Origin of the sequence: Solibacillus cecembensis, from assembly GCF_050272495.1 — a bacterium.
Classification (GTDB): domain Bacteria; phylum Bacillota; class Bacilli; order Bacillales_A; family Planococcaceae; genus Solibacillus; species Solibacillus cecembensis.
Map to the genome: position 1 here is coordinate 57,672 of NZ_JBNNMF010000003.1, position 57,671 is coordinate 115,342.

The window sequence follows — 57,671 nt, forward strand, 5'->3', positions numbered from 1 at the left end:
ACAGGTTTCTCTTCTTGCATTAGAATGGAAAGCGCAACACTTAACTCATTCTCACTAAATTGAGGATATGGATAGGCTACACTACACTAAGTTGGACAGATAAAATAAGGGCTAGTAAACTTAGATTATAATGGATAGTGCTATTATGACACTTCAACGTCGAACTGGAGAAGAAAAAAGGAGATAGAAGATGAAGCAAAAAAAATCTATAAAGTATAAAATTATCACGGGAATCGCTATTTTTCTAATAATAGTAGCTGCGGGATTTTTTATTTATGTGAGTTCATACTATAAGGCAGATTCGTTAGCCTTGGATAGTTTGAAAACTGACTCTTTCGTTAAAGTTGAAAAAAATGGAGATATATTATTTGAACCAGTATCTAATGCTAAAAATATAGGCTTTATTTTCTATCCAGGAGCAAAGGTAGAAACTTCAGCATATGCAAGTATAGCAAATGAAATAGCATCAAAAGGGTATACCGTTATTATTGCTAAAATGAAATTCAACTTAGCCATTTTATCGCCTAATAGAGCAGATCGTATAATAAGTAATTATGAAGATATTGATACTTGGGTTATAGGCGGACATTCTTTAGGAGGAGTGATGGCGTCAAATTATGCACTTGAAAATGGTGAAATCAAAGGTTTAGTATTGTTAGCATCCTATCCACAAAATAAAATAAACTTTACTGATAAACCGTTGAAAGTCTTATCATTATGGGGTAGTAATGATCAAGTTGCAGATTTAAACAAAGTAAAAGAGGCTAAAAATGTGATGCCAAGTGACGCAGAATTCATAGAAATAAAAGGTGGAAATCATGGAGGTTTTGGAGATTATGGAAATCAAAAAGGTGATGGTGAATCATCCATAACAAATAAACAGCAGATGATGGACTCAGCAACTTACATTATTGAACTTTTGGATAGTTTAAACTTAGAATAACATTTTAAACGGGTAAGTCACCTCGAAATAAGGAGCAATAATGAATGAGATTATGGCATGTTGATTTATTGGAGCATCTACCGAAAGGACAATTACTTTCACAGTGGAGAGAATTAAATAGTATCTTTGCTAAAGAAGATCAACACATATTGATTAATTATATATACGAATATCCTAAAGATGATTTGTACATTTATACAAACAAGGTAATGGATGAAATGACGATGCGTGGTTATAAAATTAGAACTTACGAAAAAATGAATAAATACTTTGAGGGTTTAGAGTTAGGTCCGAATTTTAAACCTTTTAAGGATCATCACGATAATGAATATCTTCAAATTTGCTATTACAATCTAAAAGAAAAATATATGCGTGGTCAGAAAGATTATGAAGAGGACATGTACAATAATTTATGCAGGTATGTAAAGGGAATATTATTATCCCAGTAGTAACATTCTAATAAAAGCCGCAGCGTTTGCAGATACTGCATCATATAAATAACGGAACAATTTGTGGATATGATTTCATAACTAAATTAGTAAGTACTCGCAAGCCTTACAGCCATAACGGTTGTAAGGTTTTTGTTTTTTCATTTAGTTGCATAAAAGTTATAGGTGCCTAAATGACTTCCTGAGAATAAACCTTACTCAATAATAGTGAATTTAGTACTTAAAAATAATATTAAAACAAATCAAACGGATAAGTTGTTTTATGTTAAAATATTCTATAAAACACTTAAATTTTCTCATTTTTTCTATATTTATTGTAAATTCGAGGAGGTTGTCAATTTTGGGGATGAATAATTATATACAGCAAGTGATCGATCAATATAAAAACGTTATTCAAAATTTTTACGTATTATGTATTTTCGATGAGCTTGAAACACAGTATGATTACCTGTCTTTATACGAACAGCATATGGCAGACGGAACTATTATTGCTTTAGATCATCATGATAGTGCATCTTATTCAAAAAGATATGTATTAAGTGAAGACGCATATTTACAAAATGAGGAGTTGTTTTATAAACTTCGCATAGAAGCAAGAAATCGTACAATCGAGAAGATGGCAAAGTCTGTTATTTTTTATGTTGTGGCACAAAATGACGATACGAATCAGTCCATCTTAAGTAATCAATCACTTCTTGATGAAGCGCTTCAGAAAACGAAAAGAATCATTCGAAAATCAACATTCATTAGTGACCCGATTACATGGGATTATTTTTATAGTTGGTGTAGAGCACAGCTAACGACATTTGTTTTTGAAGAAATGGTCATTACAAATGGTGTGAATGGTTTGAAAAATTTAACACCAACCGAATTAAATGAGTTATTTGTCGAACGGTTAACGAGCAATTTGACGAGTAATGGGGAGTTTATTAATAAATTTTCACGCGCGATCGATTTATATATTCAAGAATGGCAACGGAAACTTATTCATGAATTGAACAATAATATTCAAACGTATTTACGAATTGAGCATGCCGTTGAAAAGCAAGAGGTTATACGAATAGAACGAGAAAATATACAAATAACAACTGTTCCAAATTATATTTTTGTATTAAATAGTGTCGTTTATCATGCGGTGAGAGAAGCAATGTATCGACGAGATTTTACACAGGGGGCTCTGGATTCTTGGCCACAGTACAACTTTATTAAAGGTAAGACAAAAGGGCATATACGAATTATTCCAAAGCTTGAAAATGATAAAAATACGATGACTTTAAACGAAGATTCATTGATAATGGCGCATAATATTGTACAACAGTTATCGACAATCGATGTTGATGTCCTTGATATTTTATGTAGCATATTTTTGCACAGATCCAAACATCCTGAAGAAATTATCGAAATTGAGTTAGCCGATATTTTAGTAATGCGCGGCTTAAAAGCAAAGTTAGGTGGAGAGGGGAGACGCGGAGGTTTTGAAGCAAAGCAGAAAGAGCAAGTCATCACGGCATTAAGTAATATTCAAAGTTTATGGTTAACGATTGAAAAAACGGTCATGTATAAAAACAATCAACCTGTACAAGTTGGCGTGCAAGGAAGAACCATACTATTTAAACAAAAAGACGGTAAAGAATATATTGTGAACAAAGATAATTGTAGTAAAAAGATTTCATTTACACTCGATAAAGTGTTGGCAAAATATTTAACATCATCGCAAAGGCAAGTTGCGCTCTTACCGCTAAAGGCACTTAGGTATCATGCTTACCGTTTTAGTTGTGAAAAGCAGCTTTGCCGATACTTGAGCTGGCGTTGGCGTACCCAAGCTTATAAAGGAGACTTTTTGCAGTTAAATAAAATTAGCACATTACTAGAGGCGAGTGGTGAAACTTTAAATAAACGTTCTCCAATGCGTACGCGTGAACGATTTGAAAAGGCGCTTGATCAATTAACTGCCGACAATATTATTGCAGATTGGCATTATGTGAATTGGGACGAAGATTTAGCTTTAAATAGAGGGTGGACAAAATATTGGCTCAATACATCTGTTGTCATTGAGCCATCGCATGTTGTGAAGGATCATTATCGCTCTATAAAAAAAGTGGATAAAAACGCGACTCCACAAGATGAAACAGCAATGAAAAAAAATGCTGTGCTTAGAAAGATAAGTGAACGCCTTCTGGAAATTCGTAAAGAGCATAAACTCACACTGTTAACAGTAGCAGAGGAACTTGAAGTGTCAGCATCCTACATCAGTAATATTGAACGTAGTCAAGCAAAGCCATCCGCAAAGTTAAGAGGAAAAATAGTAAAGTGGATGGAAAAATTCGGTTGATAAAACATTAGATCTCCTTTAGAGAAAATAATAAAAAAATGTAAGGCTTTACTGAAGTTACTAACTTTCGGTAAAGCCTTTTTATGTGAATGCGCTTACAGGGTGTTAGTGTCGAGGTTAACTTGCGTAGATGTCGGGGTTATAAAGTGCATATAATTTTTTATTGAAATTTTAAACCCAGTCATATCAACGGCTGAGGTGTTTTATTTTGAAATAATATGGTCTTTATAAGTATATAAATTTACATTCTAAAGTTTTCTGATTATTTAAATAGTTGTTGTTAAAGTATTGTTACAGATATTGAATCTGGTGAAAACAATACTAGGGGTGATAGTGAATGACTCAACAAGTAACAGGTTATGAATCGTTAAAACCGTTGTTAAACCCAAAGTCAGTTGCTGTATTAGGTGCATCAGAAAATAAATATAAAATCGGACATTTACAAATTCAAGCTTTAATTGATGGACAATTTCAAGGCGAGATTTATCCTATCCATCCGACCGCAAGTGAGATTGCAGGATTAAAAAGTTATTCTTCATTAGCAGAAGTACAAAGTGATATTGATCTCGTCATTTTTTGCGTAAGTTACAATCAAATAAAATCAGGGCTCGTTGATTGCGCCAAAAAGAAAGTAAAATCAGCCATTATTTTTGCGGCAGGTTTCTCTGAAGCAGGTGAAGAAGGTCAAAAATTACAAGAAGAATTAGCATTGTATGCACAAGAGCATGGCATCCGTTTAGTTGGTCCTAACTGTGTAGGTCTTGTAAACACCTCAAACGGCTTAATCGCGACATTTTCTCCATCTTTTTTAACGGTACCGATGGATGGAAAAAAAGGGGTAGGATATGTTTCGCAAAGTGGCGCATTTGGTGTTTTAACGTATATGGCAGCTGCGCAATATGGGGTTAACTTTAACTATTTCGTTAGTACAGGCAACGAGATGGATACGAGTTTTGAAGATTTTGTTGAATACATGTTGCACGATGATGAGACGAGCATTATTAGCGGTTATTTAGAAGGCACAAAAAAACCAGAGAAATTCAAGCAATTAGCTAAACAAGCGTTAAATAAGAAAAAACCTATTGTGTTAATGAAAACGGGTCGCAGTAATGCAGGAAGTCGTGCCGCAGCTTCACATACGGGTTCATTAGCAGGTTCGGATATGGTTTATGATGCCTTTTTCAAACAAAATGGCATTGTCCGTGCTGAGGATTTTGATGACATTATCGCATTTTCTAAATTATTTAATACGGAAAGGCTACCGACCGGGAATAATACAGTCATTATTACGAGCTCAGGTGGACGCGGCATTAATGAAGCCGATCGCTGTGAAAGTTATGGCTTAAATATCGTGGAGTTATCCGAGGTGACAAAATCGGAAATTCGCAAAACTTTACCAGATTATGCAAGTGTCAGCAATCCAATTGATTTAACAGCAGCAGCTTCCGTAACGAATCCAGAATTTTATTTAGAAGCAATGAAGGTGTTAGTGAATGATCCGGATGTGGATAATATTATTTTCACGGATTTCCCATTCCATTGGGATGAAAATACACCTCAACTACAAGAGTTTGTATCGGTTGCAAAAGCAAGCAATAAAGTGATTGCTGTTTTCCCATTCCCACTAGAAGGACTGACGTATCCGAAAGCGACGAATACGCTTGTAGCAAACGATATCGCGGTGATCTCAGGTGCTTTAAATCCGGTACGTGCGCTATCAAAGCTTGTGCAATATAGCAAGTATGTACAGGAAAATGATCAGCTGTCAGATGTTGCTGCTGATTTTGGCTCAGCAAATAATATAGATGCATTATTACAGCCTGGATCTACTTTAAGTGAATCAGAAGCAAGTGAAGTGCTGGACAGGTATGGCATTCCTACGACAAAACGCGCTATTGCAAAAGAAGCGGAAGAAGCAGTTGAAATGGCAAAAACAATTGGTTTCCCAGTTGTGTTGAAAATAGATTCACCACATATTCCACATAAGACAGAAGCAGATGCCATTCGTTTAAATGTATCTTCTGAAGAGGACGTACGTAAGGCATTTGAAGAAGTGATGTCGAATGCAAAAAATTATAATCCTACTGCGAAGTTAAATGGTGTATCCGTGCAAGAAATGTTGCCAAATGGTGTGGAAATTATTGTTGGCGCACACAATGATGAAACATTCGGTCCGGTTATTATGGCGGGTCTAGGTGGAGTATTTGTAGAAGTGTTTAAAGATATCGCATTTAAAGTGGCACCGTTAACTCGTAAGGATGCAATCGATTTATTAGAAGAGCTCCAAGGAAAAGCAATTTTAGATGGAGCCCGTGGAAAAGCGCCTGTTGATAAAGAGGCAATCATAGATGTTCTTTTAAAAGTATCAAATTTAATGAACGACAACAAAGAAACGATTAAAGAGCTCGATATTAACCCATTGATCGTGTATGAAAATGGGATAAAAGCGGCAGATGCCATGATTGTCGTACAGGAAAAAGTGGCAGAAATACAAGTAGTAGGAGGGTAAGTTTCATGGAATTAACACATTTAGTTGGAAAAACGAGCAATCTCTTTATTTTTCAAGTAGACCAGCGTCATATTCGTCAATTTGCCCAGGCAATTGGTGATACCAACCCTTTATATACAGATGAACAATATGCCAAAACGACTGTACATGGTGGGATTATTGCACCACCAACATTTCCGGTTGCGATTAGTCCGGATGATAATGAGGAACAGTTTGATTTAGGCTTGGATTACCGCCGTATGCTTCACGGAGAGCAACAATTTATATATACGCGTGCTATTCGACCAGGGGATGTATTGCACTGTCAACTAAAGGTGACGGATGTATACGAACGTGAAGGAAAAAATGGCCCGATGGAATTTTTAGTGCTCGACACAGAAATAGCGGACGCGGCAGGAAATCATGTCGTAACGAGCCGTACTAATATTATTTATCGACCGCTAGTAGCGAAATGATTTTTTGTGGGCTGAGTTTCTAAACTTAGCCCGAAAAAGAAAGGGGAATGCTGAATGGTTCAACTTGATCAGTTAGTAGAGGGGCAACAGCTACCAGCACATACAAAAGAGCAGGTAACAAAAGTACAGCTTGTAAAATATGCAGGAGCATCAGGTGATTTTAATCCGTTACATACAGACGATGCATTCGCACAAAAAATTGGTTTACCTGGTGTTATTGCACACGGCATGCTCGTAATGGGATTCCTTGGGGAGTACGTAAACAAACTAGCTGGTGATGTGGCGATTGTAAAGGATTTTAAAATGCGTTTTGGTGCCATGACAGTGCCAAACGATATCATTACTTGCCAAGGTGTTGTGAAAAAGATTTATGAAGAAGATGGCAAACAAATCGCTGTTTTAGAATTATTCGCTGAAAAAGGCCCACAACAAATCGTCGGCTCAGGCGAAGCAATTTTACAATTTTAACTGAATTAACTGAAATAGAAGGAGTGGATGGATGATGAATAATATTCGAAATAAATATGCCATAGTCGGCGTAGGTGAAAGTAAACGTTCTAAAAATTCTGGGGTGACGCCATTACATTTAGCATTAGATGCAGCGCGTGCAGCGATTGCCGATGCGGGTCTAGAAGCAAAAGACATCGACGGCTTTATGAGTTATTCAGAGAATGATTCGTGCACACCACATCAAGTAGCTACGTATTTAGGGGTACGCCCTGGTGTAGTGAAAGAAATCCTTGGTGGAGGCAGTAGTACAGAATTATTAATTGCAGATGCAATTGGTTTAATCGAAACAGGACAAGCAAAAACGGTGTTAATTTACCGCGCGATGAACGGACGCTCAGGCATGCGTATGGGCGGTGGCGGTTGGAGTACTGATTTATTACAAAATGCTTTTGATGGCGGCAGCTTCCTCATTCCATACGGCGCAGGAAGTCCAGGACAATGGTTCGGATTATTTGCGACACGTCATATGCACTTAAACGGTTTAACACAGGAGCATTTAGGCCATGTTTGTACGAGCTTTTATGAACATGCACAGCGCAACCCAAATGCGTTTTTCTATGGCAAGCCTTTAACATTGGAAGATTACATGCAAACAGCTCATTTAAGCTCACCGTTTACGAAACATGACTTTTGTTTAGAGTCAGATGAAGCGAATGCAATTATTGTTACATCTACGGAACGTGCAAAAGATTGTAAGTCTACACCCGTTAAGATTATGGGAATGGCAGCTCGCCAATCCGTATCTCATGCACACTACTGGAAGAACTTAGACGAGGTTGCATCAGATTATGTTGCACCAGAGCTTTATAAGGCTGCTGGTATTTCACCAGAAGATATTGATGTCGCGTCGATTTATGATTGCTTTAGTTGGGTAGTGTTACGTCAACTAGAGGCATATGGCTTAGCACCAAAAGGCGAAGTAGGCGATTTTGTAGCAGCAGGGAACTTGAGGCTAAATGGAAAACTACCTACAAACACAGCGGGAGGCATGTTATCGGAAGGCTATACACATGGCATGAACAATGTGCTCGAAATTGTGCGTCAAGTACGTCATGAATATGCAGGCACGAACCGACAAGTAGAAAATTGTGAAATTGGCATTTGTACAGGCTGGGCTGGTCCAGATATTGCAGGTGCGATGATTTTAAGCAAATAGGAGGATATGAAGATGAGTGAAGAGACAAAAGTAAAATATGACAAGCCAATTCCATTAAAGACAATCGATAATACGCCATACTGGGATGCTGCGGATCGCCATGAATTGGCCTTACAAAAGTGCGAAACATGCAATTCATATAATCATCCTCCTGGCCCAAGCTGCTCGAATTGTGGAAGCGTCGATGTTATTTGGAAAAATCATGGAAGTGACATTCAAGGGACGGTATATTCTTACGTTGTGTCCTATCGACCATTTTTACCTGGATTTCAAAATGATATTCCGTTAGTCATTGCGGTAATTGAGTTGACTGACCTTCCAGAAGTAAAAATTATGGGGAATATCCTACATGGCAATGCAGAAAATGTCACAATCGGCACAGCTGTAAAGATGGTATGGGAAGATGTCACGGAGGATCGTGCAGTACCACAATGGAAGCTTGCATAATTCATATTGAAGGGGGTAGTAGCAATGGATTTTTCATATACAGCACAAGAAGAACAGTTTCGAATGGAGTTGCGTTCTTGGTTAGAAGCCAATTTACCTGAAGGTTGGGTAGAGGGTACTTTTGAAATGCCAGAGGAGCAAGCCGTTTACGGTCAATTTTTACGTGATTGGCAGAAGCAACTTTCTGACGGACGATGGGCAGCGATTGCTTGGCCAGAAAAGTATGGTGGCCGTAATGCGACATTAATGGAAGAAATTATTTACCATCAAGAAATGGTACGCGTAAAGGCACCACCATTAGTAAACTATGTTGGCTTACACATGGTAGGGCCAACATTAATACAATCAGGTACACCAGAGCAACAGGAAAAGTATATTCCGAAAATTTTATCTGGTGAAGAAGTTTGGTGCCAAGGTTATTCTGAACCAAATGCGGGTTCTGACTTAGCAGCTGTTCAAACAACGGCTGTCAAAGACGGAGATAAATGGATTATTAACGGTCAAAAAATTTGGACGAGTTTTGCGCACTTTGGAGATCGTTGTTTTTTAGTAGCACGTACGAGTAAAGGTGAGAAGAAGCATCATGGTCTTACATGTTTCCTACTCGATATGAATCAACCTGGAGTAGAAGTCCGTCCGATTATTCAAATGGACGGAGAGCATGATTTTAATGAAGTGTATTTAACGGATGCGGTTGCTTATGATAGCGAAGTGATTGGTCATGTAGATGATGGCTGGCGCGTAACGATTTCGCTACTTATGCACGAACGTACAGGAATCGGTGCGCAAGTATTTTCATTAGAACAGCAATTTAGCGAATTAGTCGGTTTAGCACAAACGGTGAAAGAAGATGACATTCCACTTATTCAAAAAGCCGAAGTACGTAAACGGATGCTCGATTTATATATTAAATCGCGCGGCTCACTATTAAACTATTACCGAAATTTAACGAAGCAACTGAAAGTCGGACACCCAGGCGTTGAAGGTTCGATGGATAAGTTATTCGTAAGTGAAGTGACGAAAGAGTTGTTTTCAGAGGCGATTTCATTGCAAGGGCAGCAAGGTTTATTGTGGAAAGATGACGCGGTTTATGGCAATTCTTATTGGCAAAGAAATTACTTGTATTCATTTGGCCAAACAATTGGCGGTGGTACGAGTGAAATTCAAAAGAACACCATTGGAGAACGTATTTTAGGCTTACCTAAAGATGTAGGACGATAATAGAAGAAGAAGGTGAATACGAATGGATTTTTCATTAAGCCAAGAACAAGAAATGTTTCGTGAGTACGTAAGGAAATATTTAACAGACATGGAACAAACGAAGGTAGCACGCGATTATATTGACAATAAAATCGAGCAGGTAAAAACAGTGCTTTCAGAGTTACATGAGTTAGGTTGTACACAATTGAATATTCCAGAGCAATACGACGGTATGGGTTTAGGGAAGCTCGATTTAGTGCCGATTATGGAGGAGATGGGTCGCGCATTAGTGCCAGGTCTCCATTTAGAAACAAGTGCATTTGCTGTGCCAATCATTGAACAATTCGGTACGAGTGAGCAAAAGGCAATGTATTTACCGCAAATCGCAAGTGGTGAAGCAAGTTTTACCATTGCTTGGCTAGAGCCGGGTCGTAGCTACAAGCAACAAGGAATTCAAGTGAAAGCCACACTAAAAAATGAAACAGTTGTCATAAATGGTGTGAAAACACAGGTACCGGATGTCGGGTTAGCACAATATTTAATTGTACCGGTGCTAATAAATGATGAAGTGACAGTTGTGATTGTAGATAAAAGCACATCAGGTATTACTTTACGCGATCAGAAAGGCTTTGATGAAACACGTAAGTTAACAGAGGTGACATTTGATAAAGTGGAAGTACCTGTTAACGAAATCATCGGTCCGATTGGTGATGGCTGGTCGATTATACAGGAAGGTTTATTGTCTTACAATGCAGCATTATCTTCCGTTGCGGTAGGTGCAATGGAACATATTGTTGAAATGGCAAGTGAATATGCAAAAATTCGTGAACAATTTGGCAACCCAATTGGACGATTCCAAGCCATTAAGCATCGATTGGCTGATATGAAGCTGGATTTAGAAACAGCCAGGTCTCTTTCTTATTATGCGAACTGGGCACTTGAAACTGCTGCAGAAGACCGAATCGAAGCGATTTGTAGTGCACGTATTTTTGCCACACAAGCCTTTATTCGTTTATCTGCTCACAATATTCAAATTCATGGTGGTATTGGTTTTACGGAAGAAATTGATTGCCATTTATTCGTCAAGCGTGCTCGTTTCTATGAAAATTATTTAGGTAGTATTGAACAATATTACGAGCAAGCAATTGAATCATTAAACTGGGAAATACCAGAAAAATTGATAGAGAAAGAAATCATTTTAAGCACACAGTAAATACGTTTTGTTTGTATCAGCAGCCATTATTAGATAAATTTCATAAATTAAGTTGTCGCTATGTTTTGGAGAGATTTCTCACTTGTAAAATACGTATTTCGTTTCTTACAGGGGAAATCTCTTTTGTGTACTTGTTTTCATAAGTAGATAAGACAAAATTTAATTTAGAGGGTGATAGAAATGTTTTTTAAAACAAATCGAACGGTTGAATCTTTATCGTACAAGCAAAAAGTACTATTAATGGTTGGTATATTTTTATGTATGGAACTTGGCCTTATGGTTTCTTCTGAGTTTTCAGTAGCACTACCAAAAATTATTGAAGATATTGGTGGAGTAGAATTTTATTCGCTTGTGTTTACGGCTAACTTAGCAGCTTCTGCAATTGTTACACCCATTGTCGGAAAGCTGAGTAATATTTATGGGCGTCGTCAGCTTTTAATTATCGGTATTTTAGTTATTTTAGTTTCAGAATTGCTGACACCAATGCTTGTATCGAACATTTATCACTTAATGATCTTCCGCGGTATACAAGGTTTAGGAGGCGCAGCAACAGCTGTCGTAGGCCTCATTGTTATTAGTGATATTTTTGATATTGAAAACAGGGCGAAGTTTTTAGGGTTTTATGGTGCGTTAAGTGCTATAACTGCCATTATTGCTCCAACTGTTGGCGGTATTTTCGTGCAATACATGTCATGGCATTGGGTATTCTATTCAATTCTACCAGTTGGATTACTTGGATTATTTTTCGTCATTAAATTCATGCCAGAAATTCCAAAAGCCAACAATTCAAGTTTAGACTTTAGAGGCATAACGATTTTAAGTACAGCCATTTTAATTTTCATCGGTATTACAACATTCGGTGGAACAAAAGTACCGTGGCAATCCGTAACAATGCTTGCGTTAGTTGTCGCTTTAGTAGCAATAATCTTTATCTTTATCAAGAGTCAAAAGAAAAGTATCGATCCAATTATCCCGTTACACTTATTCAAATATCGCGTCTTTATTATTTGTTTATTATCGGTAATGTCGATGATGTTTGCTGTAACGGGTTTACTTTACTTTTTACCGATGTTCTTACAAAACATGTATGGGTTCACACCGACTGAAACAGGCTTATTTTTAACTTATCGTGGGATTACATCATTTATTTTTGCTGCTGTGAGTGGCTTTGTAGTAGCTAAATTAAGAGACTTCCGGTTAGTTGCCATTATTGCAATGATCATCTTTGCAGGATCAATCTTTGCGTTAACATTCTTTACGACAACGATTACAACATTGGCGATAACGACAATTTGTTTAGTTTGGGGTACATCAAGTGGCGTTTTAGTATCGATTTTCCATACAGGCATTCAAATGAACTTGCCGAATAAAGATATTAGTATTGCAATGGGTGTTATTCAGTTATTTGTTGCAATTGGTTCACTGTTTGCAACATCACTGTTAGGTCTATTTTTACGCAATGCCGATTTAAGTGCAGGGTTTAGCTATATATTATTTACATGTTTCGGTGTCGTGTTATTTGCATTAGTAGTCTTTATTGCTGTATTACAACGTCGTGATCTACGCGCTGAATCAGAAGCAGAGGCGTTAAAACAACAGAATTTAGGAGGAGAGCTAGCTTAGTTCGATATACTTGTTCCAGCATTATTCAGTCGGGGTTCAACACCCGGCTGAATTAAAGGGGGCAGGTTGACCTCTCTAATTGGCGAGCTCGAAAAAATCTGGGCAAGAGTTAGCCGAGGTGTAATTGATCTTTACTTGGAGGAGGAAATGATATGGTTCCAGTAATGGCCGAAAAGTTACATGAAATTTTTGAGAAGCAATCGAAGTATCAATGGATAGCACGTAAGTCTACCGCGAAACAGCGCGCGGATAAATTAACACGTTTAAAGGAAGCTGTTTTAAATCGTATGGAGTGCTTTGCAAATGCTGCAAATCAAGATTTTATGATACCTGCTTCTACCGTTCAAAATCAAATTTACTCCGTTATTCATGCAATCGATTATGCAATTGAAAATGTAGCACAATGGATGAAACCAGAGCCTGTTGAAAACCCACAAGATGGCGAAGCATATATTTTATATGAAGCGCGTGGTCGTGTTTGTATTTTTGGTACTTGGAATTCACCGATGTCTGTCACAATTCATCCACTTGCAGAAGCACTAGCTGCTGGCAATTGTGTTGTCATCAAACCAAGTGAATTTAATCCGAACTATAATAAAGTATTACAAGAAGTGATTGAATCCGTCTTTGATGAGCAGGAGGTTGCGCTTGTACAAGGGGAAGCCGATGTATCAGAACAGTTATTAAAGTTACCTTTTGATCACTTTTTCTTTACGGGTAGTCCACGTGTTGGAAAAATTGTCATGCGTGAAGCTGCCAACCATTTAGCGGCAGTAACGCTTGAATTAGGAGGGAAATCTCCAGCCATTATAGAAAAAGGGTATGATTTAGTTAAGGCAGCACAAAATTTAGTTTTCGGTAAAGTGTTAATGGGTGGTCAGTTTTGTATTTCCCCAGATTATATTTTTGTGCATGAGGATGATGTTGCTACACTTGCCGAAACTTATTGTCAAATGACAGTAAACATGCTTTATAATGAAGGGGAAATCCGCTTGGAAGAGCGTACACAAATCGTAAATGAGCAACATTATAAACGCATTAAAAACTTATATGAAGATGCGCTAGCAAAGGGGGCAGTCATTTTAAGTGGTGGCACATTTGATGATGAATACCGCTTAATTGAGCCCACTTTACTTGGCGGTGTGACGAGAGAAATGCTTATCGCAGAGGAAGAGATTTTTGGTCCTTTAACATTTGTGCACACATATACGGATATCAATGACGTATTACATTATATCCAATCGAATCCGAAGCCACTCGCGTTATATATGTTTAGTGATCAAGAGGATTTCCAACAACAAATTTTGGCATCGACTTCCTCCGGTGGTGTCACAATTAATGGTATTTTCATGCATAATGTTCACTTACCATTGCCGTTTGGTGGTGTAAATAATTCTGGAATTGGTAGCTTCCATGGTATTCATGGGTTTAAAACATTTTCTCATAACCGTGCGATTTATAAAGTGAATTAATTAAAACGGTACCTGCTCTTTATAAAAGAGCAAGTACCGTTTTATTTTATCCATATACTGTAATGAAATAAAACTTAATAAAATAATGTAATTGAGCAAAAGGACTTATTAAATACCAATCAACCTCATAAAAAAATACAATTATATAGTGCATCATTATTCGAATCTATTACATAACAATGAACAAGCATAGTGTGTAATTGTCCTCTGTGATGATAAACTTGAGCTAAAATCTCTAATAACCATTCATATCGTGAGTATGTAACTCCCCAATAAGAAATAATTCTCTCTCGAAGGTCGACTTCAGTATAATTCAAATATTTATCTTCTAGAGATAGGTAATTTTTTAGCAATGTATCTTTCATCTCATTCGGTTTTTTATGTGAAAGAGACGAATAAAATTTGTTCATTTCAACTTGTGTTGCTCTGTCCGAGATGAGTAAATCAGCTTCACAAATTATAGCAATATGTTCTAATAGCTCACCGAGGGAGTGTTTACCTACTGATGGTCTTTTTTGAAAGTCATGTTCTGCTAATTTTTCTATCATTTCAACAATTGTCATTACAGCGAAACTAATTTGATGTAATGCACTCTTACAATATATATTCATCTTATCCCGCTTTATATTATTTAAAATACTTTTCGTAACAAACACACTGATGATTACGGGTAGTATCATGAAATTGTTCAATATCATTGCCAACATAGTGAGAGAATGATGAAACTGGGAATAAATTTGAAACATTCGTTAGTATTCGATTCTTCATTTCCTTCAAGATAAAGATGATAATATGATTCGACTTGGTGAAAGGTTTTGAATATTTTTTTTTTAGTACCGAATGGAATTTAAACTATAAAATTTTTAAAAATTACATATAAAAAAGGGATTAATCCCTTTTTGTCGAACTTAAACAATTAAATTAGGTTTAATGGAAGGGGTGAATAAAAAGAATTTGAAAGGACTTATGTACTGATAAGTGGATATAGATAATTTATTAACATATGAAAGAGTATAGACAAGCATATAATAAATTATATTTCGGATATGACTTTAGCACCTTTGTATGTTGATTAGAAGTGTTTGAAAGCATACTTTTAGATGATTTGTAGTGAAAGAAAACCTTTTAGAAACGAATTGAATTTATTGAATAGCAACCATCACCCTACATTACCAGACTATTATATTTACTAAATTTTCTTGCAATATTTACGCCTTCTACAAATAATCTGTGGAGGGCTTTTATTATAAAAGAAAGGTGGACGTTGGTATGGATGTAAACATATTGTGGATGTCGTTTATTGATGGTATTTCAACGTGGCTTGCTTATTTCATTGGTGGCGTGGATGATTTGATAAGAGCACTCGGTATTATCATGGCGATAGATTTTATATTGGGCTATATGGTTACTTGGTTCATTCAAGATGCAGATTCACGTAAAGCTTTTAAAGGATTTTTGAAAAAGGCAGCAATGCTATTAATGGTCGCTGCAGCGGTACAATTGGACAACGCCACAGACACGGGTGATTTCATGCGGAATGCTATGATTTTATTTTTAATCGGTATGGAAGGGATTAGCATGATAGAGAAGCTAGGACAATTAGGGATTAAGGTCCCTCGTATTTTGCAAAATACATTCTCACAATTACAAAATGAAAACGAGGACAAACCAAAGGGGAGTGGAAATAATTCGAAAAATGAGGGGGAACATTGATAGGTATTACGATTACGAGCTAACCAGCGAGATGATCGATTCCTATTATAGTATATGCTATAAAGCCGGTATTTGTATGACAACATCAAGAAATACTATAGCTACCTGAATCGGCACATGTTTGAACTTGACTGGGACAAAACGTTATGAGGACACTAAGAAGCATTTGAACGTACCATCACTTTTGCTATGCAGCGTGGGTTCCGATCATATATAAGGGGAATATTCGCTAATGAATTTGGTATATTTAATAAAACGGTATACCGCGAAATTAAAATTTTCAGAAAAAACAGCGAATAGGGAACGTCCTGTAACGTTTTTTTACTCATTCTATATTCCTAAATTTACCTCACTAATAAAACTGATTAAATCATATGAATAATGGGTGTATCATATTGTTGGAATAGTTTGAAATGTTTTGCGATAAAAGGTATTACAGTTTTAATGGATGTAAGGACGTTATTCAGGTAATGGAACTCTTTGATCAATCTCACAACAATGAACAAGCATAGCGTGTAATTGCCCCCTGTGATGATAAACGTGAGCTAAAATCTCTAATAATCATTCATATCGGGAGTATGTAACACCTCGATATGAAGTAATGTTCACTTGAAATTCGATTTCTGTATAATTCAAATTACAGCGAAATTAATTTGATGTAATGCACTCTTACAAAATATATTCATCTTATCCCACTTTATATTATTTAAAATACTTTTCATAACAGATACACTGATAATTGCGGGAGTATCATTGAATTGTTCAATATCATTGCCAACATAATGAGAGAATGATGAAACCGGGAATAAATTTGGAACATTTGTTGCTATTCTATTCTTCATTTCATTTCCTTCAAGATAAAGGTGATAATATGATTCGACTTGGTTGAACTCCATTTTTTCATCCCAATTTTGCACCCAATCATCATCACGAGTCCATGCTTCAAAGCGATTTAAATTTAGTTCAATCGCTCGTTTTTCAGCAACTTTTAATAGACCTTCGCCAATACCTTGCCGCGCGTAATAAGGATGAATCGCTATATGCCAAATCATACCCCCTAAGCCGCTACCTCTTGAACAAACCGAACCTTCTTCTACTTCATATTCAACGTCAATTAAACCTACAATGATTCCATCTATTTCAGCTACTAACTCAATAGAAGGATGTTCATAGACTCCTTTATGATTTAGTACATTGTCATAATAGGATGTATTTAGAAAAGCAAGCACTCGGCAGCGTAACCACCCTTGCTCATCCGTTTGCCAAATCTATTAATGTGTTCAGAAGTACAAAGATGGTATTCAAACTTCCAACATGAATAATCGTTTTTAGTATAATCACTTTTTTAATGTTACCAATTTTCAACATTATTTTATAACAGAGCCATTGATTAAATGGGTATTTCTTTTGATGAAAATCATAACATAGAATGAATTGGTTAATAAATGGAAAGAATTCAGAGTTAGCATTTGTTGATGAGAAATGAAATGATTTATTTAACACAAAAACTAAGAATGGTAAAGTTATGCACTTAATGCTAATGAGCAAATACTTCAATAACGAAGGTCGCTTATTCTTTTTCAACTTAATGACAGGTTAGCAAGTCGTGAGTTTAGAAAAGGGAACTGGAAAATAATAATAAATTCACATATTATTTGTAATGAATTTCTATATAATAAATGTAGGAAGGAGAACTACAGTTTCTCTAATGTTCCATTTTTATTGAAAAAGGGAGGAAACATTGAATGTCCATTGATAATGAAGATTTATTAGATAAAGGAAAAAGAAATGAAGTGAAAATGAAAGAAGCGAGGAGAGAAGGAGAACCGACTTCAGCTTTCAAAGGGGCTTCTTGGGTAGCGTTATTAATTGGTGTTACGGCTTATTTTATTGGCTTGTTTAATGCAAATATGCAATTAAACGAAAAAGGATATTACTTTGCAATATTAGTACTTGGACTTTATGCGTCGATCTCTTTACAAAAGGCTGTAAGGGATAAAGAGGAGGGAATACCGGTAACTCCTATTTATTATGGAATTAGCTGGGGCGCAGTTATTGTATCGATTGCACTAATGGCGATTGGTTTATACAATGCGGGAAGTATTGTTTTAAGCGAAAAAGGATTTTATGGTATGGCTTTTGTGCTTAGTTTATTTGCTGCAATAACGGTTCAAAAGAATATAAGGGATACACAGAGGGCTAAAGAAAGAGATTGAATTTGTGCAATTTTAACGGAGTATTTTTCATCAAGACGCCTTGATTGACAGAGGCGTCTATTTTCAATTTCTTTCGAGGAACCGGATCTTATAAAATAAAAGTGACGGTTAGAAGAAATAAGTATTCACGTTATTCTTTAATTACATAAACTAAATGATCAAATAATTTTCCATCTGTATACAGTGAAATTGCCCATTCGCCTGCTTCTGGAATGTTTACAGCTGAAGCACCGTGTGCATCTGCTCCATTATTCGCTCCTGAGAGACCTATCGTCCACCCCGCAGTTAAAATTGGATGGACAGTTCCAGTTTCTCTGTGAAGACCTATGACTGTTAGTTTCGTTTTCTCGGGCTTCTCAATTCCCCAAAGGTGCCACATCCACTTTTGATTGATATTTATACTTGGCATATCAGCACCAATAACACCTGATTTATTCTCATTACCCAAAATATCATTATTAAAAGTCACAGCTTTTTTATCCCAATCAATTTTCTCCAAATCACTTACTTCAACAAAGTTTGGTAGATTTTCAGGTAAAATTAACTTACTTTCAACTGTTTCATTTGTAGAGCAACCTACAGTCAAAAAAAGTGTACTCAAGAAAATAAACATCATTGTTTTTAGTTTCAAAAATTTCCCCCTTATATAATTGAACTTTCGAACATTTCATAAGTTGAAACACATGTACAAATATAGGTATGTGGAATTGTGGAAATACAAAAAGACTTGTGTAATTTTACTCACATGCCCTTAGATTGTTGAAAACGCCTTATAATATTATTTTTTCCCCAAGATTATCTAAATCCCTTGTTATTTTAAAAATAATAAGTATTCTATGAGACCTTTCTGTAACTCGCCCGAAATCTACAACTTGTTGTATTTCAACGATATCATTTGTATAAATTTTTTGGGATTCTCTCACTTCTATTATCGTTTCACCTAGGTTAGTAGCATCCCAATGAATTATGTTAAGTTCAACTACTCCTTGATAAGAAATTTCGATATTCAAATCATATTCCCCCTGTGCTTATATTGACTGAAAATTCAATCTTTTTTAATTGTAACACAGTAAAGAGTGAGTTGGGAAAAATGGGAAATGTAATAAGAGAAATTGAACATTTTATAGGAACACATAAATACTGCTATTTGTTAAAGTGTCTAATTTGTCTAGCAAAAAAACATCAAAAACCTTGGAAATATACGAAAATATGAAACCATAACGTGCTGCTTTTCGTATTAATCATATACGTTAAAATATTAAAGGATGAGAAGTACTTGTTACATTATAAAATATATAGTCAACAACACAAAGAGTGGGTCGTTTTAGTGCATGGGGCTGGTGGGAGCTCAACAATTTGGTACAAGCAAATTCGAGCATATCGTAAGCATTTTAATGTGTTGGTAGTCGATCTCCGCGGTCATGGTGATTGTGTGATTACAAACAGTCCGACCAAATATACACTTGATTTAGTTAGTCAAGATATTCTAGAAGTGCTCGATTCATTAAAGATTGAAAAGGCTCACTTTGTAGGGATTTCACTAGGGACGATGTTAATTCGTCAATTAGCTGAAACGAACCCAGAACGATTCCACACAATGTTGCTCGCAGGTGCTGTAATACGAATTACACCTCGACTGCATTTTTTACTTGGTATAGCCAATATATTTAAAAAAATGATTCCATTTCTGTGGTTATATAAAATATTTGCGTGGATATTAATGCCGAAAAAAGCGCATGAGTCTTCTCGCCATTTATTTATACAAGAAGCAAAGAAAATTAAGAATAGAGAATTTTTACGTTGGTTAACATTAACAGCTGGTATCGCAAAATATTTAGTGAAAATTAATGAAAAGGATACAAACATTCCGGCGCTTTATATAATGGGAGACGAAGATTATGTATTTTTAGAGCCAGTGAAGCGATTAGTGAAAGAGCAACCATCAAGTAAACTAGTCATTTTAAAAGACAGTGGTCATGTATGTAATGTAGATCAAACGGTGAAATTTAATGAAGTGTCGTTACAATTTTTATGTAATGTATTGAAATAACAAGTAAATTCATTTCATAGGTTTCAAAGGAAATATCCTTTCTGTGGTAAATAACGAATAACAAACAGTAAGAGTTGCTAATTCAAAAGCAGTTCTTACTGTTTTTATTGTTTCAAAAAGTTTATTTGGATATAGCGCGTATGCTGAATTTGGGATTTCAGCATATGCAAATGATTTATGTGCTGATAGGATGGATTCTACTTACGTAAAATCACGTAATTTATAGTACCTTAGAATGCTCTTCTTGCTTACTTTGAATGAGCCAATTGATACTTATAAAGTACCCAATAATCGGGGAAATGCCGTAGCCCATTAAAATAACGGGAAAGTGTCCAAAAAATGTTGTAATTAATAGTGTAAGAAAGTATATACCTAGACTAATGGATGTGATTTTTTGCTTTTTAGGCGGGAAAAACAAGAACGGTATGATAAGGATGAATAGTGAAGTTAAAGCAATGATAAACCATAGGAATCCTAAATCTTTTGCCATAAACAAGATATCTTCTACATATGGAACAGGTGCTAAACTATCTATAAAAATCCAAGAAATAATAACAAAGGTTAATGGAATAAGCAATAGAGTAAAGCGAATGCTATATCGATTTATGTTACATACGAATAAAACTAAAGTTGAAATTACAAATGCTGTAACAGTTGATGCATCAGGTTGTAAAACTAATAAAAAGGATGTAGTGAGAACAATTAGATAGGATTTCCACCATTGATTTTTCGATAATAATGTACTAAGTAGTATAAGAAGTAAAGGCAAAAAAACATTCGATATATTAATACTAATGGGTCCTAATGTAAGCCATCTATGAACGCCCTCTACCCCAGAGTCAAGGAAGGTCAATAACAATAAAATCATAATTGTAACAACCGGCAAATAGAGTTTTCCTTTTGTGTTCGGATTGATTTTTTTCTTCTTAAACATGAGGAAGGATAGTAAGATGAAAAGTATTGTAACAATAATATTTTGTAACCAAATACTTTTTGGTATATCGTTTATGTACATAATGATTGCACCTAGTAAAATAGCTGGAAAAGTGATGAATGATAAATAGTGAATTTTTTGCATTACATTCTCCTTAAGAAGTATTGATCAATTACAAATAAATATTTTAGCATAGGAAATGTTCTGTATCTATGTTTGTTATGAGGCGAAAAGGAAGTTATTATTAATAGTATATTCATTGCTTCATAAGTTACCAACATATATAACCACCTATATACTTACATGAAATGGATGTTCTTATTCTAGCATAATCGCCTAATGTTGGGGATGAGTTATAGAGCAATGCTAGAATGGTAATACATAGTACTGCTATGTTTAATAATTATGCGTTTACTTTCTTGGTAAAAAAGCAAAGCAAAGCCAAGGGTTCTTCCTGCACATAACGGAAAGAGGGAAAATAATGACATTACAACAGTTAAAATATGTAATCGAGGTTGCGAGAAGTCGTTCAATTAGTAAAGCGGCTCAAAATTTATTTATTAGCCAGCCAAGCCTTTCGAATGCGCTAAAGGAGTTAGAAAATGAAGTGGGTATTGTGATTTTCTTGAGAACGAACAAAGGAATTATCATGACACCTGAAGGAGCGGAGTTTTTAGGTTATGCTCGTCAAGTAGTTGAACAAGCCGCTCTTTTAGAAAATCGGTATTCAACTACGCAATCATCGCAACAACATTTCTCCGTATCCGCCCAGCATTATGCGTTTGCGGTAAGTGCATTTGTACGCCTGCTAAAAGATTACGATCGAGATGAATACGAATTTACGTTAAGAGAAACAAAAACTTATGAAATTATTGAAGATGTGAAAAATCTACATAGTGAAATTGGTATTTTATATGTGAATGATTTCAATAAAAAAGTAATTCATAAATTTCTTAGAGAAGATAATCTCATTTTTCATGAGCTGTTTGAAGCAAAGCCACACGTATTTATTAGCTCACAAAATCCACTCGCAAAGCAAGATTTCGTGACATTAACAGATTTGATCCCTTTTCCGTATCTTTCCTTCGAACAAGGGGACTATAATTCTTTTTATTTTTCTGAGGAAATTTTAAGTACGATTTCTAGGCCTAAAAATATTCGCGTGAGTGACCGGGCTACGCTTTTTAATTTATTAATTGGATTGAATGGTTATACAATTTCTACGGGTGTGATTAGTCATAAACTAAATAGTAAAGATATCGTTTCGGTTCCTTTGCATGTGGATGAACGGATTACAGTAGGGTATATTACACATAAAAATGTGAAAAATAGCCCTTTGGCGAATATTTATATTGAATATTTAAAAGAAACAATTGCTGAAGAATTGGTTTAGCCATAGTTTTAAACTATAGCTAGTGATACATTTTATGTGTTATCTACTAGCAATTTAATCATGCTACAATCTCCTTACATTACAAATTAAAGGGGATACACACTATGACAGTAAAAAACATCACTTCACCATTTCGACATGATCATGTAGGGAGCTTATTACGTCCTATAAATTTATTACAAGCACGTGAACAATATAAATCGGGTGCAATCACATATGACGAATTAACGAATGTAGAAAATGATGAGATTATCCGCATTATTGAAAAGCAAAAAGAAAATGGGATATTAGGCGTTACAGATGGCGAATTCCGTAGAAGCTGGTGGCATTTTGATTTTTTAGGCGAGCTTGATGGCGTTGAATTATACGCGAAAGAAACGGGTTTGAAATTCCACAAAATGGAGACACGTAAAGGCGGTATTCGTGTTGTTGGCAGTATTGATTTTTCAACACATTCATTTGTAGAGCATTTTAAATTTTTAAAAGAACATGCTGGAGACGCAGTAGCAAAACAAACGATTCCAAGTCCGAACATGCTTTTATGTCGCGCGGATATCGAATTCGAAAAATACGAAGACCGAGAGAAATTCCAGCAAGATACGATTTTAGCTTATCAAAAAGCGATCCAAGCATTTTATGATGCAGGATGCCGCTATTTACAATTAGACGATACGGCTTGGGCAGATTTCTTTTCAGAAGAGGGACATAACAAGCTGCGTGAGCGAGGTTTAGAACCAGCGGAAGAATTAAAAGTATTACAACGTATGATTAATGAATCCATTGCTCATAAACCAGAAGATTTAATCGTAACAATGCATATTTGCCGAGGTAACTATAAATCGAATTATTTCTCAAGTGGTGGCTATGATTATGCTTCTGAAGTCATTTTTGGAGGTTTACATGTAGATGGTTTATTCCTAGAGTTTGACGACGAGCGTTCAGGAAGTTTCGAATCATTAAAATACGTTAACCGTAAAGATTTAAAAATTGTATTAGGTTTAATCACTTCTAAGTCAGGTGAATTAGAAGAGAAGGAATATATTAAAGCGCGTATTGCAGAAGCGGCAACATATGTACCACTTGAACAGCTTTGTTTAAGTCCACAATGCGGCTTCTCATCGACAGAAGAAGGTAATATTTTAACAGAAGAACAACAATGGGAGAAACTTCGCTTTGTTAAAGAAATTGCAGACGAAATCTGGCAATAAGGTATTCTCTGCAAAGATGGAATGGTTTGCAAGAAAAATAGACAAATAACTAGTTCGTCTACTTTTTAGAGGAAAGGCTATTATCTTTAAATGGAAATTTTGATTCTCTTGCTAAAGATGATAGCCACGCTCATAAATACAATATACATATTGGAGGATATCATGAATACAGTCAACCCTATTGAAATAGTTAATCACAGTAAATTAAAAGGCTTTCATTATATTTTAATCATTTGTTTGTTTTTTATTATGATGTTCGACGGCTATGATGTTGTTATTTATGGGGCGACCATTCCTTTGTTAAAAGAAGAATGGGGATTCTCTAATATCGTAGCGGGATCAATTAGTAGTTATACAACGATGGGAACGGCAATTGGTGCGGTCTTATTCGGTTTGTATGCAGATCGTTTTGGAAGAAAAAATATTATTATTTTTACAACCTTCCTTTTTAGTTTATTTACATTATTATCTGGATTTGCAACAACGCCTCTCTTATTTATCATTTGTCGTGTCATTGCAGGATTAGGATTTGGGGGAGTTATGCCGAATGTTGCTGCTTTAATTTCAGAATATGCCCCGACAAAACATCGTGCGGCTATTATTTCATTCATTTTTTGCGGGTACTCTGTAGGTGCGATGCTTGCCTCATTTAGTGGACAAGTATTTCTAGAAAAATTCGGGTGGCAACCTGTTTATTGGATTGCCGGGTTACCACTGCTTATCTTGCCATTTATCGTGCGTATCATTCCAGAATCCCTTAATTCTTTAGTTCAACAAAAGGATACGAAAGCGCTAGCTGCTGTCCTTCGAAAAATAGAGCCGACGCTTCCGAAAGGTGTTCAATTTACATTTGCTGAGCAGCTAGCAAGTCAAAAGTCGCCAGTACGCGATCTGTTCAAAAATAAACTAGCTTTAAGTACGACGATGTTTTGGTTATCATGCTTCTGTACATTTATCTTAATGTATTCTTTAAATACATGGCTTCCAACATTAATGATGAATGCAGGCTATAACTTAAAATCGAGTTTGATGTTTATTGTAGCGCTACAATTCGGTTCAATTGCTGGCACAATGGTATTCGGCAATTTCATTAAATATTTTGGTTTCAAACGTGTCCTTATCCCACTTTATTTAGTTGGAGCGGTATCACTGACACTGATTGGTTTTTCGAAAAATATTTATGTTGCTTATGGGTTAATTATTATTATTGGTGCTGCTTCACTTGGCTTACAAAATATGTCGAATGCCTATGTAGCGGAATATTATTCAGTCGATGTACGCGCGGCTGCACTCGGTAGTACAATGGCTTTTGGACGTATTGGTTCCATTGTTGCCCCAACGTATATGGGGATTTTGTTAACATTTAATTTACAACCACAGATTAACTTTATGGCAATTGGTATTGCGGCGATTTTTGGTGCAATCGCTATGAGTTTTATTCGTGAAGAACGTGCAGACTACACGGTAGAAAAGAGCACAATATCTAATAAAGTCACAAATGTAAAAGCTCCTGCGAATAGTTTATAAACTTTGTTAGTCAAATAATAAAAGATTTCCTTTCATTTTGGCAAAATCACATAAAAAACAGGAACGTTGATTGGATAGCGTCCTGTTTTTTTATTGCGGAAACGGTGGGCCCTGCTAAGTGACTTCATATAAAAGCTGTATGGCATTGACTAAGTGAAACTGGTTCAAGTAAAATAAACTTTTTCCTTCAAACCACATGCATTTTGAGCGTTTTTTGCTGGAATTTCAGGTTAATAGCCAATTAGTTAGCTGTAATAGCCAAATTTACGCGGATAATAGCCAATCTTCAGCAGGTTATAGCCAAAATAATGCAGTTAATAGCCATTCCACGTTTTAATAGCCAATTTACCTCAATTAATAGCCAAATTTGCTACCCCTCTATACTTTGCAGACGTTTTCCATTCTAAAAAAGGGAGGGATATGGCAAGAACAGATTTTGGTGTTGTCCCATTTATGATATACTCTATTTTGGTAAAATATTTGATGGATCATTATATTAAACCAATTCATATTTAAGTTATCAGCAATAAGCAATTGGTTACTTTGAATTCTTAAGCTGATAAGATTGAATTATTTCACTTCAAGGTAATCGTTATTCAAGATTTACTTTTTAAATGAAGGATGGTACACTTAGGTCTATTAAACAACAATATATTGTGTTCGTTTTACAAAGGTGCTACTATATGTAGTTTAAAAGGGAAGTTCGGTGTAATACCGACGCTGTCCCCGCAACTGTGAAGCTGACGATGATTAAATCCACTGTACATTCGTATGGGAAGGAAATCAGAGAATGAAGCAAAGCCAGGAGACCTGCCTTTATTAAAACAAATCGATCATTTCTTCGGGGACTAAGAAATGGGGACGTCACCATTTTTGGGTATTATTAACGTTTCCATTTTCGGCTATCTCTGTTAAAAGAGATAGCCTTTTTAATTTGTTTCAGCCGAAGTCTCCTACTACTATAAGTGGGGGATGAGTGCCAAATAGGCAAATTCTATTCAGTGGGATTCAAACCCCGGCTGAATCAAGTTAAGCCCCGGTGGATGTCACAGATTTTTTAGGGGAGTTTTTCAAGCGAGCTTGAAAAAATCTGGACACAATTACGCCGAGGCGTAATTGATAATTTACGAAAAGAGGAATTTATATGAAACTTTATACGAAAACAATTTGTCCGAAATGTCTTTGGGTGAAATCTGAATTGCAAAATGCAGGACTTGAAGCGGAAATTATTAATATTGATCACGATGAACAAGCAAAGCAAAAAATTATAGATGCAGGTCTTTTAAGCGTGCCCATTTTAGAAGTGGACGGAATGTTTATAGCAGATGTTAAGGAGATTATTGCTCAAATTGAGTTGATTACACAATGATTGTTTACGCGAGTCGTACAGGGAATGTGCGTAGTGTTGTTTCGAAGTTAGAAAAGGAATCCATTGAAATTTCGGAAGGATTACAATTGAAAGAGCCGTATTTATTAATCACTTACACAGATGGATTAGGAGCTGTCCCTGCAAAAGTTTCTCATTTTTTAGAAGAGAATCAAGCATTTTGTAAAGGGGTAGTTGTTAGTGGCAATAGTAACTTTGGACATACGCAATTTGGCGGTGCTGGTGAAAAAATTGCCGTAACATATGACGTACCTTTAGTGTGTAAATTAGATTTACGGGGCTATCAAGCGGACTATGACGTAATACAAGCATTTTATGAAACGAGGGTGTTAGGATGAAAACATATTTAAAGCTTAATAATGATGTATTGAATCGTTATAGCACAACAGGTCAACTTGAATTAGAAAAAGATCAAGAAGCGACACGCCGTTACTTTTTAGAATATGTCAATGTACGTTTACGTTACTTTATTGATCTCGAAGAAAAAATTAGCTATTTAGTTGATGAAGGGTACTATGAGAAAGAATTTATCGACATGTATGAGATGGAATTTATTAAGCATCTGTACAAAAAGGCTTATGATTATAATTTCCGTTTCCCATCATTTATGAGTGCCAGCAAATTTTACGATAGCTATGCAATGAAAAGTCGTGATGGGGAAGAAATTTTAGAAAAATATGAAGACCGCATTGTCATTATTGCCTTGTATTTAGCACAAGGTAACAAGGATTTAGCGGAACGTTCTGTTGAAGCGATAATGGAAGCTTACCAACCGGCAACGCCAACTGCATTAAATAGTGGGAAAAAAGCACGTGGGGAATTAGTAAGCTGCTTTAAACTGTCAATGGATGACTCGATGAATAGCATTTCTGAAAATATTGGTTATTGCCTAGAGCTATCACGTCTTGGCGGTGGTGTTGGGGTGAACTTAACGGATTTACGTCCATTAGGTGATCCGATTAAAGAAATTTTAAATCGTGCAAGCGGTGTAATGCCAGTAGCAAAACTGTTGGAAAACTCTTTTAGTTATTCCAATCAGCTAGGTCAACGAAATGGCTCTGGCGTTGTTTATTTAAATATTTTCCATGCGGATATCGAAAATTTCATTTCATCGAAAAAACCAAATGCAGATGATAAAATTCGTCTCGCTACTTTATCTACGGGTATTATTATTCCGAGTATTTTCTTCAACCTCATGAAACGTGATAAAGATATTGTGTTATTTAGTCCATACGATATTTTTAAAGAATACGGCAAGCGCATGTCTGAGGTTTCAATTTCGGAAATGTACTATGAGCTACTAGACAACCCAAAAATCCGTAAAATCAAGCGTTTAAACGCACGTAAACTTTATACAGAAGTGAAAAAAGCACAATTTGAATCGGGCTATCCATTTGAAATTTTTGATGATAATGTCAATGACGTGCACCCACTTAAAAATATTGGCCGTGTGAAGATGTCAAACTTATGTACAGAAATTTTACAAGTGCAGCAAACAAGTTTAATTACAGATCAAGATGAACCGAATGAATACGGGCTAGATGTATCGTGTAATTTAGGTTCAATTGATATTCATGCAGCAACAAAAGTAAATGATTTTGGCGCATTGGTAGATACGGCGATGCACTTATTAACGAATGTGTCTCAAATGACGAACATAAAAAATGTCCCGTCTGTTGTAAAAGCCAATAAATTAATGCATTCAGTTGGGCTTGGTTGTATGAATCTACATGGCCACCTTGTTACTGAAGAAATCATGTATGGCTCAAAGGATTCTGTTGATTTTATGGATCATTTTATGGAAGCGATGAACTACTATTCACTTCAATCATCAATGGAAATTGCAAAAGCGAATGGCGAAACGTTTTACCGTTTTGAAGATAGTGATTACGCAACAGGCATTTATTTTGATCAATACGTAAATGAAGTTGAAAAAGAACTATCTCCTGTTGTGTTAAAAGCACTTGGGAATATTCCAGTCATTACGCCAAAAATGTGGGAAACGTTAAAGCAGGATGTGATGCAATATGGTTTATTCCATTCTTATCGTTTAGCTATCGCACCGACAGGAAGTATTTCATACATTCGTAGTTGTACGGCTTCAATTGCTCCGAGTACAGAGCGTGTAGAAGTACGTGATTATGCAGATAGCCGTACAATTTATCCGATGCCACATTTAACAAATGAGAACAGTCATTTGTATGTTGAAGCGTATGATGTTAATCCATATGACTTAATCGATTTATATGCAGCTTCTCAAAAACACGTAGACCAAGGGATTTCGATGACACTTTATGTAACGGACAACTGGACAACAGAGCAGTTGGCTAAAGTATACATTTATGCATGGATGAAGGGAATTAAGTCCGTTTACTATGTACGTCAACGATTACAAAGTTTAGAGGAGTGTGTAGCATGTCAAATATAGTTTATGAGGCGGTCAATTGGAATAAGTCAACGAGTGAACTCGCACAAGTATTTTGGGACCAGCAATGGAAGCAAATTTGGTTACCTGAAGAAATTGCCGTAAGTAAAGATATTAAACAGTGGAGAAATTTCGAGCACCAAGATACGTATAAAAAAGTGCTTGCAGGATTAACTTTACTAGACACTGTCCAAACAAATATCGGGATGAACCGTGTTGTTGCTTTCACACCTGATTTACAAGAAAAGGCAGTTCTAACTGTTTTTGATGCTTTTGAGGCAATCCATGCGAAATCTTATTCGTATATATTCACAACGCTTTGTACGAACGAAGAAATAGATGAGCTATTTGAATGGGTAAAGAAAAATGAGTTCTTACAATATAAAGCAAATAAAATTGCCGATGTTTACAACAGTATTGAGGAAGACGATCCAGAAAGTCTCTGGAAAGCAATGTACGCGTCTGTTATGCTTGAATCTTTCCTGTTTTACTCTGGCTTTTTCTACCCATTGTACTTAGGTGGACAAGGTTTCCTAAGAAATAGTGCGGAAATCATATCACTTATATTACGTGATGAATCTATTCATGGTGTGGCAGTAGGATTTTTCGGTCAAAATTTATTTAAGAAATTTCCACTGGAAAAACAAGAAGAGTTAAAGTTATGGGGCTATGAATTATTACTGGATTTATATCAAAATGAAATGAACTATACAGATGATGTTTATGCGGAAACAGGATTATCGCCTGAAGTTAAGGCTTATGTACGCTATAATGCCAATAAAGCGTTAATGAATATCGGTTTCGATCCAATGTTCCCAGAAGAAGAAGTGAATCCGATTGTTATGAATGGTATTCGTAATGAAGGTTCTACTTACGATTTCTTTTCACAAAAAGGGGCTACGTATGCAAAAGCAAAAGTAGCGCCGATTACAGATGACACATTTAATTTTAATCGTTAAGGATGAAGAATAATGAACTTAGAAGTTAAAATCAAAAGAACACACGCGGATGCATTGCTACCTATGCAAGCCAATCCAGGTGATGCTGGAATGGATCTCTATTCAATTGAAGCAACGGAGATTCCAGCAGGAGTAGCTAAACTCATTAAAACAGGCATTCAAATTGAATTACCAAAAGGCACAGAAGCTCAAATTCGTCCGAGAAGTGGACTGGCATTAAAGCATAGTGTAACCGTACTAAACAGTCCAGGTACAATTGATGAAGGCTACCGAGGCGAAATCGGTGTCATTTTAATTAATCATGGTAACGAAACGTTCATAGTAGAAAAATCGATGCGTATCGCCCAAATGGTTATTCAATTTGTTCCATCAGTTCAACTGCAAGAAGTAAATGAATTATCTCAAACAGTCCGTGGAACATCTGGATTTGGAGCGAGTGGTACAAAATAGGGTGAAGCTGGCCATGATAGGCTCGTGACCAGTCTATCAAGTGCATACTTGATTACAAAATAATTAATCGTCACAAAAAGCCCTGAAACCCTTGATAAACAAAGGTTTTAGGGCTTTTACATTAACTCAATCCATTCGTGTGCAAAGTAAATACTTTCAAATCTTCAGAACTAAGACTATAAGACTCAACTTTCTTCTTGTGTTGCTTAACTACTTCAATCGTATCATCATAACAATAAATAGAGAAGTTAACAATTTTTCCGCCTTTTTTTACAGTCAAGATGAAAGGTGTAACCGTTGTTTCTGGATTTAGAAATAACTGTTCATTCCCTTTTAAAATGAAGTGTCTTTTTAAAATATACGCTTCATTAAAATAGTCAATAAATTCACTTTTTGCATGTTCTTCTAATTGCTTTCCGTTAAATGTTAACGACACATCTTGTGCATCAAGTTTTGAAGTTAATGCAAACTTTTTTAGTGTCCATGACACAAGTGAACTAGGAGCGTTAAATAAAAAAGTAAACATAGTAAAAAATAGTACTGTAATAACGATAATCCAAAACATATCCTATCAACTCTTTCATTAATTATATTTGGTAACGCTCAAGATGGTATTTTCTAACGGTTAAGTTATTAAATACAATCATTTTTTTACTTTCCTACCTATTTAAATAGCCCGAATCACATTTAGTTTGCATCATGCTAATAGTGGAAAGTCTAATTAATTTTTATAATAGCTTCATCAAATTGTAAACACAAGGAATTAAGCAAGATAACACAAAATGTTCTTAAACGTAAAATGATTTTTCAATATAACTTCATTCCGATGAAATGGTATCAAATCAACGTTCTTAGCTAAACAGATGGCTTGGATTTCAAAGTGGATGGCTAAAATAGTAGTGAAGTGGATGGTATACTGTAGATGAATGTATATTAATATGAATATTTTTTACCTGGAATGCCTCTGTTGAGTGGCATATAGCAATAGACATAATGGAGTGAGTATTTATGGATTGGAAGCCTGACAGAAAAGCAAAAAAAGCGATTTATAAACAACTCGCACAATATATTGAGCAGGGGATTGCAGATGGGACATTCCCTCCTGACAAGCCATTACCATCGGAGCGAAATTTGGCGAATGTTCTCAATGTAAATAGAAGTACTGTGGTCAATGCATATGACGAATTAGAATCGATGGGACTAATTCAAAGAACTAGAGGCAGCGGTACGACCATTAGTAAAGATATATGGGGAATTACAAAAAAACGAATTCCTAGTTGGAGTAGATATATTGATGCGGGTTCCTTTTTACCGAATCTCCCTGTCACACAAAAAATAAGAAAAGAAGCTGTTGAACATAACCTAATTAATTTAGCTACCGGCGAATTGGCAGAAGAACTTTTCCCGAAAAGTTTTCTAAGGGAGATTACCTCAACACGTTCTTTTATCGGGAGCCTTGGATATGACCATCCACAGGGAAGTGAAATCTTAAGAAATACCCTTACGAAACATGTAAAAGACAGTCGGGGGATTGAAACGACTCCTGCATCTATCCTTATTACATCGGGGGCGCAACAAGCATTACATTTAATCGTACAATGTTTGTTAAAGCCTGGTGATGCAATTGCAATTGAAGATCCTTCCTATAACTATAGTTTGCCGTTTTATAAATCAGCAGGTATACAAATTCACCTTTTACCTGTCGATCAGGATGGCATTAACCCGGAAGATTTGCACGTATTATATAAAAAACATCGTATTAAAATGATCTTTTTAAATCCAAATTTCCAAAATCCAACAGGTTCCCTAATGAATGTGAAGAAAAGAGAGGCGATTTTAGATATCTCCTCAAAGCTTGGAATTCCAGTTGTAGAGGACGATCCGTATAGTTTAACAGCTTTTTCAGGAGATAAAGTCCCTACCCTTAAATCATTAGATAGACATGGCAATGTATTATACATTAGTTCCTTGTCCAAAATTGTTGCCTCTGGACTTAGAATAGGGTGGATTATCGGGCCAACATCGGTAATTGAAAGGTTATCTGATGCTAAGCAACAAATTGATTTTGGCCATTCCAGCTTTACACAGTGGATTGCGAATGATTTTTTAGAGTCGCATACATTCAATGCGCATATGAAAAGTTTAATTGAAGAATTAGAAAAAAGGCGAAATCAAATTATGAAAAGTTTGGATACGTATTTAAAATACCAAGTGGAATATACTATCCCTCAAGGTGGTATTCATATATGGTGTAAAATCCGTAAAAATTATAATGAAAACCAATTACTCGAAGAATCGATTAAAAGAGGTATCATTTATGTTCCTGGCTCGACAATGGGATCTAAAAATGGCTATGTTCGTTTTACTTTCGCAAGAGCAGATGAAAATTCGATTGATGAAGGAATCAAAAGGTTTGCACAAGCGCTAAATGGTTTATGATTTTTTTCTTGAAAAAGCAGCAAATAAAGAAGTGAAAAACGAAATATGAAGTCTGTCCGAGGTCCTTAATAAAGAAATGCGGATGTATTGATTGTGTTTTTTAAAAAATTTATTCCGCAAATTTCACCCCATTTGTGAGTGGTCTCCGGAAAATTGGGGTGTTTTTTATTAGAAATCGTCTTTTTTTGATTGTCATTTTCGTCAATTTGCATTTTTTTTGAAGCAGGAAGTAGGGAGAGGAAAGGACCTTCTTTGTATGTATTTTTTGTGAGAAAGTCAGTGGTAGCGGTACTTTACTAGATCAATGCTATTGAGCCATCTATGCACGAAAACAATGCTAAAGTTAATTTATTAAGTGCGCAATATATTGTTTTAAAAAAAACTTTCATTTAGGACTAGCCAAACTCTATTTTATGTTATATAATAAATGTAATAACGTCGTTTAAAAGAAATCAAATAAATTCACATATTACAAAGAGTAATCATGTAATGTAAGATACTTTTTGTAATATGTGGATTTTTTCTTTCGATGAAGAATGATATTATTGAATACAATTAATGGAGGTCATTTAAATGACACAACAAGGTACAGTAAAATGGTTTAACGCAGAAAAAGGTTTCGGTTTCATCGAAGTAGAAGGCGGAAACGACGTATTCGCTCACTTCTCAGCTATCCAAGGTGACGGTTTCAAATCACTTGACGAAGGTCAAAAAGTTGAATTTTCAGTTGAAGACGGTCAACGTGGCCCACAAGCTACAAACATCGTAAAACTTTAATTTTAATGATGTAACCATAAAAGGCTGCCCCAAAAGTTATTTCGATAACTTTTGGTGGCAGCCTTTTTTTGTTGTTAAATGCTACTGAAATCACAGTCACAAACAACTATCCAACAACGATTACGAAAGATTTTCTTGAATTTCTGCATTATATAGAAAATCATACAATCAAGTTAAAAAAGATCAATCAGCATATTGCACGAAAAGATCTTGTAGCGATGTATGCGCTTATGCCTGAGCCCAAGTTAGTATTACATTTCCGTTCCTACTTTTTTATGAACTTCAGTATAGTATACTTTGTATTAGTTAGGAGGAGGACAGAATGCAACCAATTGATTTAAACAAACGAATTCATATTTTAGATTATTTAAGAGGATTTGCACTATTAGGAATTATACTAGTAAATATCCCAACACTTCTTAGGATTGAATTACCACAAACATCAATAAACATCGCATACAGTAACATTTTAACTCTCTTTGTAGAAGGTAAATTTTTCTCAATTTTTTCATTTTTATTTGGATTAGGATTTTATATTTTTTTAACACGTGCTAAGGCCAAAGATGAAAAGGCTTTTTTATTTTTCATAAGAAGAATCGCCATTTTGTTTTTAATAGGAATTGTGCATATGTATTTCCAACCCGGTGAAGCGTTAACAATCTATGCAATATTTGGCTTAGTAGCTTTACCATTCTATAAAGTACGTAAAGAAATAAATTTAGCTTTAGGTCTTACCCTCTTAGGAATAACTGCTTACTTAGGTTTAAAAATAGCTATGCCATTCCCGCTGATTTTACTTGGTCTAGCAGCAGGGCAGTATCGAATATTTGAAGAAATTGAAGATAATCGAAAAAAGATAACAATTTTTACAATCGCTATGTTTGGTGTAAGTTTAGTTGGTTGGCTTTATCAATGGCAATATGCACCACATGCATACTTACCACTTGATAATTTGTCGGACGAACAATTAACTAATCATATAGAAAAAGTAACGATGTTTCCATTAATCGGGATGCAAATCAGTCCATTTGTTTCGGCATTCTATATAGGGACATTAGTGATAATACTTCAACATCCGTTGTTACAAATACTTCTTTCCCCATTAAAAGCGTATGGACGATTGGCTTTAACTAACTATTTAGGACAAACTGCACTTATTTTATTGATTGGAAATGCATTAGATTTAATTTCGAACATCGATTTAATTTCCTCTCTCTGGATCTGTGTTGGAATTTACATTTTGCAATTACTATTTAGTAAGCTTTGGTTGGTATTCTTTAGATTTGGACCAATTGAATGGCTATGGCGGATGGGCACCTATTGGAACGTTCCCCCACTTTTAAAAATGAAATCAGAAGATAGTAATTAGTAAATTATTAGTTGCAATAATAAAAAGTACTACACTTTTTCACCCCTTCTAAAAAAAATCGAGTATGGTAGAGTTTGCCCTCCATACTCGGTTTTTTGCTATTGAAATGAAATTTTTTTTTAAACAACCCAACAATAAAGCCATCCAACCCAAAATAGTTATCTTCGTCAGACATTGGGATCATTTTTCGTATTTCAATTGCGTTTAATGACTGAAATATTTCTTTAAAATGCATGTTGACTGAAATGGATATCATTAAACTTTAATGTTTAGACTTTTACGAAAAATCAAAATAACCTATGCTATAATGGAGACTATCATTCTATAAAGTCACTGAGGGATAGCTAATGAAAAGACGTTCGTTAAATTTTCAATTTTTCAAATATAATATTTTTTTAGTCGTAACGGTATCATTTCTTATTATTATACCTACTTATTTCATAATGGGGGAAATTGTAGAGCACGAAATTGGAGATCGCGCTCTAAGTGTTGCGAAAGTGACCTCTAAACATCCAGATATTATAGCAGGATTAAAGAAGGCGGAAACAACGGAAGCGTTACAACAACTCGCTTTAGAAATACAAGAAAGTGTCGAAGCCGAATATGTTGTACTAGGGGATGAACAAAGTATACGTTATGCACACCCAGTGAAAGCGCGGATTGGCGAAGAGATGGTTGGAGATGACAATGATCAAGCGTTAATCGAAGGTGAGGCATATATTTCAGTTGCCGAGGGTACTTTAGGAAAGGCTTTACGTGGTAAGGCGCCGGTAAAAGATGAAGATGGAAAAATAATCGGTGTTGTTTCTGTTGGATTTTTATATGAGGATATTTTCTCGATGAATCTCGATTATGGACGCTATTTGATCGTATTATTTATCATTACCTTATTACTGTCAATCATCATATCTACATATTTATCGAATAAAATAAAGAAGCAGCTATTAAACTATGAACCACAGGAAATCGTAAAAATATTGACTGAGCGAAATGCTATTTTAGAGTCGATTCGAGAAGGCATTATTATGGTAGATACAGAAGGCACGATTACATTAAGCAATCAGTCTGCGAGCGCCATATTAAATAATGATCAACCTGTAGTAGGTCACAATATTAGTACAGTCATCCCGAATACGCGATTAATTAAAGTGATGGAATCGGGGCATGAGCAATTAAATCGAATGATGACAATCAATGGTGTAAAGACATTAGTTAACCGCGTGCCCATTATTAATGAGGGGAAAGTAATCGGTGCGGTGTCGAGCTTCCGACCTTTTGAGGAAATTGATTTAGTGGCGGATGAATTATCACAAGTGAAGCAATATATCGCATCATTACGCGCTCAAACACATGAGTATAATAATTTTCTTTATACGATTTCAGGTTTGCTGCAGTTAAAGGAATATGATGAAGCACTACATTTAATTCATTCAGAGCGTCTCGGTAACCATGCGTTAATCTCCTTTATTAATGAGCATATTAAAGATACATTTATTAGCGGCTTAATGATCGGATTTTATAATCGTGCAAAAGAGTTGAAGGTGACGCTCATATTAGATGAGGATAGTTATTGTGGGAAACTGGGTCAATATTTTGAAAAGCATTTATTAATTTCAATATTAGGGAATTTGGTGATGAATGCATTTGAGGCGGTTGAACATTTAGAGGAAGAAGAGCGAATGGTTCGTATATATATTTATGAATATGAAAAAGAAGTCATTTGTGAAATAGAAGATTCCGGAAGCGGTATTGATCAAAATCTACTAAATAATCTATTTAAAATGAAGCAATCAACAAAGGATAAAGAAACGCGCGGATATGGTTTATCTATCGTAAACGAGAATTTAAAAAGGCTGAATGGTGCTATTGCGATTGAAAGCGGCGAGCTTGGGGGAGCGCTGTTTATTGTTTCGATTCCTAAAGAGGGGTAAAAAGCTATGGAAAAAAATATTGAAGTGTTGATTGTTGAAGATGATGTGCGCATTGCTCAAATTCATGAGAAATTTATAGAGCAGCTGGAAGGGTTTCAAACGATTGGGATGTCACATTCAATCGAGGAAGCGAAAATTTGGTTAGATACTTTGAAGCCGGATTTAATTTTATTGGATATTTATTTTCCAGATAAATTAGGGACGGAGCTCATCGATTATATTAAGCAGACGAATCTGGAAACGGATATTATTTTAATTACAGCAGCTGCGGAAGTGGATATTGTGAAGAAGGCCTATGCCAGTGGCGTCATTGATTTTTTATTAAAACCTTTAACATTGCAACGATTTAAAGAATGTTTGCAAAAGTACAAAGATAAAAGGGATATATTAAACTCTTCGGATAAATTGCAAGCGAATGAAATCCATCGCTTATGGAATAATATGACGTTTACTGAGGACGCGAGAGAAAATAGTCCTAAAGGGATTGATCCAGTGACGAAAAATGGGGTCATTAACTACTTAACAACTTGCGTGGATGGCATTACAGCTGAAAAGTTGGGACGAGAACTTGGTATTAGTCGTACAACAGCACGTCGCTATTTAGAGCATTTAATGGTAGAAAAAGTCATTTATGTTGAGCATATATACGGCTCTGTTGGCCGTCCAGAAAGGCGATATTTAATAAAATGAATAGAAAATAGAAAGAGTACACAATTGTTTAGGGGCAAACAATTGTGTACTTTTTTTGTGAATTTTGGAACACTGTGAACAGTATGAACAAAATGGATAATATAAAATCAAAAGACAATATTTCCGAAATATATAAAATAGTCATTTTTTATATTTTAATAAAGATAACGCTTACATCAAAGGGAGCGTATATTCAGAGGGGGGAATATTTATGTCAATGAAAAAGAAATTAGTTGCACTATTTTCGGCAGCATCGCTTACGTTAGCTTTAGCGGCTTGTAGCGATGGTGGGGGAGAGTCTAGCGGTAGTAGCAGTAGCAGTAAGGAAGAGGAATATCCGAAAAGTAACTTGACGATTGTAGCACCATCTGGGGCAGGTGGCGGCTGGGATTTAACAGCTCGTTCAATCGGTAAAATGATGAATGAAACAAAAATAATTGAAAAACCGATTACAGTTGAAAATAAACCGGGTGGCGGTGGTGCTGTATTTATGGCCACATACGCGACGAAAGAAGCGAAAAATGATCATATGTTAATGGTCAAGTCTCCACCGATTTTAATAAATAATTTAAAAGCAGAAGGAAATAGTCCATATGGTTATAAAGATACGACACCACTTGCACAATTAACGAAAGACTTTGGCGCAATTGTTGTACGTGCAGATTCACCATATGAAAGCTTAACGGATTTATTAGATGCGGTTAAAGCAGATCCAACAGCAATTACAATGGCTGGTGGTTCGGCACCGGGTTCAATGGATCACTTGATTACGATTTTACCAGCTTATGAGTATGGGATTGATCCAAAGGCTGTAAAATACGTTTCTTATGACGGTGGCGGTGAAGCGATGGCAGCATTGTTAGGTAAAAATGCGGATGCCATCGGAACAGATATTTCAACAGTTGCCGCTTACGTGAAGAGTGGGGATGCACGCGTACTAGCTGTAACTTCACCGAATAAAGTGGCAATTGAAGGATTAGAAGATGTTCCGACACTTTATGATTTAGGCATTGATACAGAGTTTACAATTTGGCGCGGGATTTTCGGTCCGAAAGATATGTCGGAAGCTGCTAAAACATATTGGGTTGAAAAATTAACGGCATTAAATGATAAGGAAGAATGGACAGCAGAGTTACAACGTAATGGCTGGGAGCAAGATTTCCGTGTAGGGGATGATTTCACTACATTCCTTGAAGAACAAGATAAAATGATTACAGAAATTTTAACTGCTTTAGGTATGCAAAAGTAATAGAAAAGATGCGAGCAAAAACAAATGGCTCGCATCCCTTTTAGGAGGTGTCACAATGATGAATTTAAAATTTGATCGAATGGCCAGTATTGTTTTTCTTGCGTTAGGTATTCTTGTAGTTGTCGAATCGCAAAAAATTTCTACCAGTGCATATGGCTCACAAATTGGACCAAGTACTTTCCCGATAGGCTTAGGTATCATTCTCATTATTTTAAGTATTTTCTTGTTTATTGAAACGATTAAGCATAAAGCTACTTATAAAATTGTAGGTGAGGAAGAAGATATTAAATCACCGAACTATAAGCGATTTTTCATTATATTTATTGCGGCTTTAGGTTACGTTCTATTATTAGAAAAACTAGGTTATTTAATTACGACATTTGCGTTCCTTGTTATTGGATTCCAAACGTTAGAAAAGGGAAAATGGGTTCCTACGATTATTATAGCGGCCACTTTTTCAGCATTTATTTATTACGGATTTGTCAACGTATTAGGCGGATCTTTACCAGGGTTACCATTTTTATAGAAAGGGGGACGTGTAATTGGAAACGATACAATATTTAATGAACGGCTTTGCAATCGCATTTCAATGGCATAATATTTTATTTGCTTTAGTAGGAGTTATTATCGGTACTGCAGTTGGTGTTTTACCAGGTATCGGACCAATGAGCGGAGTGGCGCTATTAATTCCAGTTACTGCTACGTTAACATCTGGCTTACCTGTAGAAATGGCTGCTACTAGCTCAATCATCTTACTTGCGGGTGTCTACTACGGTGCGATGTATGGTGGGTCTACAACGTCCATTTTATTAAATACGCCAGGTGAATCGTCTTCAGTTGTAACGACTTTAGATGGTTACCAAATGGCGCGTCAAGGAAGAGCAGGGGCTGCCTTGTCCATAGCCGCTATTGGTTCGTTTGTAGCGGGGATTGTATCTTTAATTGGGTTAGTTTTATTGGCTCGACCATTATCAAAAATTGCCATTAATTTCGGACCTGCTGAGTATTTTTCATTAATGTTATTAGGTTTAGCAGCAGTTAGTGGTTTGGCAGGGAAGTCGATTACGAAAGCATTAATTATGACGGTACTTGGTTTATTATTAGGTTCGATTGGGATTGATGCGGTTTCAGGTATTGCCCGATTTACGTATGATCAACCAGTACTCTTTAGCGGAATTGAATTTTTAACCGTTGCAGTAGGGTTATTTGCTTTAGGAGAAGTATTTAAAACGATTTTCGAGAAGGACGGCAGTGATGAGCCGATTGCGAAAATTACGCGAATATTACCAACAAAGCAAGATTTAAAAGATAGTGCAGCACCAATTGGCCGTGGCTCTTTACTTGGATTCTTTTTAGGTGTCTTACCAGGAGCAGGTGCTACGCTTGCATCATTCTTTGCCTATATTACGGAAAAGAAGATTAGTAAAAATCCAGAATCATTCGGTAAAGGAAACATTGCAGGGGTAGCCTCTCCAGAATCAGCAAACAACGCAGCTTCGGGTGGTGCAATGATCCCTCTTTTAACGTTAGGTATTCCGGGTTCTGGTACGACTGCGATTTTAATGGGGGCCTTTGTTATGTACAACATTCAGCCAGGCCCCTTATTATTTGAAGAACATCCGCAAGTTGCTTGGGGATTAATCGCAAGTATGTTTTTAGGTAACTTAATGCTACTCATTTTAAATATGCCGTTAGTGCGTGTTTTTGCAAAAATCATTCAAACACCGAAGAAATATTTATTACCTATTATTATTGCGATTTCAATATTTGGTGTTTATGCGGTGCAATATACAACATTTGATTTATTAGTATTATTAGCCTGTGGTGTTTTAGGTTATTATTTTGCTAAAAATGATTTCCCTGTTGCACCACTCGTTTTAGCGTTAGTATTAGGGCCGATGATTGAAAATAACATGCGCCGTGCATTAACGATTTCAAATGGCGAATTCAGTATTTTTGTAGAGAAACCTCTATCACTTGTCTTTTTAGTTGTAGCGTTTTTATGGATCTGTATTCCATTAGTTTTAAAGTTACGCGGTAAAAATGTTATTATTAATGAAGAAGGTTGAGTAATACGTGTCATTGTAAATGTGAGCATCCCTGTAGTAATGGGATGTTCGCTTTTTTGCTTTTATCCAATATATCTCAGTAAGAAACTCGAAAATAAAAGTGTGACAATCAAAAGCCACCTCATGATAATTTTCATGAGATGGCTGCTAATTACATTTGATTGTTGTGTTCTTTAACGCTTACTTGGATTGAATTATTTGGTCATTCACAAAGGCTTTTATGAAAAATAGTTCATCATCAGTTGGTTCTCTTTTATTTTTTAACTTAAAGGACTCTATAGCCTGTTCTAAAGAAGATGATGTAACTGCCTCACTTGCTGCTGTTAGCTCATTCCAAAATGTAGTCATTTCAATTAAATCACAAATTGATTCATGACCAAGTAGGAACATTTCAGCATCATACTTTTGAATGTCTTCAATCATTGGTAATAACAAAGATTGCTTGTAATGAAATAAAGAATTTGTAGTTGTACCATATGCACAATCAGCTAAAAACACAACTTTTTCATCAGGAATGTAAACGATTGTAGAATCATCAGTATGAGTACTTTTGATTTTTTCAAGTATGCAAACTTTATTTCCTAATTCAATCGTTAATGTATTTTCAAAAATCATTTCTGGAGAACGCAGCTTAAAACGATCCCTGTTAGATATTTCAGTTTGAATAATCTCCATACACATCGCACTCATTTGATTATTATTCACATACATTTGCAATGAATGATCATCAAATTTTAAATTTTTCCACTCTTTTAATTTGTTGTTTGTTAGGCTATTCACAATAACCGTCGCATCAAATTCATTCATACCAAGAAAGTGATCCCAATGTGCATGTGTAATGACCAAATATTTAACTGGGGGTACATCTAGCTTTGCGATTTCGAGTAAAAATTCTTGAGCATGTTGAGTAGAATTGCCAGAATCTATTATAAGGCTATATTGGTCACCACATACCAATCCTAGTGTTGGTCGATCGCGGTCATCTTGATTTGATAAATAATAAATCGTATCGCTTAATTTATTTAACATGGTTTATCTCCTCTATTCTAAATATAAATTGTATGAACCAATTGAAAGAGAAAATCTACATGTTTATTTTAAAATAATATAAGATTTTCTCATTTTATTTTTTTACCATTGGACTTGTACCTCCTTTTTTTACTAAGGAAAATTATAACATATTATATGTGCAATTAATTTAATTTTTTGATAAATTTTAAATAGTCACTTATTTAAGGGTGGACAACAGAGGAAAAGAACGGTATTAATAATCAAAAATTTTAGTAGGAGGCGAGTCGCGAAATGATTAAGGCAGTTTTTTTTGATTTAGATGGAACTTTGTTAAACCGGGACGAGTCCATGAAAAAGTTTATTGATTATCAATATGAGCGATTGAATAAATGGCTAGCCCATATCCCAAAAGAAAAATATACATCCAGATTTATCGAACTCGACAACCGTGGTTATGTTTGGAAAGATAAAGTATATCAACAATTGACTGAAGAACTTGAGATTACCGAGGTTACTTGGGAAGAATTACTACAAGATTACATAAAACAATTTCAGTATCATTGTGTGCCATTTCCTAACTTAGTAAGTATGTTAGAGGAACTGCGAAGTAACAATTTTATTTTAGGAATGATTACGAATGGATTCGGACAATTTCAAATGGATAATATAAGGGCCCTAGGTATTGAAAGCTATTTCGAAACGATTTTAGTATCTGAATGGGAAGGATTAAAAAAACCTGACCCACAAATATTTAAGAAAGCCCTGAATCAACTTCATGTAACACCAAGCGAAAGTATATTTGTTGGAGACCATCCAGAAAACGATGTAAAAGCAGCTAAAAATGTAGGAATGAAAAGTATTTGGAAAAAAGATTTTCAGTGGGATAACGTGGATGCCGATTTCGTTGTGGATGATTTGGCGGAGTTATTTTCGATAATTCATAAGGTGAATGATGACAGCATTTTATTCAACTAGTTTGAACAGGAATAAATAGAAGAGAAAGGACATGCTTTTTTATGAAGGATGTCTCTTTTGTATTTGCTTTTGGAGCAATAAATTCTTTGCTGGTGAACCAAGTTGCTATAAAAGTGGCGACTATTATCCAAATACGTGCATACTTACTTTTCAATTTGCTAGCCAAAATCACATTACATAAAATTAATTTTAAAAACTTAAGCCAAATCACCTTCCCGCTTGTCTAATAGATGTACAACCAAAACGAAAGGAGGAATTAAGATGAAACTTGAACGTTTAGTAATGAAAGCACAAAAAGGAAATGACAAAGCTTACTTAATGCTTTTCCAGCAGTACGAAGCGGATATTTATCGAATGGCCTATGTCTATGTAAAAAATAAAGAGGATGCATTAGATCTTGTTCAAGAAGTGGCCTATCAGTCATTTAAGAAAATCCGTACATTGGAAAATCCAGAATATTTCAAGACATGGCTGATGAAAATTACGATGAATTGTGCATTGAACTTAATCAATAAAAATAAAAAAATCATCCCACTAAATGTAGACTTTGAAGTGCTTACTGGGGCAGAAGATAAAGACATTGCACTTACATTGTCTTTACATAAGCTGATTGATACTTTGAAAGAGGATGAGAAGAGTGTCATTTTACTAAAATATTATGATGACCGTACATTAAAGGAGATTTCTGAGATATTAGATATCCCATTAGGAACCGCAAAGTCAGTGTTATACCGTGCTTTAGATAAGCTTCGCCAAAATGTAAAGGAGGTAGATAACTATGCATAACCATCTTAAGGAAGAGTTATCAAAAATCGAAGTACCTGTAGAGATTCGTGAAAGAAGTAAACGGGGCATTACTAAAGCAAAATCTGAAATGGGTGGCAAAATGAATCGTTTTTTTAAGAAACGATTGGCTATAGCGGTTATTTCGGCATGTTTAATAGTTCCAACGGGTGTATTTGCTTCTCAAGCGTTATTGGCCGATGATTTATATGGATCATTTGATAATCTTAAAAAATATGCGGCGAGTGTTACAATGAAAAGTTACTTATTATTTGATGCAAAATTGAATCAAGCACAAGGTGACCTAAGTAAAGAAGAGTTTAAACAATTTAAAGAGTTATTAAATGTATTTACAAGTGCAAAACTTGAATATGGTGATAGCAATGGAAATATAGATTATTCTCAAGTCCCTGCAGAACCATTAGAAAAAATTAAAGTAGCTATGTACGAAATTCAAGCATACTTTGATCATTTAAATGGACTCCCATCAAGCCAAGAAGTTTTAACAGCTGAAGAATTTGAAAATTATATTCAAGCCTTAATGACTTATGAAACAATTATGGCACAAGTAGGAGTTTCAAGTGTTCCGGATATCGATATAATTCCTACAGAGTTACAAGAGAAATTTTCCGAAGCCCAAGAATACTTATCTTATGTAAATGAAAAACAAATTGGAAATTGAGTTATAGATGGAAGACAGCTGGGGATTTGTGAGTGTGTATAATATTTAATGTTGGGATTTTGTAAGACTTATGCAAATTTACAAAGTTAAAAACTCCATTTTTATGCATAATTTTATACAAAAATAGAATGTGTTTAGTTGTATGAAAAATGTACGTCAGCCGTTGCGCTAACTGAATTTGAGAGTTTTTGCATATAAAGCTATATAAATGATATTTAGAAGAAAAGCCACGAAACGTTGATTTGACAGTGTTTCGTGGTGTTGTAATATATCCTAAATTTTGATTTGGGAACGTTTATTTGTATGGGTTTGTATAGCCTAAATAAGTTGATGAAACTAAAAAATACAAGCTTAGCTAAATGCACCAATTAAATTAATAAAGTCTCCCGTGTGTGCATCTATCATAACAGTGGCTCCCATTTTAGGTGATTTTATTGTGACTTCCCATTGCATTCTATTTAATAATTCATTCCAAAATCCGTGTTTTTGAGAAAGATTTACACGGATATATTCTTCTGGAATTCCTTCTAGCCCATTAAAATAAATAGATACTCCCCATTCTTCAGGTGGATTTAATAAATATTTTTCCGCATTAATTAAAGCTACGTCCGAACTAATTATGGGTGATTTATAAAAATATGAAAAACAAATTACAACAAAAACGATTAAAATTATTAATATTTTTTTCAAATGAGTACCACCTTAAATAAAATCATTAAGCTTTATATTCAGCATTACTTATTCATATAGTCACCAAAGTTTGATTTGGGAACGTTATTTTGAATGTGATTGTATAACTTAATTGTTCTTTATTCATTATGCGGATTGGTTCACTAATCTTCTAGAAGTTACAAGTAATATAATTGCACTCAAATAAACTACGGACATCAATTACGAGAAAACCCCATAATTTACACCAAATAGATAGTTTAATCCAAATAGTGGAGTTGTAAAAATAATATAAAACGGATAATGAATTGACGCTATCACATCCAAAATAGCATAATCCAAAGTTATATGTTCAAATTTTGTTATAACATACACTATCAAACCAGATAAAAAACCAAAGATTAAAAAGATATTTAAACTTTTATTAAACCCATTTTTAAGGGGTATCTTTTTTACAAATACCAACAAAGTTACTATAAATAGTATAGTTACAAGTAAATTCAAAATGGTCACATTAGAGTCAGGATGTTTTATTGACGGAATTAAATTTATTGCAAAAGCAACGATATAAAAACAGATTAGAAAAATTAATGTTTTTTTAGTCATTGTTTCACCTCGTTCATATTAATTTTATATACCAATATTATACAACACACTAATTCTTATTGTTTTGTTTATTGCGTAGAAACAACTTTCCACAGTTAATTTTCGAACTCTATGATTATAGGTATAGAATGGTGTTGATTTGGTTACAAAAGCGTCGTTAGGGGTCTTTTTGCTCTTAACGTTGTAAATCCGTATGAGCTAGAATAAGTAATTACTTTTTATTTTTAAGTTCTAAAAGTATAGGTGCTATATTCAGTAAGATAGAAACAATTGTCAGAAAACATAATGCCCTTCCGAAATTAGGTACTTCCGTTAAAGCTGACCAATCTTCACCTTTTATCCAATTAGATACAAGGCTATGTTCTGCACAGAGTGTCAATGCTGTAAATGATAATGCCATCGCCATAGCAAGCTTATAATCCTTACCAGCTATATACATATAAAGATTTATAAAAGTTGCTACTATTGCAATAATACCCAATATTAACCACATAATGATACCTCCATTATACTTTTCATTTCTCAGTATAGACGTGAATTGTAATTATATGGTTCCGAAATCCTCGTTATGGACTTTACTATATGTATTATTGATAGCGTTTCGTTAATTTATCTTTATGACTTTCCATAATATCTGTCAAATCAATTTCGTATTTATCCGCTAAAATAAATAAATTATCTAACACATCACCAAGCTCTTCTTTTAAGTTCTCGATCTGTTGTTCTTTAGGTTGTGTAGCTTCATCTGGACGGTCGCGACCAATTTCAATTGTACGAATTGCTTTTGATACTTCACCTACTTCTTCTGTTAAAAAATTTACACGTATAAACGGATTTAAGTCGTACCAACCTCGGTTTTTATAAAATTCTGTAATCCATTTTTGATATTCTAAAATATTCAATGCAAGCCACTCCTTATTTTTCTATAATGGTAATATAGCATAAAGGAGGAAGTAAATTTGAATATTTCAGTTTATTGCGGCGCGAGTTTAGGGAATAATGAATTATATGTCGATGGAGCAAAAGCACTTGGCAAATGGATTGCTGATAATGGACATACGTTAGTTTATGGTGGTGGTAAAGCAGGATTAATGGGTGTTATAGCGGATGAAGTTTTATACCATAACGGTGAGGTAATCGGAATTATTCCGACATTTTTAGTAGACCGAGAGCTAAGCCATCCGAATTTAACACGTTTAGAAATTGTAAGTTCAATGTCAGAAAGAAAAAATAAAATGATTGAATTAGGAGACTGCTATATTGCATTACCAGGTGGCCCGGGGACGTTAGAAGAAATCTCGGAAGTTATTTCATGGGCAAGAATTGGGCAACACAATAATCCATGCATCTTATTCAATGTAGCAGGTTATTACGATAAATTAAAAGATTTTTACAATGACATGGTAACAAATGGATTTTTAACAACGGCTGATCAAAAGGCAATGCTATTTACGGATTCAATTACAAAAATGGAACAGTATATAAAAGAATTTACACCGGTCTCGGTAAGAACATATTAATTATACATAAGTAGCCCATCTTTTTATTAGATGGGCTATATTGTTCTCAAATCTTCGTTAGACACATTTAAAAATATTTCCTATATTAAAATACGTGTTACTTAAAGCACATTCATCGGAAACTTTATATTATTTTGGTTTCACGGCATCAACAATCAAAGAAGGGAATACAAGTTTATTACCTTGGTTTCGAGGGTCATACTTCTTTGAACGAAAAATTACACCATCAACACCATCCCAGAGATTTTGATGGAAGTTTCCTTCTTCATCGCAATATTCTAGTAACTTCACCTTATATCCAGCGGTTTCAAACATTTTAGTCAACGTTTTATAATTAAAGACTATTTTATGACTAGCTGCAGGATGTTCTTTAGGGCCGGGACCACCAACTTTGACTATATTTTGGTAGGATTCATCAGGGAAAAAGCCATCCGGTACTGCACAACGAATATAGCCAAAAGGTTTTAGGTATTTAAAACACAATCTTGCTGCCTCTAAACCATTTTCATATGTAAGATGTTCCCAGACATGTTCAGCTAAAACAGCTGTAATGGAATTTTTAGTGAACCTGTTTTGCCACATATTTTCATCTAATAAATTTAAATCTTCTTCCTGCATATGCTTCCATCTAGGATTATTAATATATTCTCCTGCACCGATAACTACCTTACTATTGTCGATCAATTAGTATCATTCCCTTAATATTTATTTGTCTAATTTAATCAATAACAAATAATCTCTACTTCGCGTGTATTCAACATGATTTTGTTCGCAGTATGCTAGTAAATCTGTATAGAACGATTGTGGTTGAAATAACATTAGTCGTAGGGGGAACTTAGATTTTTGCTTAATGATTGCAGTTTTAATACGCCAACCGCGCCTAACAAAATTTATCCTTACAATCATACTTGAAGGTATATCCTTTTTGTAAATCGGGAATGAAAATAAACAAATTTTGTACTTGATGATGTCATTTTTAATTGTAAGATGGAATCTAAAAAATAGAGATAAAAATAAAAATACGACGAAGGTACCGCTAAGAATAAAGAATAATGGCGATTCTTTCATCACGATTGTTCCAAGAGACAGTAAGAAAATATGTAGGTATAGTACGAATTTATAAGAGGGATGGGTTTTTGCTATATAGTCCAAATCGGAACCTCCTTAATTATAAGTAAATAGTAAATTTTAAACTTCTCACAAATTATAACACAACGAATTTGGTAGATAAATGGAAAAAACGCAACGAATGTAATGACCGTTTAAAGGCTGAATATCATACAAAAATTTGATTCCTATTTTTAGAACCATGACAGATAATAAAAAAGTCTAGGTATCATAATTTCCCTCCGTTCATATTATGTAAAAACCGTGCCCAGGATGGAGGGAAAGACAATCGAATTTTTAAGAAAAATTAGGAACTATCGAGAAGAAGAAAATAGGCTGAAGTGGGAAGGTACTTTTTCAGATTACTTAAGGATTGTGCAGGAAAGACCAGAAGTTGCTCAGACGGCCCATTCACGCGTTTACAATATGATTAAAAGCTCAGGGCTTGAACAGCGAGATGGTCAAAAGTTATTCAACTTTTTTGGGAACGAAATTTTTGGTTTGGAAGTAGCGTTGGAGCGGTTGGTCGAGGAGTATTTCCACCCTGCTGCGAAAAGGCTAGATGTGCGCAAAAGAATCTTATTATTAATGGGGCCGGTTAGTGGAGGGAAATCCACGATTGTCACGTTATTGAAACGAGGACTGGAACAATATTCACGTACGGACGAAGGGGCAGTTTATGCGATTAAAGGCTGTCCGATGTATGAAGATCCGCTGCACTTAATTCCACAGCATTTGAGAAAAGATTTTTATGGAGAATATGGGATACGGGTTGAGGGGAGTTTATCCCCACTTAATGTGATGCGATTGGAACAGGAATATAATGGACAGATTGAGGAAGTGTTAGTGGAGCGCATTTTCTTCTCGGAGGATAACCGCGTTGGAATCGGGACATTTACACCTTCTGATCCAAAATCACAGGATATTGCAGACTTAACAGGCAGTATCGACTTTTCGACAATTGCTGAATATGGGTCAGAATCAGATCCACGTGCATATCGTTTTGATGGTGAGTTAAACAAAGCAAATCGCGGAATGATGGAATTCCAAGAAATGCTGAAATTAGATGAAAAGTTTTTATGGAATTTACTTTCATTAACGCAAGAAGGAAACTTTAAGGCAGGAAGATTTGCCCTTATTAGTGCGGATGAACTCATAATCGCGCACACTAACGAAACGGAATATCGTACGTTTATTTCCAATAAGAAAAATGAGGCATTGCATTCAAGAATTATCGTTATGCCCATTCCGTATAATTTAATTGTCAGCCAAGAGGAAAAGATTTATGAGAAAATGATTAATGACAGCGATATGGCCCATGTTCATATTGCGCCACATGCACTCCGCGTTGCAGCAATCTTTTCAGTGTTGACGCGTTTAGAAACACCGAAAAAAGCAGGCGTTGACCTACTTAAAAAAATGCGGTTGTATGACGGCGAAAATGTGGAAGGCTACAATCAAGTGGACTTAGAAGAGCTGAAAAAAGAGTATCCGAACGAAGGCATGCATGGCATTGACCCGCGTTATGTCATTAACCGTGTGTCATCTGCCATCATTCGTAAAGAAGTACCGTCAATCAATGCGCTGGATGTTTTGCGGTCATTGAAGGATGGGCTTGACCAACATGCTTCGATTTCACAGGAAGACAAAGAAAAGTATATGAATTTTATTGCGGTTGCCAGAAAAGAATACGATGATATTGCGAAAAATGAAGTGCAAAAAGCGTTTGTGTATTCGTATGAAGATTCTGCGAAAACGATGCTGAATAATTACCTGGATAATGTAGAAGCGTATTGCAATAAAAATAAAATCCGTGACCAATTAACGGGTGAGGAAATGAATCCGGATGAAAAACTAATGCGTTCAATTGAAGAGCAAGTTGGTATTTCTGAAAATGCGAAAAAGGCATTCCGTGAAGAAATTTTGATTCGACTTTCTGCATTTGCGCGGAATGGAAAACGATTTGATTACAACTCGCATGATGCATTGCGAGAGGCGATTCAAAAGAAATTGTTTGCGGATTTAAAAGATGTTGTTAAAATTACGACTTCATTGAAAACACCAGATGAAGCACAACTGAAAAAGATGAATGAAGTCGTCGCAACACTCATTGACGAGCATGGCTATAATTCAACATCAGCAAATGAATTATTACGCTATGTAGGTAGTTTATTAAATCGTTAAGGGGCGCAAGGGGTATCCAAATAAATTGGGTATCCTTTTTTTAACTTCATGAAGAGGGTGTTTAAACACCCTCTTCATGAAGTTAAAGCTCCCGGCGGATGTCACAGATTTTGAATTGTGCGAGCACAATTCAAAATCTGAACGCAATTACACCAAGGCGTAATTGTTTTTATAATTGCAGTACAAAAACGAAAAAGCATCGCATAGTATAGACAAAGCCATTTTTTTATTTACGTTCGGTGGGTGTATGAGCATCCACTGAACGTAATTGATAGGCTTCATGGAAGAATGAAAAATTTCTATAAAATTGTAAATCGATTGGCATAATGGAAATAAAAAAATGAATAGATTGGTGAGGATAAAATGAGTGAAAATGATCAAAATCGTTTTGTTGTCTCACAGGAAAATTGGTCTCTCCATCGTAAAGGTCACCAAGATCAGCAGCGTCATAATGAAAAAGTAAAAGAAGCGATTAAAAATAATTTACCAGAATTAATAAGTGATGATAGCATCATTTTGTCTAATGGTGACAAGACAATCAAAATTCCAATTCGTTCTTTAGATGAATACAAAATTCGCTATAACTATGATAAGTCAAAGCATGTTGGGCAAGGTCAAGGGGATAGCCAAGTGGGAGATGTTGTGGCGCGGGAACCCGGTGGAAAGAGTGCGAGTGCTGGGCAAGGAAAAGAAGCTGGAGACAAACCAGGGGAAGATTATTTTGAAACAGAAGTAAACATTGAAGAAATACAAGGGTTGCTGTTTCAGGAGTTGGAGTTACCGAATTTACAACAAAAAGAAGCAGCGGATATTACAACTGAAAAAATTGAATTTAATGATATTCGGAAAAAAGGGCTAATGGGAAATGTCGATAAGAAACGGACAATTATGACGGCTATTAAACGGAATGCAATGCACGGAAAAGCCGCAATTAGTCCGATTTACAATGATGATTTACGTTTTAAAACGTGGGATGAAGTTGTTAAACCTGAATCCAAAGCGGTCGTGCTTGCGATGATGGATGTCAGTGGATCGATGGGGAATTTTGAAAAGTCTTGTGCAAGAAGCTTTTTCTTTTGGATGATTAAGTTTTTACGATCAAAGTATGAAACGGTTGAAATTGAATTTATTGCGCATCATACATTAGCGAAAACGGTGACAGAGCAAGAGTTTTTTACAAGAGGGGAAAGTGGCGGCACGATTTGCTCTTCTGCGTATGCCAAAGCATTAGAATTGATTGATCAAAAATATCACCCATCTCGTTATAATATTTACCCTGTGCATTTTTCGGATGGTGAAAATTTAACAATTGATAATGAAAAGAGCTTAAAATTAGTGAAGGAACTGATGAAAGTATCGAGCATGTTTGGTTACGGGGAAGTGAATGAATCGAACCGTGCCTCTACATTAATGACGACTTTTAAAAAGATAGATGATCCAAAATTTCGCTTTTCGATAATAAAGAAAAAACAAGAAGTGTATGATGCATTGAAGAATATATTCAAAAAACAGGAAGTCGATTTGTAAGGGGGCTAATGAATGGAAAGAGAGCTTCGCCAAGCAATTGATGAGATTACGGAAATTGCAGTCGGGTTTGGTTTAGACTTTTATCCGATGCGTTATGAAATTTGTCCTGCTGATATTATTTATACGTTCGGTGCTTACGGAATGCCTACGCGTTTTACCCACTGGAGTTTTGGGAAACAATTTCACAAAATGAAGCTGCAATATGACTTAGGGCTAAGCCAAATTTATGAACTTGTCATTAATTCCAATCCTTGTTACGCCTTTTTACTCGATACCAATTCGTTAATACAAAACAAACTCATTATCGCGCATGTGTTGGCTCATTGTGATTTCTTTAAAAATAATGTGCGCTTCTCCAATACGAGACGAGATATGGTTGAAAGTATGACCGCGACTGCAGAACGGATTGCGAGCTATGAGATATTGTATGGAAAAGATGAGGTAGAAAAATTTTTGGATGCGGTGTTAGCCATTCAGGAGCATATTGATCCTTCCATTTTTCGTCCGAAAGGGTCTGCACCAGAGGAAGTGGATATAGAAGAAGTGCGTATCATAACAACACAGTATGATGATTTATGGAAAATAGGGGAGGCAGAAAAACCGCTAGAACAAGCAAAACTGAAGAAGAAAAAATTCCCCGTGCAACCGGAAAAAGATTTATTGTTATTTATTGAAGAATATAGTCGGGAATTAGAAGAATGGCAGCGTGATATTTTAACGATGTTACGCGAAGAAATGCTGTATTTTTGGCCACAATTAGAAACAAAAATTATGAATGAAGGCTGGGCGTCTTTCTGGCATCAACGAATTATGCGGGAGTTAAATCTAACAACAGCAGAAACGATTGAATATGCCAAGTTAAATGCAGGGGTTGTGCAACCGTCAAAAACAACGATTAATCCGTATTATTTAGGGATCAAAATCTTTGAACATATTGAAAAGAAATACGATAACCCGACAGATGAAATGAAGCGTTTCGGTGCAAAACCAAATGCAGGTCGGGAGAAAATATTTGAAGTGCGAGAAATTGAATCGGATGTATCCTTTATTCGCAATTATTTATCAAAGGAATTGGTCAATGAAGAAGACCTATATGTTTTTGCGAAAAAGGGTCAGGAGTATAAAATTACAGACAAGGATCATGAAGAAGTAAAAAATCAGCTCATTTCCATGCGTGTAAACGGAGGATTTCCATATATCGTTGTAGAAGATGGCGATTATTCGCGAAGTGGGGAATTATACTTAAAGCATGGCTATGAAGGAATGGAATTAGATCCGACTTATTTAGAACATGTTTTACCGTATATTTATCAGCTTTGGGGTCGCCCTGTTTATTTGGAAACGATATTAGAAAACAAAGCGATTATTTATATGTATGATGGCAAAAAAGGTAGCCGCAGATTTAAATAAGTGTAGGGGCTATCTGAAATATTTAATGCGAAATGAAATGGAATATGCCCAAATAAATAATTTGCACTTCCCAGTCCGGTAATTTCCGCTGAGGAAGTGCTATTTTTGTTGTGAAAAAGAAAATTACATAACAGATGAGCCAATTACACAGTGCAAAGCGGATTAAGGAAAAGGGATGGTTTGTAGTAGTATAGCTCAGACTGTATTAACGAATACTAATATTTGTTAAAGCAATCAACAATAGACTTTTTTTCAACGAATGTAACAGCAGGAGGGAATCGTATTGGCAAGTACAGATAATGCATTGTCCATTTTTGCTCTAGGAGGCATTAATGAAATCGGTAAAAATATGTATGTCATACAATATTCAAATGAAATCATCATCATTGACTGCGGAGCAAAATTTGCAGATAAAAGCTTGTTAGGTGTTGATTTAATTATCCCTGATTTTACTTATTTACAGGAAAATAAAGATAACATTAAAGGGTTAATTGTGACGCATGGACATGAGGATCATATTGGTGGTATTCCATACATGTTAAAAAAGTTAAATGTGCCTATCTATGCGTCTCGATTTACACTGGGTTTGATTGAATTAAAATTAAAAGAACATAAATTACTTCGTGATACACAATTAGTTGAGATTACGGCAGATTCCCATTTAGATTTTGAACAGATGGCGGTTACTTTTTTTAAAACAAGTCATAGTATTCCCGACTGCTTAGGATTAGTTTTTCACACACCTGAAGGAACTGTCGTGCATACGGGGGACTTTAAATTCGATTTAACACCAGTAAATGATCAAGTATCAGATATTCATAAAATGGCTGAAATCGGTACACAAGGGGTATTGGCATTAATATCGGAAAGTACTAATGCAGAGCGTCCTGGATCGACACCTTCAGAAAAATTAGTAGCTAGCCATTTAGAAGAGGAATTTCTAAAAGCAACAGGGAAGATTTTTATCACAACTTTTGCCTCAAATGTCAATCGAGTTCAGAAAATAGTGGAAGCTGCTAAAAAAACGAATCGAAAAATTGTATTGCTTGGTCGGAGTATGGTGAATGTAACTTCAATTGCAATGGAACTTGGCTATTTAAACATTCCGAGTTGGATGCTTGTTGAAGCGAGTGAAATGAAACACATCCCGCCAGAGCGCGTTGTTATTTTATGTACGGGAAGTCAAGGAGAGCCTCTAGCTGCACTTTCCCGGCTTTCCACAGGGAATAATCGAGATGTTAAAATCGTACAAGGGGATACCGTTATTTTTGCCGCTTCACCGATTCCTGGAAATGAAAAAGATGTTTCAAAAATTGTAGATAATGTATTTCAACTCGGTGCAAAGGTTATTTATGGAAATTCCAGTGTAACAGGGATGCATGTGTCTGGTCATGGTTATCAAGAGGATTTAAAGTTAATGCTCACATTAATGAAGCCGAAATATTTCATTCCAATCCATGGGGAATATCGAATGCTTCATATACACCGTTTATTAGCTGAGGCAGTTGGTATACCACAACATCGTACCTTTATCCTTCAAAATGGGGATGTTGTAGATATTGCAGGTGCTGTTGCTCGGCAAACACGTGATATACCTGCAGGCGATACGTATGTAGATGGCATTGGCATTGGAGAAGTAGGTGAAGTTGTATTACGCGACAGGAAACAGCTTTCTGAGGATGGGATGCTTGTTATTATCGTTACAATTAGTAAATATGATGGTTCCATTATTGTTGATTCGGATACCATTTCCCGAGGATTTGTTTACGAAAAAGAATCAAAGGGAATGTTAAGCGATATAAATGAACTTGCGAAAGATGCAGTAAATAAATTTAATGAAGCAAATGCCTATGCGATGAAACGTGCAATTAAAAAAGTAGTGGACCAATTTATATTTACACTGACAATGAGAAAGCCAATGATTATACCAGTTATTATTGAAATATAGCGTATGTTCAAACCTGTCTTGAAATGTACTTCCCAAGACAGGTTTTTAGAATTATAGGAGTTACTTAATTCGTCTTTTTACTAAATAATAAAATGTAAAGATTTTTACTAAAGATGTAATTTCATAAAAAATTGTTCGCCAATTTTACCGATCTTTCGTATTCCTGTATCGATAAAACCTACATTCAAGTATAGATTTTGAGCAGCGATATTTTTATGATTTACAACGAGAACGATTTCATTGCACTGTGGGAATTCTTGCTCTACGAAAGATTTCAGTAAAAGCATGCCCATTTTTGCATAACCTTTTCCTTGATGTAAATGGTTTACTGACAGCGCGGTTAATAGCATAGCATTTGGATTGTCTGAGTATTCCTTCACGCGCTCAGTTGCATGCAATAAGAAAAAGCCAACCGGTTCATTCTCATTAAGAATTACGATTCCATACTGTCCGTCCTTTAAGTCGCCGATTGTATTAGGTAAAGCTGTAAATTTCCCCTGTTCTTCAGGCAAAATAAACGAATTTAGTGTTTCAATATATTCGCTAGCTAAGTGCTTCAATTTAATTGTATGTTCCATTTATTCAACACTCCCTTATGTGAAATTATACCAAAGGGAATGTATGTTTGTATATATAGATTTAGGTACAGAGGGGAGGGTTATACTTTTAGTGGGTGATGAATTATATTAGTTCCTAAATAATTTCCTACAAGAAATATTGATTTCATATTCATCTTCCAATTTATAGGGATGATTCGAAGTGATAAATCAATCTTGGGTCAACACCGAAATCTGTTCTTGAAATAAATTTGCACATTCTTTTAGTGTATGCGGTCGTTATGGCAGCTTAAAAAATTGATGTTGTGCGCTAGTTTGAGATGAAGTATATCGGATTCTCTTTGAGAGGCAGGGAAATCGGCTAGTAAATGAATAAATTTGGCGAGTAAAACGTGGTTTGGCTAGTTACTGCATCAATTTGGCTAGTTTTCGATGTATCTTGGCGAGTAACGCTTGAAAAGTGGCTAGTTTTAACGAGTTAATGGCTAGTTTACGGAAAAAGTTGGCTAGAAACAGCAGGAAGATGGGAAAATCTATTGAAGAATCCGCCGTCTCTCACGGCAATCGGCGCAATAGAACCAGAAGGCTTCAGTAGGCAAAATTATAAATAGGCTGGCCTGCTTATATGCGCACAAAGCTGTGTGACTCATGTGCTTAGCCAGCCTAAACAAGTACGCACCTTAATTAGAAACTTTATGAGAAAAAACGTACTTCTGTAGAAAGTTATTTTATATAGTCAAGCACATGTTTTAGTGAGATGCCTCAATCTTTATAAAGATTTATTTTAGTAAATCATCAAGCAAACTATTGAATACTTGTTGGTTTTCTAGTGGTGCATTATGTCCTACCCCTTCAATTATTTCGGACTTACCCAAAGGAGCGAGTTTTTTCATAGACTGTTTCATTAACCAATTTTCCTTTTCTCCAATTGTGAATAGAAATTGAGTTTTGACATTATTGATATTCGCGGGTAGTACAAAAATTAAGTTTTCTTTTAAGATGTTTATTAAATTTGCTCTACTCATATTACATGTGTCCATATAATATTTTTCGAAATATGTATCGCTTATTCCAAGTGTTTTTGCCTGTAATTTAGCAAATGCTTTTTTCCGAATTAATGGATACGTTACAAAAATAGTTGGGGGAATACATAGGCTCATCAATTTTTGTGGAATAACTAATGCGCTATTAATCATTGCACGTTTGAAAGCGTTTGGTCGTTCAGCAATCATTTGAAGGGCAATTTGAGAACCGAGAGAAAATCCAATGACGTTCCAATTTTTATCTGGGGCTACCTCTTCAAGCATATCCCATAATGTATTTATGGTTGAACGCATAGAAAATCGTTCATTACTGTTCGCTCCGTGTCCTGGTAAATCAGGGACAATACAGTGATAATTTTTAAAATAATTAATTTGTGATTCCCACATCCAACTACTAACGCCACCACCATGAAGAAACAGCAATAATTCTTCGCCATCCCCTAATTGTTTGAAATTCATAATGTACCTCCTGATCTTTAACTAACTATAAGTGAATAGCTAACGGATATTTTAAAGTACCGCTATAAAAAGTGAATAATTTTAACGAAATCGAA

Annotated in this window: 52 protein-coding genes, 2 pseudogenes and 1 riboswitch; of the genes and pseudogenes, 39 read left to right on the forward strand and 15 right to left on the reverse strand. The window is 35.4% G+C overall.

Annotated elements, in window-relative coordinates:
- Positions 1–190 precede the first annotated feature (190 nt).
- The 12 genes from ACQKIH_RS03555 to ACQKIH_RS03610 all read left to right on the forward strand — a co-directional run bounded on the left by ACQKIH_RS03555 (position 191) and on the right by ACQKIH_RS03610 (position 14,309).
- Positions 191–943: an alpha/beta family hydrolase gene (locus ACQKIH_RS03555; RefSeq protein WP_427763489.1), complete on the forward strand. Its 753-nt coding sequence runs from the start codon at positions 191–193 to the stop codon at positions 941–943.
- Positions 944–987: 44 nt separating this feature from the next.
- On the forward strand, positions 988–1,392 hold the full coding sequence (locus ACQKIH_RS03560) for a pyrimidine dimer DNA glycosylase/endonuclease V (RefSeq protein WP_427763490.1): 405 nt from the start codon (positions 988–990) through the stop codon (positions 1,390–1,392).
- A 346-nt stretch (positions 1,393–1,738) separates the two neighbouring features.
- Positions 1,739–3,724: a helix-turn-helix domain-containing protein gene (locus tag ACQKIH_RS03565; protein ID WP_427763718.1), complete on the forward strand. Its 1,986-nt coding sequence runs from the start codon at positions 1,739–1,741 to the stop codon at positions 3,722–3,724.
- A gap of 337 nt (positions 3,725–4,061) precedes the next feature.
- The gene (locus ACQKIH_RS03570; protein WP_427763492.1) at positions 4,062–6,233 is read left to right on the forward strand and encodes an acetate--CoA ligase family protein; all 2,172 of its coding nucleotides are present in this window, start codon (positions 4,062–4,064) and stop codon (positions 6,231–6,233) included.
- A gap of 5 nt (positions 6,234–6,238) precedes the next feature.
- Positions 6,239–6,688, forward strand: a complete 450-nt coding sequence (locus ACQKIH_RS03575; RefSeq protein WP_057987562.1) for a MaoC family dehydratase N-terminal domain-containing protein — start codon at positions 6,239–6,241, stop codon at positions 6,686–6,688.
- Positions 6,689–6,742: 54 nt separating this feature from the next.
- Positions 6,743–7,156 carry a MaoC/PaaZ C-terminal domain-containing protein gene (locus ACQKIH_RS03580; protein ID WP_057987561.1) on the forward strand — a complete coding sequence of 138 codons (414 nt, stop codon included), beginning with the start codon at positions 6,743–6,745 and terminating at the stop codon, positions 7,154–7,156.
- A 34-nt stretch (positions 7,157–7,190) separates the two neighbouring features.
- Complete coding sequence (locus tag ACQKIH_RS03585) at positions 7,191–8,354, forward strand: thiolase C-terminal domain-containing protein (RefSeq protein WP_427763495.1); 1,164 nt, start codon at positions 7,191–7,193, stop codon at positions 8,352–8,354.
- Positions 8,355–8,366: 12 nt separating this feature from the next.
- Positions 8,367–8,801, forward strand: a complete 435-nt coding sequence (locus tag ACQKIH_RS03590) for a Zn-ribbon domain-containing OB-fold protein (RefSeq protein WP_427763496.1) — start codon at positions 8,367–8,369, stop codon at positions 8,799–8,801.
- A gap of 24 nt (positions 8,802–8,825) precedes the next feature.
- Positions 8,826–10,022 (forward strand): acyl-CoA dehydrogenase family protein, encoded by a 1,197-nt coding sequence (locus ACQKIH_RS03595; RefSeq protein WP_427763498.1) that lies wholly within the window; start codon positions 8,826–8,828, stop codon positions 10,020–10,022.
- 22 nt (positions 10,023–10,044) lie between these two features.
- Positions 10,045–11,214, forward strand: a complete 1,170-nt coding sequence (locus ACQKIH_RS03600; RefSeq protein WP_427763499.1) for an acyl-CoA dehydrogenase family protein — start codon at positions 10,045–10,047, stop codon at positions 11,212–11,214.
- Positions 11,215–11,394: 180 nt separating this feature from the next.
- Positions 11,395–12,837 (forward strand): MFS transporter, encoded by a 1,443-nt coding sequence (locus tag ACQKIH_RS03605; protein WP_057987553.1) that lies wholly within the window; start codon positions 11,395–11,397, stop codon positions 12,835–12,837.
- Between the two features lie 152 nt (positions 12,838–12,989).
- On the forward strand, positions 12,990–14,309 hold the full coding sequence (locus tag ACQKIH_RS03610) for an aldehyde dehydrogenase family protein (protein WP_427763501.1): 1,320 nt from the start codon (positions 12,990–12,992) through the stop codon (positions 14,307–14,309).
- Between the two features lie 125 nt (positions 14,310–14,434).
- Here the strand turns inward: ACQKIH_RS03610 and ACQKIH_RS03615 are convergent, their stop codons facing one another.
- Positions 14,435–14,965 carry a DinB family protein gene (locus ACQKIH_RS03615; RefSeq protein WP_427763502.1) on the reverse strand — a complete coding sequence of 177 codons (531 nt, stop codon included), beginning with the start codon at positions 14,963–14,965 and terminating at the stop codon, positions 14,435–14,437.
- Between the two features lie 613 nt (positions 14,966–15,578).
- On the opposite strand from ACQKIH_RS03615, the gene ACQKIH_RS03620 reads away from it, so the two are divergent.
- Positions 15,579–16,022 (forward strand): phage holin family protein, encoded by a 444-nt coding sequence (locus ACQKIH_RS03620; RefSeq protein WP_427763503.1) that lies wholly within the window; start codon positions 15,579–15,581, stop codon positions 16,020–16,022.
- A gap of 459 nt (positions 16,023–16,481) precedes the next feature.
- Here the strand turns inward: ACQKIH_RS03620 and ACQKIH_RS03625 are convergent.
- Together ACQKIH_RS03625 and ACQKIH_RS03630 are read right to left on the reverse strand one after the other, a co-directional pair.
- Positions 16,482–16,625 (reverse strand): annotated as a pseudogene (locus ACQKIH_RS03625) (DinB family protein); the annotation flags it as partial.
- A gap of 99 nt (positions 16,626–16,724) precedes the next feature.
- Positions 16,725–17,290, reverse strand: a pseudogene (locus ACQKIH_RS03630) (GNAT family N-acetyltransferase).
- Positions 17,291–17,767: 477 nt separating this feature from the next.
- Between ACQKIH_RS03630 and yiaA the strand changes: the two are divergent.
- Positions 17,768–18,238, forward strand: a complete 471-nt coding sequence (gene yiaA / locus ACQKIH_RS03635; protein ID WP_427763505.1) for an inner membrane protein YiaA — start codon at positions 17,768–17,770, stop codon at positions 18,236–18,238.
- Positions 18,239–18,368: 130 nt separating this feature from the next.
- Here the strand turns inward: yiaA and ACQKIH_RS03640 are convergent, their stop codons facing one another.
- A complete protein-coding gene (locus ACQKIH_RS03640) occupies positions 18,369–18,869 on the reverse strand; it encodes a DNA-3-methyladenine glycosylase (RefSeq protein ID WP_427763506.1) in 501 nt (166 codons plus the stop codon).
- Positions 18,870–19,008: 139 nt separating this feature from the next.
- Positions 19,009–19,248 carry a hypothetical protein gene (locus ACQKIH_RS03645; protein WP_427763508.1) on the reverse strand — a complete coding sequence of 80 codons (240 nt, stop codon included), beginning with the start codon at positions 19,246–19,248 and terminating at the stop codon, positions 19,009–19,011.
- Between the two features lie 266 nt (positions 19,249–19,514).
- Between ACQKIH_RS03645 and ACQKIH_RS03650 the strand changes: the two genes are divergently transcribed.
- Complete coding sequence (locus ACQKIH_RS03650) at positions 19,515–20,288, forward strand: alpha/beta fold hydrolase (RefSeq protein WP_057987545.1); 774 nt, start codon at positions 19,515–19,517, stop codon at positions 20,286–20,288.
- 220 nt (positions 20,289–20,508) lie between these two features.
- Here ACQKIH_RS03650 and ACQKIH_RS03655 read toward each other — a convergent pair whose 3' ends face one another.
- Positions 20,509–21,366: an FtsW/RodA/SpoVE family cell cycle protein gene (locus ACQKIH_RS03655; RefSeq protein WP_427763510.1), complete on the reverse strand. Its 858-nt coding sequence runs from the start codon at positions 21,364–21,366 to the stop codon at positions 20,509–20,511.
- 337 nt (positions 21,367–21,703) lie between these two features.
- Between ACQKIH_RS03655 and ACQKIH_RS03660 the strand changes: the two genes are divergently transcribed.
- The 8 genes from ACQKIH_RS03660 to dut all read left to right on the forward strand — a co-directional run bounded on the left by ACQKIH_RS03660 (position 21,704) and on the right by dut (position 30,571).
- The gene (locus tag ACQKIH_RS03660) at positions 21,704–22,615 is read left to right on the forward strand and encodes a LysR family transcriptional regulator (protein WP_427763512.1); all 912 of its coding nucleotides are present in this window, start codon (positions 21,704–21,706) and stop codon (positions 22,613–22,615) included.
- A 104-nt stretch (positions 22,616–22,719) separates the two neighbouring features.
- The gene (locus tag ACQKIH_RS03665; RefSeq protein ID WP_427763514.1) at positions 22,720–23,823 is read left to right on the forward strand and encodes a 5-methyltetrahydropteroyltriglutamate--homocysteine S-methyltransferase; all 1,104 of its coding nucleotides are present in this window, start codon (positions 22,720–22,722) and stop codon (positions 23,821–23,823) included.
- Positions 23,824–23,985: 162 nt separating this feature from the next.
- A complete protein-coding gene (locus ACQKIH_RS03670) occupies positions 23,986–25,350 on the forward strand; it encodes an MFS transporter (RefSeq protein WP_427763515.1) in 1,365 nt (454 codons plus the stop codon).
- Positions 25,351–26,004: 654 nt separating this feature from the next.
- A riboswitch (cobalamin riboswitch) is annotated at positions 26,005–26,182 on the forward strand.
- 312 nt (positions 26,183–26,494) lie between these two features.
- Entirely contained in the window at positions 26,495–26,719 is a 225-nt protein-coding gene (locus tag ACQKIH_RS03675) for a glutaredoxin family protein (RefSeq protein WP_057987535.1), read from the forward strand.
- The gene (nrdI, locus tag ACQKIH_RS03680; protein ID WP_057987533.1) at positions 26,716–27,075 is read left to right on the forward strand and encodes a class Ib ribonucleoside-diphosphate reductase assembly flavoprotein NrdI; all 360 of its coding nucleotides are present in this window, start codon (positions 26,716–26,718) and stop codon (positions 27,073–27,075) included. The genes ACQKIH_RS03675 and nrdI overlap by 4 nt, the downstream gene beginning before the upstream one ends.
- Positions 27,072–29,165, forward strand: a complete 2,094-nt coding sequence (gene nrdE, locus ACQKIH_RS03685) for a class 1b ribonucleoside-diphosphate reductase subunit alpha (protein ID WP_427763517.1) — start codon at positions 27,072–27,074, stop codon at positions 29,163–29,165. Before nrdI ends, nrdE begins: the two co-directional genes overlap by 4 nt.
- On the forward strand, positions 29,153–30,121 hold the full coding sequence (gene nrdF / locus ACQKIH_RS03690) for a class 1b ribonucleoside-diphosphate reductase subunit beta (protein WP_057987529.1): 969 nt from the start codon (positions 29,153–29,155) through the stop codon (positions 30,119–30,121). The genes nrdE and nrdF overlap by 13 nt, the downstream gene beginning before the upstream one ends.
- 12 nt (positions 30,122–30,133) lie before the next feature.
- Positions 30,134–30,571, forward strand: a complete 438-nt coding sequence (dut, locus tag ACQKIH_RS03695) for a dUTP diphosphatase (RefSeq protein ID WP_057987528.1) — start codon at positions 30,134–30,136, stop codon at positions 30,569–30,571.
- A 121-nt stretch (positions 30,572–30,692) separates the two neighbouring features.
- Here the strand turns inward: dut and ACQKIH_RS03700 are convergent, their stop codons facing one another.
- A complete protein-coding gene (locus ACQKIH_RS03700; protein ID WP_427763519.1) occupies positions 30,693–31,136 on the reverse strand; it encodes a YfmQ family protein in 444 nt (147 codons plus the stop codon).
- Between the two features lie 443 nt (positions 31,137–31,579).
- Here ACQKIH_RS03700 and pdxR point away from each other — a divergent pair, with 443 nt between their 5' ends.
- The 8 genes from pdxR (at position 31,580) to ACQKIH_RS03740 (ending at position 41,095) form a co-directional block, all read left to right on the forward strand.
- Positions 31,580–33,010 carry a MocR-like pyridoxine biosynthesis transcription factor PdxR gene (gene pdxR / locus ACQKIH_RS03705; RefSeq protein WP_427763521.1) on the forward strand — a complete coding sequence of 477 codons (1,431 nt, stop codon included), beginning with the start codon at positions 31,580–31,582 and terminating at the stop codon, positions 33,008–33,010.
- 573 nt (positions 33,011–33,583) lie between these two features.
- The gene (locus tag ACQKIH_RS03710) at positions 33,584–33,787 is read left to right on the forward strand and encodes a cold-shock protein (protein ID WP_053582012.1); all 204 of its coding nucleotides are present in this window, start codon (positions 33,584–33,586) and stop codon (positions 33,785–33,787) included.
- A gap of 322 nt (positions 33,788–34,109) precedes the next feature.
- A complete protein-coding gene (locus ACQKIH_RS03715) occupies positions 34,110–35,156 on the forward strand; it encodes a DUF418 domain-containing protein (RefSeq protein WP_427763523.1) in 1,047 nt (348 codons plus the stop codon).
- 347 nt (positions 35,157–35,503) lie between these two features.
- Positions 35,504–37,087, forward strand: coding sequence for an ATP-binding protein (locus tag ACQKIH_RS03720; RefSeq protein WP_427763524.1), 1,584 nt, complete (start codon positions 35,504–35,506; stop codon positions 37,085–37,087).
- 6 nt (positions 37,088–37,093) lie between these two features.
- Positions 37,094–37,777 (forward strand): response regulator, encoded by a 684-nt coding sequence (locus tag ACQKIH_RS03725; protein ID WP_057987520.1) that lies wholly within the window; start codon positions 37,094–37,096, stop codon positions 37,775–37,777.
- A 217-nt stretch (positions 37,778–37,994) separates the two neighbouring features.
- Complete coding sequence (locus tag ACQKIH_RS03730; RefSeq protein ID WP_201785008.1) at positions 37,995–39,026, forward strand: tripartite tricarboxylate transporter substrate binding protein; 1,032 nt, start codon at positions 37,995–37,997, stop codon at positions 39,024–39,026.
- 58 nt (positions 39,027–39,084) lie between these two features.
- Positions 39,085–39,552 carry a tripartite tricarboxylate transporter TctB family protein gene (locus tag ACQKIH_RS03735; protein WP_057987630.1) on the forward strand — a complete coding sequence of 156 codons (468 nt, stop codon included), beginning with the start codon at positions 39,085–39,087 and terminating at the stop codon, positions 39,550–39,552.
- A gap of 16 nt (positions 39,553–39,568) precedes the next feature.
- Positions 39,569–41,095 (forward strand): tripartite tricarboxylate transporter permease, encoded by a 1,527-nt coding sequence (locus ACQKIH_RS03740; protein WP_057987518.1) that lies wholly within the window; start codon positions 39,569–39,571, stop codon positions 41,093–41,095.
- A gap of 180 nt (positions 41,096–41,275) precedes the next feature.
- Here ACQKIH_RS03740 and ACQKIH_RS03745 read toward each other — a convergent pair whose 3' ends face one another.
- Positions 41,276–42,124, reverse strand: coding sequence for an MBL fold metallo-hydrolase (locus tag ACQKIH_RS03745; RefSeq protein WP_427763525.1), 849 nt, complete (start codon positions 42,122–42,124; stop codon positions 41,276–41,278).
- Positions 42,125–42,397: 273 nt separating this feature from the next.
- Here ACQKIH_RS03745 and ACQKIH_RS03750 point away from each other — a divergent pair, with 273 nt between their 5' ends.
- From ACQKIH_RS03750 to ACQKIH_RS03760, 3 genes are all read left to right on the forward strand, one after another.
- Positions 42,398–43,081, forward strand: a complete 684-nt coding sequence (locus tag ACQKIH_RS03750; RefSeq protein WP_427763526.1) for an HAD family hydrolase — start codon at positions 42,398–42,400, stop codon at positions 43,079–43,081.
- 261 nt (positions 43,082–43,342) lie between these two features.
- Complete coding sequence (locus ACQKIH_RS03755) at positions 43,343–43,867, forward strand: sigma-70 family RNA polymerase sigma factor (RefSeq protein WP_057987508.1); 525 nt, start codon at positions 43,343–43,345, stop codon at positions 43,865–43,867.
- A complete protein-coding gene (locus ACQKIH_RS03760) occupies positions 43,860–44,546 on the forward strand; it encodes a DUF3600 domain-containing protein (protein WP_057987506.1) in 687 nt (228 codons plus the stop codon). Before ACQKIH_RS03755 ends, ACQKIH_RS03760 begins: the two co-directional genes overlap by 8 nt.
- Positions 44,547–44,897: 351 nt before the next feature.
- Here the strand turns inward: ACQKIH_RS03760 and ACQKIH_RS03765 are convergent, their stop codons facing one another.
- From ACQKIH_RS03765 to ACQKIH_RS03780, 4 genes are all read right to left on the reverse strand, one after another.
- A complete protein-coding gene (locus ACQKIH_RS03765) occupies positions 44,898–45,236 on the reverse strand; it encodes a hypothetical protein (RefSeq protein WP_427763528.1) in 339 nt (112 codons plus the stop codon).
- Between the two features lie 201 nt (positions 45,237–45,437).
- Positions 45,438–45,821, reverse strand: coding sequence for a hypothetical protein (locus ACQKIH_RS03770; protein WP_427763529.1), 384 nt, complete (start codon positions 45,819–45,821; stop codon positions 45,438–45,440).
- A 211-nt stretch (positions 45,822–46,032) separates the two neighbouring features.
- The gene (locus tag ACQKIH_RS03775; protein WP_427763530.1) at positions 46,033–46,314 is read right to left on the reverse strand and encodes a hypothetical protein; all 282 of its coding nucleotides are present in this window, start codon (positions 46,312–46,314) and stop codon (positions 46,033–46,035) included.
- 94 nt (positions 46,315–46,408) lie between these two features.
- A complete protein-coding gene (locus ACQKIH_RS03780) occupies positions 46,409–46,723 on the reverse strand; it encodes a MazG nucleotide pyrophosphohydrolase domain-containing protein (RefSeq protein WP_057987503.1) in 315 nt (104 codons plus the stop codon).
- Positions 46,724–46,780: 57 nt separating this feature from the next.
- Here ACQKIH_RS03780 and ACQKIH_RS03785 point away from each other — a divergent pair, with 57 nt between their 5' ends.
- The gene (locus ACQKIH_RS03785) at positions 46,781–47,341 is read left to right on the forward strand and encodes an LOG family protein (protein ID WP_427763532.1); all 561 of its coding nucleotides are present in this window, start codon (positions 46,781–46,783) and stop codon (positions 47,339–47,341) included.
- Between the two features lie 129 nt (positions 47,342–47,470).
- Here ACQKIH_RS03785 and ACQKIH_RS03790 read toward each other — a convergent pair whose 3' ends face one another.
- Positions 47,471–48,025, reverse strand: coding sequence for a class I SAM-dependent methyltransferase (locus ACQKIH_RS03790; RefSeq protein ID WP_427763533.1), 555 nt, complete (start codon positions 48,023–48,025; stop codon positions 47,471–47,473).
- Between the two features lie 711 nt (positions 48,026–48,736).
- Between ACQKIH_RS03790 and ACQKIH_RS03795 the strand changes: the two genes are divergently transcribed.
- The 4 genes from ACQKIH_RS03795 (at position 48,737) to ACQKIH_RS03810 (ending at position 55,517) form a co-directional block, all read left to right on the forward strand.
- Complete coding sequence (locus ACQKIH_RS03795; RefSeq protein WP_427763720.1) at positions 48,737–50,632, forward strand: PrkA family serine protein kinase; 1,896 nt, start codon at positions 48,737–48,739, stop codon at positions 50,630–50,632.
- Positions 50,633–50,995: 363 nt separating this feature from the next.
- A complete protein-coding gene (gene yhbH, locus ACQKIH_RS03800) occupies positions 50,996–52,159 on the forward strand; it encodes a sporulation protein YhbH (RefSeq protein WP_427763534.1) in 1,164 nt (387 codons plus the stop codon).
- A 12-nt stretch (positions 52,160–52,171) separates the two neighbouring features.
- A complete protein-coding gene (locus ACQKIH_RS03805; protein WP_427763535.1) occupies positions 52,172–53,569 on the forward strand; it encodes a SpoVR family protein in 1,398 nt (465 codons plus the stop codon).
- A gap of 283 nt (positions 53,570–53,852) precedes the next feature.
- Positions 53,853–55,517, forward strand: a complete 1,665-nt coding sequence (locus tag ACQKIH_RS03810) for a ribonuclease J (RefSeq protein ID WP_427763537.1) — start codon at positions 53,853–53,855, stop codon at positions 55,515–55,517.
- Between the two features lie 107 nt (positions 55,518–55,624).
- Here the strand turns inward: ACQKIH_RS03810 and ACQKIH_RS03815 are convergent, their stop codons facing one another.
- Together ACQKIH_RS03815 and ACQKIH_RS03820 are read right to left on the reverse strand one after the other, a co-directional pair.
- Positions 55,625–56,095, reverse strand: coding sequence for a GNAT family N-acetyltransferase (locus ACQKIH_RS03815; protein WP_427763539.1), 471 nt, complete (start codon positions 56,093–56,095; stop codon positions 55,625–55,627).
- A gap of 758 nt (positions 56,096–56,853) precedes the next feature.
- Positions 56,854–57,576 (reverse strand): alpha/beta fold hydrolase, encoded by a 723-nt coding sequence (locus ACQKIH_RS03820; protein WP_427763541.1) that lies wholly within the window; start codon positions 57,574–57,576, stop codon positions 56,854–56,856.
- Positions 57,577–57,671 lie beyond the last annotated feature (95 nt).

Excerpts from the sequence above, each read along its gene's own strand:
- ACQKIH_RS03555 (WP_427763489.1), top strand. The coding sequence starts at position 191 with ATGAAGCAAAAAAAATCTATAAAGTATAAAATTATCACGGGAATCGCT.
- ACQKIH_RS03560 (WP_427763490.1), top strand. The coding sequence starts at position 988 with ATGAGATTATGGCATGTTGATTTATTGGAGCATCTACCGAAAGGACAA.
- ACQKIH_RS03565 (WP_427763718.1), top strand. The coding sequence starts at position 1,739 with ATGAATAATTATATACAGCAAGTGATCGATCAATATAAAAACGTTATT.
- ACQKIH_RS03570 (WP_427763492.1), top strand. The coding sequence starts at position 4,062 with ATGACTCAACAAGTAACAGGTTATGAATCGTTAAAACCGTTGTTAAAC.
- ACQKIH_RS03575 (WP_057987562.1), top strand. The coding sequence starts at position 6,239 with ATGGAATTAACACATTTAGTTGGAAAAACGAGCAATCTCTTTATTTTT.
- ACQKIH_RS03580 (WP_057987561.1), top strand. The coding sequence starts at position 6,743 with ATGGTTCAACTTGATCAGTTAGTAGAGGGGCAACAGCTACCAGCACAT.
- ACQKIH_RS03585 (WP_427763495.1), top strand. The coding sequence starts at position 7,191 with ATGAATAATATTCGAAATAAATATGCCATAGTCGGCGTAGGTGAAAGT.
- ACQKIH_RS03590 (WP_427763496.1), top strand. The coding sequence starts at position 8,367 with ATGAGTGAAGAGACAAAAGTAAAATATGACAAGCCAATTCCATTAAAG.
- ACQKIH_RS03595 (WP_427763498.1), top strand. The coding sequence starts at position 8,826 with ATGGATTTTTCATATACAGCACAAGAAGAACAGTTTCGAATGGAGTTG.
- ACQKIH_RS03600 (WP_427763499.1), top strand. The coding sequence starts at position 10,045 with ATGGATTTTTCATTAAGCCAAGAACAAGAAATGTTTCGTGAGTACGTA.
- ACQKIH_RS03605 (WP_057987553.1), top strand. The coding sequence starts at position 11,395 with ATGTTTTTTAAAACAAATCGAACGGTTGAATCTTTATCGTACAAGCAA.
- ACQKIH_RS03610 (WP_427763501.1), top strand. The coding sequence starts at position 12,990 with ATGGTTCCAGTAATGGCCGAAAAGTTACATGAAATTTTTGAGAAGCAA.
- ACQKIH_RS03620 (WP_427763503.1), top strand. The coding sequence starts at position 15,579 with ATGGATGTAAACATATTGTGGATGTCGTTTATTGATGGTATTTCAACG.
- yiaA (WP_427763505.1), top strand. The coding sequence starts at position 17,768 with ATGTCCATTGATAATGAAGATTTATTAGATAAAGGAAAAAGAAATGAA.
- ACQKIH_RS03655 (WP_427763510.1), bottom strand. The coding sequence starts at position 21,366 with ATGCAAAAAATTCACTATTTATCATTCATCACTTTTCCAGCTATTTTA.
- ACQKIH_RS03660 (WP_427763512.1), top strand. The coding sequence starts at position 21,704 with ATGACATTACAACAGTTAAAATATGTAATCGAGGTTGCGAGAAGTCGT.
- ACQKIH_RS03665 (WP_427763514.1), top strand. The coding sequence starts at position 22,720 with ATGACAGTAAAAAACATCACTTCACCATTTCGACATGATCATGTAGGG.
- ACQKIH_RS03670 (WP_427763515.1), top strand. The coding sequence starts at position 23,986 with ATGAATACAGTCAACCCTATTGAAATAGTTAATCACAGTAAATTAAAA.
- ACQKIH_RS03675 (WP_057987535.1), top strand. The coding sequence starts at position 26,495 with ATGAAACTTTATACGAAAACAATTTGTCCGAAATGTCTTTGGGTGAAA.
- nrdI (WP_057987533.1), top strand. The coding sequence starts at position 26,716 with ATGATTGTTTACGCGAGTCGTACAGGGAATGTGCGTAGTGTTGTTTCG.
- nrdE (WP_427763517.1), top strand. The coding sequence starts at position 27,072 with ATGAAAACATATTTAAAGCTTAATAATGATGTATTGAATCGTTATAGC.
- nrdF (WP_057987529.1), top strand. The coding sequence starts at position 29,153 with ATGTCAAATATAGTTTATGAGGCGGTCAATTGGAATAAGTCAACGAGT.
- dut (WP_057987528.1), top strand. The coding sequence starts at position 30,134 with ATGAACTTAGAAGTTAAAATCAAAAGAACACACGCGGATGCATTGCTA.
- ACQKIH_RS03700 (WP_427763519.1), bottom strand. The coding sequence starts at position 31,136 with ATGTTTTGGATTATCGTTATTACAGTACTATTTTTTACTATGTTTACT.
- pdxR (WP_427763521.1), top strand. The coding sequence starts at position 31,580 with ATGGATTGGAAGCCTGACAGAAAAGCAAAAAAAGCGATTTATAAACAA.
- ACQKIH_RS03710 (WP_053582012.1), top strand. The coding sequence starts at position 33,584 with ATGACACAACAAGGTACAGTAAAATGGTTTAACGCAGAAAAAGGTTTC.
- ACQKIH_RS03715 (WP_427763523.1), top strand. The coding sequence starts at position 34,110 with ATGCAACCAATTGATTTAAACAAACGAATTCATATTTTAGATTATTTA.
- ACQKIH_RS03720 (WP_427763524.1), top strand. The coding sequence starts at position 35,504 with ATGAAAAGACGTTCGTTAAATTTTCAATTTTTCAAATATAATATTTTT.
- ACQKIH_RS03725 (WP_057987520.1), top strand. The coding sequence starts at position 37,094 with ATGGAAAAAAATATTGAAGTGTTGATTGTTGAAGATGATGTGCGCATT.
- ACQKIH_RS03730 (WP_201785008.1), top strand. The coding sequence starts at position 37,995 with ATGAAAAAGAAATTAGTTGCACTATTTTCGGCAGCATCGCTTACGTTA.
- ACQKIH_RS03735 (WP_057987630.1), top strand. The coding sequence starts at position 39,085 with ATGAATTTAAAATTTGATCGAATGGCCAGTATTGTTTTTCTTGCGTTA.
- ACQKIH_RS03745 (WP_427763525.1), bottom strand. The coding sequence starts at position 42,124 with ATGTTAAATAAATTAAGCGATACGATTTATTATTTATCAAATCAAGAT.
- ACQKIH_RS03750 (WP_427763526.1), top strand. The coding sequence starts at position 42,398 with ATGATTAAGGCAGTTTTTTTTGATTTAGATGGAACTTTGTTAAACCGG.
- ACQKIH_RS03755 (WP_057987508.1), top strand. The coding sequence starts at position 43,343 with ATGAAACTTGAACGTTTAGTAATGAAAGCACAAAAAGGAAATGACAAA.
- ACQKIH_RS03760 (WP_057987506.1), top strand. The coding sequence starts at position 43,860 with ATGCATAACCATCTTAAGGAAGAGTTATCAAAAATCGAAGTACCTGTA.
- ACQKIH_RS03770 (WP_427763529.1), bottom strand. The coding sequence starts at position 45,821 with ATGACTAAAAAAACATTAATTTTTCTAATCTGTTTTTATATCGTTGCT.
- ACQKIH_RS03775 (WP_427763530.1), bottom strand. The coding sequence starts at position 46,314 with ATGTGGTTAATATTGGGTATTATTGCAATAGTAGCAACTTTTATAAAT.
- yhbH (WP_427763534.1), top strand. The coding sequence starts at position 50,996 with ATGAGTGAAAATGATCAAAATCGTTTTGTTGTCTCACAGGAAAATTGG.
- ACQKIH_RS03805 (WP_427763535.1), top strand. The coding sequence starts at position 52,172 with ATGGAAAGAGAGCTTCGCCAAGCAATTGATGAGATTACGGAAATTGCA.
- ACQKIH_RS03815 (WP_427763539.1), bottom strand. The coding sequence starts at position 56,095 with ATGGAACATACAATTAAATTGAAGCACTTAGCTAGCGAATATATTGAA.
- ACQKIH_RS03820 (WP_427763541.1), bottom strand. The coding sequence starts at position 57,576 with ATGAATTTCAAACAATTAGGGGATGGCGAAGAATTATTGCTGTTTCTT.